Origin of the sequence: Dorea sp. AM10-31, assembly GCF_003435815.1 — a bacterium.
Classification (GTDB): Bacteria; Bacillota; Clostridia; order Lachnospirales; family Lachnospiraceae; genus Dorea_D; species Dorea_D hominis.
The window spans coordinates 439923-495881 of sequence record NZ_QTUV01000001.1 but is presented as its reverse complement, the minus strand read 5'-3'; the positions used below and the strand labels follow the sequence as shown (position 1 = coordinate 495881).

The 55959-nt window shown below is 45.7% G+C and carries 66 protein-coding genes (2 of these 66 running past the window's edge); 36 read left to right on the top strand and 30 right to left on the bottom strand.

The window, feature by feature from the left end; genetic code table 11:
• The 9 genes from DW125_RS02505 to DW125_RS02465 form a co-directional block, all read left to right on the top strand.
• On the top strand, positions 1-678 hold the 3' portion of the coding sequence (locus DW125_RS02505) for an FtsX-like permease family protein (RefSeq protein WP_117537013.1). It extends 1287 nt beyond the left edge of the window; only the last 678 of its 1965 coding nucleotides appear in the window; its start codon lies off the left edge, out of view; the stop codon is at positions 676-678.
• A complete protein-coding gene (locus tag DW125_RS02500; protein ID WP_117537012.1) occupies positions 665-1423 on the top strand; it encodes an ABC transporter ATP-binding protein in 759 nt (252 codons plus the stop codon). Before DW125_RS02505 ends, DW125_RS02500 begins: the two co-directional genes overlap by 14 nt.
• A 37-nt stretch (positions 1424-1460) precedes the next feature.
• Entirely contained in the window at positions 1461-1712 is a 252-nt protein-coding gene (locus DW125_RS14445; RefSeq protein WP_278245106.1) for an ATP-binding protein, read from the top strand.
• A gap of 69 nt (positions 1713-1781) precedes the next feature.
• The gene (locus DW125_RS14440) at positions 1782-1958 is read left to right on the top strand and encodes a winged helix-turn-helix domain-containing protein (protein ID WP_334294203.1); all 177 of its coding nucleotides are present in this window, start codon (positions 1782-1784) and stop codon (positions 1956-1958) included.
• A 157-nt stretch (positions 1959-2115) separates the two neighbouring features.
• A complete protein-coding gene (locus tag DW125_RS02485; protein ID WP_117537011.1) occupies positions 2116-2769 on the top strand; it encodes a recombinase family protein in 654 nt (217 codons plus the stop codon).
• 52 nt (positions 2770-2821) lie between these two features.
• On the top strand, positions 2822-3043 hold the full coding sequence (locus DW125_RS02480) for a DUF5348 domain-containing protein (protein WP_117470424.1): 222 nt from the start codon (positions 2822-2824) through the stop codon (positions 3041-3043).
• 9 nt (positions 3044-3052) lie between these two features.
• Complete coding sequence (locus tag DW125_RS02475) at positions 3053-3409, top strand: hypothetical protein (protein ID WP_117537010.1); 357 nt, start codon at positions 3053-3055, stop codon at positions 3407-3409.
• A gap of 2 nt (positions 3410-3411) precedes the next feature.
• On the top strand, positions 3412-3669 hold the full coding sequence (locus tag DW125_RS02470) for a type II toxin-antitoxin system HicA family toxin (protein WP_005333422.1): 258 nt from the start codon (positions 3412-3414) through the stop codon (positions 3667-3669).
• A complete protein-coding gene (locus DW125_RS02465) occupies positions 3653-4015 on the top strand; it encodes a type II toxin-antitoxin system HicB family antitoxin (protein ID WP_005333424.1) in 363 nt (120 codons plus the stop codon). Before DW125_RS02470 ends, DW125_RS02465 begins: the two co-directional genes overlap by 17 nt.
• Positions 4016-4075: 60 nt before the next feature.
• Here the strand turns inward: DW125_RS02465 and DW125_RS02460 are convergent, their stop codons facing one another.
• From DW125_RS02460 to ligA, 4 genes are all read right to left on the bottom strand, one after another.
• Positions 4076-5440 carry an ATP-binding protein gene (locus DW125_RS02460; RefSeq protein WP_117470422.1) on the bottom strand — a complete coding sequence of 455 codons (1365 nt, stop codon included), beginning with the start codon at positions 5438-5440 and terminating at the stop codon, positions 4076-4078.
• 89 nt (positions 5441-5529) lie between these two features.
• Positions 5530-6003: an LPD11 domain-containing protein gene (locus DW125_RS02455; RefSeq protein ID WP_005333427.1), complete on the bottom strand. Its 474-nt coding sequence runs from the start codon at positions 6001-6003 to the stop codon at positions 5530-5532.
• 21 nt (positions 6004-6024) lie between these two features.
• Positions 6025-6528 carry an NADAR family protein gene (locus tag DW125_RS02450; protein WP_023921566.1) on the bottom strand — a complete coding sequence of 168 codons (504 nt, stop codon included), beginning with the start codon at positions 6526-6528 and terminating at the stop codon, positions 6025-6027.
• 77 nt (positions 6529-6605) lie between these two features.
• The gene (gene ligA, locus DW125_RS02445; protein ID WP_040015507.1) at positions 6606-8600 is read right to left on the bottom strand and encodes an NAD-dependent DNA ligase LigA; all 1995 of its coding nucleotides are present in this window, start codon (positions 8598-8600) and stop codon (positions 6606-6608) included.
• A gap of 277 nt (positions 8601-8877) precedes the next feature.
• Between ligA and DW125_RS02440 the strand changes: the two genes are divergently transcribed.
• The 13 genes from DW125_RS02440 (at position 8878) to DW125_RS02380 (ending at position 19093) form a co-directional block, all read left to right on the top strand.
• The gene (locus DW125_RS02440; protein ID WP_005333435.1) at positions 8878-9132 is read left to right on the top strand and encodes a hypothetical protein; all 255 of its coding nucleotides are present in this window, start codon (positions 8878-8880) and stop codon (positions 9130-9132) included.
• A gap of 73 nt (positions 9133-9205) precedes the next feature.
• Positions 9206-9931 (top strand): M15 family metallopeptidase, encoded by a 726-nt coding sequence (locus DW125_RS02435; RefSeq protein ID WP_008373954.1) that lies wholly within the window; start codon positions 9206-9208, stop codon positions 9929-9931.
• 103 nt (positions 9932-10034) lie between these two features.
• Positions 10035-10550 (top strand): RNA polymerase sigma factor, encoded by a 516-nt coding sequence (locus DW125_RS02430; protein ID WP_117470420.1) that lies wholly within the window; start codon positions 10035-10037, stop codon positions 10548-10550.
• Positions 10547-11311, top strand: coding sequence for a hypothetical protein (locus DW125_RS02425; RefSeq protein WP_117470419.1), 765 nt, complete (start codon positions 10547-10549; stop codon positions 11309-11311). Before DW125_RS02430 ends, DW125_RS02425 begins: the two co-directional genes overlap by 4 nt.
• Complete coding sequence (locus DW125_RS02420; RefSeq protein WP_117537008.1) at positions 11295-12185, top strand: ABC transporter ATP-binding protein; 891 nt, start codon at positions 11295-11297, stop codon at positions 12183-12185. Before DW125_RS02425 ends, DW125_RS02420 begins: the two co-directional genes overlap by 17 nt.
• Positions 12169-13374, top strand: a complete 1206-nt coding sequence (locus DW125_RS02415; protein WP_117537007.1) for an ABC transporter permease — start codon at positions 12169-12171, stop codon at positions 13372-13374. The genes DW125_RS02420 and DW125_RS02415 overlap by 17 nt, the downstream gene beginning before the upstream one ends.
• A 313-nt stretch (positions 13375-13687) precedes the next feature.
• On the top strand, positions 13688-14005 hold the full coding sequence (locus DW125_RS02410) for a winged helix-turn-helix domain-containing protein (protein ID WP_226851781.1): 318 nt from the start codon (positions 13688-13690) through the stop codon (positions 14003-14005).
• A gap of 94 nt (positions 14006-14099) precedes the next feature.
• The gene (locus DW125_RS02405) at positions 14100-14774 is read left to right on the top strand and encodes a response regulator transcription factor (RefSeq protein ID WP_023921570.1); all 675 of its coding nucleotides are present in this window, start codon (positions 14100-14102) and stop codon (positions 14772-14774) included.
• Complete coding sequence (locus DW125_RS02400; protein ID WP_117537006.1) at positions 14762-15964, top strand: HAMP domain-containing sensor histidine kinase; 1203 nt, start codon at positions 14762-14764, stop codon at positions 15962-15964. Before DW125_RS02405 ends, DW125_RS02400 begins: the two co-directional genes overlap by 13 nt.
• Positions 15965-16034: 70 nt before the next feature.
• Positions 16035-17099: an ABC transporter permease gene (locus tag DW125_RS02395; protein WP_008373936.1), complete on the top strand. Its 1065-nt coding sequence runs from the start codon at positions 16035-16037 to the stop codon at positions 17097-17099.
• Entirely contained in the window at positions 17096-17752 is a 657-nt protein-coding gene (locus DW125_RS02390) for a hypothetical protein (RefSeq protein WP_242992888.1), read from the top strand. Before DW125_RS02395 ends, DW125_RS02390 begins: the two co-directional genes overlap by 4 nt.
• A 4-nt stretch (positions 17753-17756) precedes the next feature.
• Positions 17757-18629, top strand: a complete 873-nt coding sequence (locus DW125_RS02385) for an ABC transporter ATP-binding protein (protein ID WP_005333452.1) — start codon at positions 17757-17759, stop codon at positions 18627-18629.
• A 62-nt stretch (positions 18630-18691) separates the two neighbouring features.
• On the top strand, positions 18692-19093 hold the full coding sequence (locus tag DW125_RS02380) for a winged helix-turn-helix domain-containing protein (RefSeq protein ID WP_005333454.1): 402 nt from the start codon (positions 18692-18694) through the stop codon (positions 19091-19093).
• Positions 19094-19125: 32 nt separating this feature from the next.
• Here DW125_RS02380 and DW125_RS02375 read toward each other — a convergent pair whose 3' ends face one another.
• From DW125_RS02375 to DW125_RS02320, 12 genes are all read right to left on the bottom strand, one after another.
• Entirely contained in the window at positions 19126-19410 is a 285-nt protein-coding gene (locus tag DW125_RS02375; RefSeq protein WP_005333456.1) for a hypothetical protein, read from the bottom strand.
• 55 nt (positions 19411-19465) lie between these two features.
• A complete protein-coding gene (locus tag DW125_RS02370; RefSeq protein WP_117537004.1) occupies positions 19466-20074 on the bottom strand; it encodes a hypothetical protein in 609 nt (202 codons plus the stop codon).
• Positions 20074-20451 carry a hypothetical protein gene (locus tag DW125_RS02365; protein WP_117537003.1) on the bottom strand — a complete coding sequence of 126 codons (378 nt, stop codon included), beginning with the start codon at positions 20449-20451 and terminating at the stop codon, positions 20074-20076. Before DW125_RS02365 ends, DW125_RS02370 begins: the two co-directional genes overlap by 1 nt.
• Positions 20432-21010 carry a hypothetical protein gene (locus tag DW125_RS02360; protein WP_005333462.1) on the bottom strand — a complete coding sequence of 193 codons (579 nt, stop codon included), beginning with the start codon at positions 21008-21010 and terminating at the stop codon, positions 20432-20434. Before DW125_RS02360 ends, DW125_RS02365 begins: the two co-directional genes overlap by 20 nt.
• Before the next feature lie 5 nt (positions 21011-21015).
• On the bottom strand, positions 21016-21264 hold the full coding sequence (locus DW125_RS02355; RefSeq protein ID WP_117537002.1) for a hypothetical protein: 249 nt from the start codon (positions 21262-21264) through the stop codon (positions 21016-21018).
• 19 nt (positions 21265-21283) lie between these two features.
• A complete protein-coding gene (locus tag DW125_RS02350; RefSeq protein ID WP_005333466.1) occupies positions 21284-21802 on the bottom strand; it encodes an AbrB/MazE/SpoVT family DNA-binding domain-containing protein in 519 nt (172 codons plus the stop codon).
• A 62-nt stretch (positions 21803-21864) separates the two neighbouring features.
• A complete protein-coding gene (locus tag DW125_RS02345) occupies positions 21865-22551 on the bottom strand; it encodes a hypothetical protein (protein ID WP_117537001.1) in 687 nt (228 codons plus the stop codon).
• Positions 22552-22567: 16 nt separating this feature from the next.
• Positions 22568-24685: a vWA domain-containing protein gene (locus DW125_RS02340; RefSeq protein ID WP_117537000.1), complete on the bottom strand. Its 2118-nt coding sequence runs from the start codon at positions 24683-24685 to the stop codon at positions 22568-22570.
• Positions 24682-24948, bottom strand: coding sequence for a helix-turn-helix domain-containing protein (locus DW125_RS02335; RefSeq protein WP_117536999.1), 267 nt, complete (start codon positions 24946-24948; stop codon positions 24682-24684). The genes DW125_RS02340 and DW125_RS02335 overlap by 4 nt, the downstream gene beginning before the upstream one ends.
• A 9-nt stretch (positions 24949-24957) precedes the next feature.
• Positions 24958-26769, bottom strand: a complete 1812-nt coding sequence (locus DW125_RS02330) for an AAA family ATPase (protein ID WP_117536998.1) — start codon at positions 26767-26769, stop codon at positions 24958-24960.
• A 16-nt stretch (positions 26770-26785) separates the two neighbouring features.
• On the bottom strand, positions 26786-27562 hold the full coding sequence (locus DW125_RS02325; RefSeq protein ID WP_242992887.1) for a hypothetical protein: 777 nt from the start codon (positions 27560-27562) through the stop codon (positions 26786-26788).
• 141 nt (positions 27563-27703) lie between these two features.
• Positions 27704-28405: a single-stranded DNA-binding protein gene (locus DW125_RS02320; RefSeq protein WP_117536997.1), complete on the bottom strand. Its 702-nt coding sequence runs from the start codon at positions 28403-28405 to the stop codon at positions 27704-27706.
• Positions 28406-28904: 499 nt separating this feature from the next.
• Here DW125_RS02320 and DW125_RS02310 point away from each other — a divergent pair, with 499 nt between their 5' ends.
• From DW125_RS02310 to DW125_RS14180, 5 genes are all read left to right on the top strand, one after another.
• Positions 28905-29339: a hypothetical protein gene (locus tag DW125_RS02310; RefSeq protein WP_117536995.1), complete on the top strand. Its 435-nt coding sequence runs from the start codon at positions 28905-28907 to the stop codon at positions 29337-29339.
• A 3-nt stretch (positions 29340-29342) separates the two neighbouring features.
• Positions 29343-29702, top strand: coding sequence for a YccF domain-containing protein (locus DW125_RS02305; protein ID WP_055248419.1), 360 nt, complete (start codon positions 29343-29345; stop codon positions 29700-29702).
• Between the two features lies 1 nt (position 29703).
• On the top strand, positions 29704-30513 hold the full coding sequence (locus DW125_RS02300; protein ID WP_117536994.1) for an EcsC family protein: 810 nt from the start codon (positions 29704-29706) through the stop codon (positions 30511-30513).
• A 61-nt stretch (positions 30514-30574) separates the two neighbouring features.
• Positions 30575-30919 carry a hypothetical protein gene (locus DW125_RS02295; protein WP_109215035.1) on the top strand — a complete coding sequence of 115 codons (345 nt, stop codon included), beginning with the start codon at positions 30575-30577 and terminating at the stop codon, positions 30917-30919.
• Between the two features lie 165 nt (positions 30920-31084).
• On the top strand, positions 31085-31759 hold the full coding sequence (locus DW125_RS14180) for a helix-turn-helix domain-containing protein (RefSeq protein ID WP_242992886.1): 675 nt from the start codon (positions 31085-31087) through the stop codon (positions 31757-31759).
• A gap of 225 nt (positions 31760-31984) precedes the next feature.
• On the opposite strand, the gene tet(40) is transcribed toward DW125_RS14180, so the two are convergent.
• Together tet(40) and tet are read right to left on the bottom strand one after the other, a co-directional pair.
• Positions 31985-33205, bottom strand: a complete 1221-nt coding sequence (gene tet(40), locus DW125_RS02280; RefSeq protein ID WP_034595539.1) for a tetracycline efflux MFS transporter Tet(40) — start codon at positions 33203-33205, stop codon at positions 31985-31987.
• 50 nt (positions 33206-33255) lie between these two features.
• Positions 33256-35175 (bottom strand): TetM/TetW/TetO/TetS family tetracycline resistance ribosomal protection protein, encoded by a 1920-nt coding sequence (gene tet, locus DW125_RS02275; protein WP_117536993.1) that lies wholly within the window; start codon positions 35173-35175, stop codon positions 33256-33258.
• Between the two features lie 587 nt (positions 35176-35762).
• Between tet and DW125_RS02265 the strand changes: the two genes are divergently transcribed.
• The 9 genes from DW125_RS02265 to DW125_RS02220 all read left to right on the top strand — a co-directional run bounded on the left by DW125_RS02265 (position 35763) and on the right by DW125_RS02220 (position 42706).
• On the top strand, positions 35763-36044 hold the full coding sequence (locus DW125_RS02265; RefSeq protein ID WP_330411767.1) for a sigma-70 family RNA polymerase sigma factor: 282 nt from the start codon (positions 35763-35765) through the stop codon (positions 36042-36044).
• On the top strand, positions 36037-36237 hold the full coding sequence (locus DW125_RS02260; RefSeq protein ID WP_006858003.1) for a helix-turn-helix domain-containing protein: 201 nt from the start codon (positions 36037-36039) through the stop codon (positions 36235-36237). Before DW125_RS02265 ends, DW125_RS02260 begins: the two co-directional genes overlap by 8 nt.
• Positions 36238-36821: 584 nt before the next feature.
• Positions 36822-37220, top strand: coding sequence for a plasmid mobilization protein (locus DW125_RS02255; RefSeq protein WP_034479871.1), 399 nt, complete (start codon positions 36822-36824; stop codon positions 37218-37220).
• On the top strand, positions 37192-38814 hold the full coding sequence (locus DW125_RS02250) for a relaxase/mobilization nuclease domain-containing protein (RefSeq protein WP_117536992.1): 1623 nt from the start codon (positions 37192-37194) through the stop codon (positions 38812-38814). The genes DW125_RS02255 and DW125_RS02250 overlap by 29 nt, the downstream gene beginning before the upstream one ends.
• A 185-nt stretch (positions 38815-38999) precedes the next feature.
• Entirely contained in the window at positions 39000-39212 is a 213-nt protein-coding gene (locus DW125_RS02240; RefSeq protein ID WP_117536991.1) for a hypothetical protein, read from the top strand.
• Positions 39202-39945, top strand: coding sequence for a phage replisome organizer N-terminal domain-containing protein (locus DW125_RS02235; protein WP_117536990.1), 744 nt, complete (start codon positions 39202-39204; stop codon positions 39943-39945). Before DW125_RS02240 ends, DW125_RS02235 begins: the two co-directional genes overlap by 11 nt.
• Positions 39942-40799: an ATP-binding protein gene (locus DW125_RS02230; RefSeq protein WP_117536989.1), complete on the top strand. Its 858-nt coding sequence runs from the start codon at positions 39942-39944 to the stop codon at positions 40797-40799. The genes DW125_RS02235 and DW125_RS02230 overlap by 4 nt, the downstream gene beginning before the upstream one ends.
• Complete coding sequence (locus tag DW125_RS02225) at positions 40796-40984, top strand: transposon-encoded TnpW family protein (RefSeq protein ID WP_117536988.1); 189 nt, start codon at positions 40796-40798, stop codon at positions 40982-40984. Before DW125_RS02230 ends, DW125_RS02225 begins: the two co-directional genes overlap by 4 nt.
• Positions 40985-41095: 111 nt before the next feature.
• Entirely contained in the window at positions 41096-42706 is a 1611-nt protein-coding gene (locus tag DW125_RS02220) for a recombinase family protein (protein WP_117536987.1), read from the top strand.
• A gap of 213 nt (positions 42707-42919) precedes the next feature.
• On the opposite strand, the gene DW125_RS02215 is transcribed toward DW125_RS02220, so the two are convergent.
• The 12 genes from DW125_RS02215 to DW125_RS02160 all read right to left on the bottom strand — a co-directional run.
• The gene (locus DW125_RS02215; protein WP_117536986.1) at positions 42920-43366 is read right to left on the bottom strand and encodes a hypothetical protein; all 447 of its coding nucleotides are present in this window, start codon (positions 43364-43366) and stop codon (positions 42920-42922) included.
• Between the two features lie 13 nt (positions 43367-43379).
• Entirely contained in the window at positions 43380-44066 is a 687-nt protein-coding gene (locus tag DW125_RS02210) for a cell division protein (RefSeq protein ID WP_117536985.1), read from the bottom strand.
• Between the two features lie 20 nt (positions 44067-44086).
• Entirely contained in the window at positions 44087-44674 is a 588-nt protein-coding gene (locus DW125_RS02205) for a sigma-70 family RNA polymerase sigma factor (RefSeq protein ID WP_117536984.1), read from the bottom strand.
• Between the two features lie 13 nt (positions 44675-44687).
• On the bottom strand, positions 44688-45107 hold the full coding sequence (locus DW125_RS02200; protein WP_117536983.1) for a DUF3268 family zinc-finger domain-containing protein: 420 nt from the start codon (positions 45105-45107) through the stop codon (positions 44688-44690).
• Positions 45108-45267: 160 nt separating this feature from the next.
• Positions 45268-45543 carry a hypothetical protein gene (locus DW125_RS02195; protein ID WP_008373818.1) on the bottom strand — a complete coding sequence of 92 codons (276 nt, stop codon included), beginning with the start codon at positions 45541-45543 and terminating at the stop codon, positions 45268-45270.
• A gap of 62 nt (positions 45544-45605) precedes the next feature.
• Positions 45606-45968: a hypothetical protein gene (locus DW125_RS02190; RefSeq protein ID WP_040015509.1), complete on the bottom strand. Its 363-nt coding sequence runs from the start codon at positions 45966-45968 to the stop codon at positions 45606-45608.
• A gap of 67 nt (positions 45969-46035) precedes the next feature.
• Positions 46036-49305, bottom strand: a complete 3270-nt coding sequence (locus DW125_RS02185) for a VaFE repeat-containing surface-anchored protein (protein WP_242992885.1) — start codon at positions 49303-49305, stop codon at positions 46036-46038.
• A gap of 56 nt (positions 49306-49361) precedes the next feature.
• Positions 49362-52559 carry a TraG/VirB4 family ATPase gene (locus DW125_RS02180; RefSeq protein ID WP_117536982.1) on the bottom strand — a complete coding sequence of 1066 codons (3198 nt, stop codon included), beginning with the start codon at positions 52557-52559 and terminating at the stop codon, positions 49362-49364.
• Positions 52556-53176 carry a DUF5038 domain-containing protein gene (locus DW125_RS02175; RefSeq protein ID WP_158549877.1) on the bottom strand — a complete coding sequence of 207 codons (621 nt, stop codon included), beginning with the start codon at positions 53174-53176 and terminating at the stop codon, positions 52556-52558. Before DW125_RS02175 ends, DW125_RS02180 begins: the two co-directional genes overlap by 4 nt.
• 10 nt (positions 53177-53186) lie before the next feature.
• Entirely contained in the window at positions 53187-54878 is a 1692-nt protein-coding gene (locus DW125_RS02170; RefSeq protein WP_117536980.1) for a lysozyme family protein, read from the bottom strand.
• Between the two features lies 1 nt (position 54879).
• The gene (locus DW125_RS02165) at positions 54880-55788 is read right to left on the bottom strand and encodes a hypothetical protein (RefSeq protein ID WP_117536979.1); all 909 of its coding nucleotides are present in this window, start codon (positions 55786-55788) and stop codon (positions 54880-54882) included.
• A gap of 15 nt (positions 55789-55803) precedes the next feature.
• Positions 55804-55959, bottom strand: the end of a protein-coding gene (locus tag DW125_RS02160) for a hypothetical protein (RefSeq protein ID WP_005333522.1). It continues 555 nt past the right edge of the window; only the last 156 of its 711 coding nucleotides appear in the window; its start codon lies beyond the right edge, outside the window — the gene reads right to left on this strand; it ends in the stop codon at positions 55804-55806.

The window sequence follows — 55959 nt, the reverse complement described above, 5'->3', positions numbered from 1 at the left end:
GTCGGAACAGAAGATAGAATTCTAACAGGTGTGTTTGGAAGTGAAACATGTGAACATATTATTGTATTCTCAGACGAATATTATCAAAAGAACTGTGTGAAAGCAGATGGGGCGAATATGGCTGTTATGATGAACATACCTGAAAATTATGATAAAGTCGTCGAAGAAATAAAAGCGTATGCCAAAGATCATTCCCAGGTAAATTATTTTGATGTTGATAATGGGAATCTGATTTACGAGAAGAAAGAGCTGCTGTTAGAAAGAAGTAAAACAAAGCTTTTATATGTGGCTTCAGCAGCGGGAAATATTATCATTATGCTTTTGTGTGGAATATTTGTATTGAGTATAAAAATGGAGTGTGATTTTCCAGAGACAGAATGGAAATACCGATTTTATATTCAATCAGGAATGTCTTCTGCTAAAGTCAGAAAGGGAATCATAAAAGAGTGTCTGCTATCAGGAGGACTGCCTGTTATATGCGGTACAATTATTTCAATTTTGTATTGTAGCATGCTTTTGTATGCGAAACATTTACAGATTGAGTGGATCCATAAATATTTTAAAGGAATAATCTTAATTGTAGGTGCTATATGGTTGCTTTTTGCTGTTTTTAGTTTGATATTTGCTTATAGAAATATTAGAAAAATAGAGGGAGATAGTAGAGATGGAAAAAAGTAAAAAAATTTTAAAAGTGGAAAATTTAAAAAAGGCATATTACTCAACTTCCCGAACAGGAGAAAGCATTACTTATCCTGTTTTAAATAATGTTTCATTTGAGATAGAAGAAGGTGAATTTGTAGGGATTATGGGACGTTCTGGTTGTGGAAAAACTACATTATTAAAGGCAGTGGGAATGCTAGACAAACCAGATGACGGAACAATATATTACAAAGATAAAGATACAAAAGATATATACCGGGCTGAACTGGCAAGACTTAGAAGAACAGAGATTGCTTTTGTATTTCAGGATTATTATCTTATGGATAGTCTGTCTATAAAAGAAAATATTATGCTTCCGCTTATTTTGGATGAGGCAGATGTTCAGGAGAGTAAGAAAAAATGTGAGGAAATGGCTGAGAAGTTTGCAATTACGGATTTATTGGATAAAAAACCATATGAATTATCAGGAGGAGAAAAACAAAGAACTGCGATTTGCCGCGCATTAATCTACAATCCCGATTTGATTTTGGCGGACGAACCAACAGGAAATCTGGACTCTGCCTCATCAGAGGTTGTAATACATACTTTAGAAGAGATTAATAAGAAGATGGGGAAAACAATCCTGCTTGTAACACATGATCCTATTATAGCAAGTTCATGTGATAGAATTATTTTCTTAAAAGATGGAAAAGTAAAGGAAGACCTGAAGAGAACCGGAGATAAGGAACAATTTTATAATGAAATAATTACAAACTGGTGCTGATTTGCAAGTGCTTATATAAAATAAACCTTGTTCATGAATCGTATTCAACTATCTCAAATGGGAGTTAATTATTCTGGACGATTTTCTTCTTCATACCATTACAGATGAACGTGAGATCAAGATCCTGTTCGAACTGCTTGAGAAACGCAATGAACAAAGAAAAAGCACCATTGTATGCTCACAGCGTGATCCGGCTAGTTGGAAGGCAATGATTCTCAATGATGAAGTGTCAGCTAATTCTATTATGAAACGAGTCACAAAACACTACACTATCAAGATTAACACTTGATAAGTGGTGGTCAATTAACTAAAAACAGGCGGCCGTTATGCTCCGCAGAGCGGCCGTTCTAAAACGCATTTGCGACCGCCGAAGGGCGCAAAATGCAGCCAGCTTCGTAAAAAGTTAAAAGTAGATTCACGGAACTGGAATTACATCCGCACCGTCCGAGGTGTGGGCTATAAGTTCAACCACTCTCAGGGGAGTAATATCCTCTGGGAGTTTTTTTGTCACATCTGTTGCACTTTTCTGTCCTGATACGTACAGAAAGAGTAGAATCAGATGTTCCAAAATGTATACATTTTAGAAGTACGTTCCGGAAAGGGGGATTATATCTCAAAAAGGTTACACACACAGTTTTGAGATATGCCAACAAAAGTGTGGATATTTTGGGACAGGGAAAGGAGAAATGTGGATGCAGATATATGGATATCACCGCACCAGTACAAAGGAGCAGCATCTTGATCGTGGCATACAGGAAATTGAGCGGTACTGTAACGAGCATGAGATGGCACTTACGAATATTTTTACGGATCAGGAGACAGGGAAGAATTTTAATCGTCCGAGATATACCGTTTTAGTGGAGGATGTCCTGCGGCCGGGAGATATTTTGATTATCACAGAATTAGACAGGCTGGGAAGAAATAAGCGGGATACGATGCAACAGATTCAACGGTTAAAAGAAATGGGAGTGCGGCTCATGGTTTTGGAACTTCCGACTACGCTCATGGATTTATCTGTGATGGACAACGCTATGGCAAGGATGATGCTGGAAACAATCAATAACATGATGTTGGAACTTTATGCTTCTATGGCGCAGGCAGAGCTGGAGAAAAAGGAGAAGCGACAGCGGGAAGGGATAGAAGCGAAGAAATTGCGGGGCGAATGGGATGATTATGGAAGACCATGCGTGATGAAGCAGGAAACCTTTGACGAGAACTTCCAGAGCGTTATTTCCGGAAAAATGACACCGACACAGCTTCGGAAGAGTCTGGGAATGACACACTCTACCTTTTACCGGTATCGTAAAACTTTTTATGAAAAATATCCGGAACTTTCCAATACCTAGAATGAAAGCCATATTACTTATATAGAACAAAGAATTTCAGGAGGAAAGCAATATGAGTGAAAAAAGAATAGGTACTTTGATTTATGATCCGTCTATGGGAAGATATGATATCCGGTTTGGTATTGAATCCTATTATGGGGGACTGCATTGTGGAGAATGCTTTGATGTGGAGGTAAGGGATGTATGGATTCCGGTTCGGATTGAAATGGACGAGGACTGGTATCTTGTGGGACTTCCGAAGACACGCCTCGGCGGGCTGACTGTTCGGATGTAGAGGAGATAGATGATGGAAGCCAAAAAGAAATATGTAAAGCCCGCCTTCCGATTTGTGACAGATCTGAGGAGTATTCTGGAATGTCTGTATGAAGTATATGGAACGGATGGGGAGCTGCTGCTTAAAGGAGAAAAGCTGTCAAATACAGTAATCTGCCCGTTTATCCGCATGGTTCAAAAGAAATGCAGTGTGGTGGATGCGGAAATCCTGCATTTGATGCTCTGGAAGATATATATGGTAAGTGCGAGGAAAGAAGCATTTGTAGCGGATGCTAAGAAAGAGCTGCAGCCTTATTTGACCAAGAAAGATGAAAAACAGATTGACACCATATATGACACCACATATACTATAGATAGGAGGCATTAAAGATGTCGAAATGGGATAAACTATTGACAAGAATTTGCTCATTATCGAAAGACCTTCGTTTTGATGAATTAAGAAAAGTATTAGAAAGTTATGGATATGAGATAAATGCTCCGAGAAGTGGGAGCAGCCATTATACATTCCGTAAAGCGGGATGCCAGCCGATAACAATACCGAAACACGAACCAATCAAGAAAATTTATGTTGAAATGGTAAAGCAGATTGTAGAAAGTGAGGCGAAAAACGATGAAGACACTGAATGATTATTTGGCAATGTCCTATCGCATGGAAATTGTGGAAGATAAGGATGAAGGTGGATTTGTGGTTTCTTATCCGGAACTGCCGGGATGCATCACCTGTGGAGAGACGATAGAAAGGGCAGTTGAAAATGCAGCGGATGCAAAAAAAGCATGGTTAGAAGCTGCACTGGAAGAAGGGATTGAGATTCACGAACCGGGAAGCCTGGAAGAGTATTCGGGACAGTTTAAAATAAGGATGCCACGCAGCTTACACCGGGATCTGGCGGAACACTCAAAAAAAGAAGGCATCAGTATGAATCAATACTGTATATATCTTCTTTCAAAGAATGATGCGCTGTTAGTAAAATAAATATACAAGAATATAGATGAAAAGAGCCGTCCGGATGGGCGGCTCGAAGTCTTTTATAGATTAAAAATGATATTGCTCCAGCAGGTATAGGGGAAGTGTTTGTACATTCCCAGCGGTTCCGCCTTTGGTATCACCTTTTAAATACAATAGTTTGTGGGCCTTCCCCTGTTCCAATGCCTTCAAGGCAGTAGATGCAGTTCCCTTACCGGCTTTAACTTCAATCAGATAGCGGATGTGAGTTTTCAATGTCTGAGCTACAAAATCAATTTCACCACCTTTATAAGTAGCAAAAGCCGGTGTCTCAAAGATAATTTCTTCCGGGAATTCCTGGCGTTTGGACAAGTTAATGTAAACATAGTTTTCGTTCAATGAGCCATCCATAGTTGATACAGTAGCACCAGTTCTGGAGAGATAATAATATGCAACTCCAAGATCCATGAAGAAGCAGCGGCTTCCCGGTTTGAAATTCAGGATGTCCAGTTCTGTGATTTTGCCACAGAAACCGATGATTCCAGAATGATAAAGCCAGTTGATAGCACGATAGCAGGTTGCTTTAGAAAGATTACTGGAGTAATTCTTTGTAACGAGCTTTTGCAGTTCTTCACTTATACTGTCCTCATCTAATCCTTTCTTTTCACGAAGCAGAATACGGCAGATGCTTAAAAAGATGTTGGTAAAAACACTAATATCTGTGATGTCATCAAAGTACCGCATAGATTCGTTTAAGAAAATGCGGATGATTCTAACAAGCTCTTTTTGAGCTGCTTCCACGTCTTTTGTGTTAAGGTATGTTTCCACAACCTTTGGATAGCCGCCAATCTGTCTATAGATGTCGTAAACATTCTTTAATTCGTCATATAGTTCCGGTACGGTGTCATCTGCATGATCCAGTGGAAGTGATAGATATTTCTGAAAAAGCTGGTCATCCAATGCTTCCAAAAACTCTTTAAAGGAAAGGGTATAAATACGGATACTGGTAATATCTCCACTGGAGAATTTGAATTCCGGTTCCAGTACACGTCCCAGATAACTTCCAGTTACAATGAAATGCGCTTGAAAATAGCGGGTAAATTCTCGGATACGGTTGAATATCTCTGAGGATTCCTGAATTTCATCAATAATGATGACTGTATCGTTGGTATCTTCAAAATCCGGATCGAAGAGTTTAAAAGCATCGTGAAGCGGCTGCTCCGGTCGTTTTGTACCGGGAGTCCAGTCTGTGGCTTTTTTGTAACATTCCATAAATTGTTTGCCGGACAAATCAAACAGGTTAATGTAGATCTTGTGCCTGAAGTTCTCATCCGCAAATTTATTGATAATATATGTTTTTCCGACCTGTCTGGCACCATTCACTTCCAAGGTGCTGTGGACGGTATCGTTTTTCCAATCCAGAAGCTGATCGTAAACTTTTCTTTTCAGATACATGGGAAATGCTCCTTTCTTTCAACTGTTCCTATTATATCAAAATATGAATGGATAATATAGAGGGTAATTTCTGATAAATGATGAATTGTCTAGTCTGAGCAGTTCTTCACGGGTATTCCGGTTTCTGTCATTACTTTTTCGTACTGAAGAAGCTGTTCCCAGGTCAGCCATTCCGGTTTCTGATCTGTGGGAAAACCATTCCATAATTCTTTCATACGGGCAATATGGTTTTGAACGCTATGATTGCATAGGATAGACGGACTGCGATTTCCGTAGCCCAGATAGTATTCACAGTCAGACTGTAATTTACTTAACATCCGGTACTCGAATTCATAGGAACTTCTTTGATACGGAGCCGGATGAAATGTGTACTCCTGCTGTATGGGATGGGAAGGTTCTCCATCAATATGGTTAAAAGATAAAGAATAAAGATTCGGTTCAGGCTCTTTGCCAAGGTCAATATCCTTCCACAACTTTCCGAATTGGTCCTTATATACCGGACAGGAAAAATCATCCATGCCAGTATACTCAAGCACTAATTTTGTTTTTGCATTTTCATTCATTCTATTAGACCATCCTTTCCTTTATTGCAGACATTGAGGTATATTATTGGGCGCTGTTTCTGCATTCCACTGCAGCTTCGCACGTACATCCATCAGGATGATTCCTAACTGGTTTTCTCCGCAGTTATTGACTTTGCCCCAGAAATAGTCACCCCAGTTGTTTCCTTCAATAAGTGTGGACTCTCCGGTTGCAAGAAGTTTATCCCGGAGTTCCGGGTTCTGCATGAATTTGCACATGCAGATTTCATACATGAGCCGGACTTTCACTTTTTCCCAGTCCGGGCGTAATGTAAGATCTCTGCCGAGTTTCTTTGCATCAGAAGGATTATGCATCCGAAAAATACAGAATTTGCGTTGCTCTCTCGCAGAGAGTGTTTTCTGCGCTTGAAAAGCAGCTTCATTATTTGCATAGGTTTGTCCCATGTAAGAGACCGGTGCCGGATAGAAATTGCTTAGAAAAGCATAATCTCCCCGAAATTCATTGATCTGTGTAGGTATGCGCTTGCTTGTATTTGTTTGATTCATTCTAAATTCCTCCTTTGTAAAAGAGGTGCGGCCTTTCAGCCACACCTCAAAATAATTCTCATCTATTGCAGAGATGGTTATGCAATCATCTCCAAAAATTCAGCTTCTGTAAGAATTGGAATACCAAGGCTCTGGGCTTTTGCCAGTTTGCTGCCGGCTTTTTCCCCGCAGATCAGGTAATCGGTTTTCTTTGTTACAGAGCTGCCAGGTTTGGCACCAAGCTCCAGAATCTTATCGTTGATACCGTCTCTGGTAAAATGCTCCAGTTTCCCTGTTGCTACGATGGTACATCCTGTAAATTTGTTTTCTTTTGTCATAATGGTCTCTTCCTTTCTTTGTTCAAATGTGAATTCGTTCTGTAAGTTTTTCCATAAATCAAGATTTGCTTCATCTGCAAACCAGGAATGGATGTTGTGATTTAAGATTTCGCCAAAATCCTCTAACTGAGTGAAGTCGTAATCTCCGACAGCCGCCTGTTCAAATGCAGTTAAATTTCCGGAAAATACGGTGTCCAGAATCCGGCTTTTGGTTCTGCCGATCATAGGAATATCCATGGAAACCAGATAGCGGACAAAGCTGGTCCTCCGGCTGGCGTTGATGGATTCCCACAAGCGGTCGAAAGATTTCTCACCATATCCGTCCAGTGCCACAATATCTTCCCGGTGTTCCTCCAGATGATAGATGTCCTGAAAAGAGTGCAGATAGCCCAGATTCAGGAATTTTTCTAAAGTGGCTTCTGACAGTCCTTCGATGTTCATTGCCTTCTTGCTGGCAAAATGGACAAACCTTCTTGTGATCTGGCTGTCGCACTGCGGATTATCACAATGCAGAGTTTCTACGGTGCGACCGTCGCTGGTCTTACGGCTGTAGGTTCTGGTTTTGGAACCACAGCAAGGGCAGACCGGAGGCGTGATGTCGGTATACCTTCCACGATCCAGATTATCCTCTATATGTGGGATGATCATGTTTCGTTTGGAAACAAGAATCCGGCATCCGGGTACAAGCTCCAGATTTTTGATAAAGGTCAGATTATGAAGGGAAGCTCTGGAAACATCACAGCCGTCAATCTCCACGGTATCGAAGATGCCGACCGGAGCAATCTCTCCGAATCTGGTCGGTGTCCATTCAATTTCACGCAAGAAAGTTTCGTAGGTATCATCCTCAAACTTATAGGCGAGGCCGTCCTTATAGTGGTGTCCGGTTTTTCCGCAGCTTTTGGAGTAGCTGAGACTGTCAAAAATCATGACAATGCCATCGATAGGAAGATGTAAATTTGCTGCTGTGGATACCAATTCCTGAATGAATTTCTCCGCATATTCTTTTGAAAGTCCGGTTCCTGAAATTGAGAAAAACGGGCAGTAACCAAAGCCCAGGTGTGTTAAACCTTCTAATTTGCAGGCTCTGCTGTCCGGGAAGGGAACATCCTCCATTCCTTCTAATACATTGAACGGAAGAAAGCGAACACAACGTCCGATACAGTTCTTCGGATCAAGACTTCGTACTGATCCGGAAGCAAAATTACGTCCGTTTTTATAAGGTTTTCCATTTCCATCACGCAGAGTATCTTTCAGACGTTCAAAATCATTGGTTGGTATAAAAGACTCACCGGTAATGACCAGACGTTCTTTGTGTGGAATGGTAAGCGGTACATTTAAAAATGCCGGGATATTGTGTGTAATATCTTCCCCCACTTCACCATCTCCACGGGTAGAAGCCTGAATCAGTCTGCCATCTTCGTAAATGAGTTTGGTAGTCAAACCGTCCAGTTTCAGCATAAAGAGAACTTCCTGTCCTTTCATGAAATCTAAAAGCTCTGAAATCAGTTTTGTTTTCTCAAGCGAGAGCAGTGGAATCGGATGGGTGACTTTGGCAAGTTCACTGACCGGATAATATCCAACCGTCTGTGTCGGAGAATTTGACAGGATGAAACCAGTCTGTTCCTCCAGTTCCTTCAGTTCGTCAAAGAGTCGGTCATACTCGGCATCAGATACCAGAGGGGCATCCTGATTGTAGTAGGCATGACGGTATTCATTGAGTTGTTTTACAAGATTCTTAATTCTTTTGACTGACATAGAGTCTCCTTTCTTTTGTGGCGTGCCAGTTCCGGAATCATTTGTTTCCGTAATCCTCCTTTCCCTGCGTTCAGGCATAAAAAAAGAGAATGACGCTTATGTTCATTCTCAAAATAGATGCAGTTTCCTGCAAAATAAAAAAAGCCAGAAGTCCCTGCTGCTTGTTGGGCATAGGAAAACTCCTGACTACGTTTCAAACCTAAACTGCGTGTGATAAATCCTTTCCGGATTGACACAAATAATTGATATAAGAACAGTATAACACTAGATGTAGTATATGTCAAATGAAATAGATTCCTCAATGAAGCTTTTGCCTTATGTTGATGACAAATTTGTCGGCTACAGGAATAAAAGCGTTCAGGATTTCAGATTTGCCCTAAGCGAAGGAATTCGTAGCCAGGTATTTTTTGCCACTTTCGTGGAGAAAGTCGAAAACCAGATAAAATCAATCTCTGTCATAAATGCCTCTAAACTGTTTTTACATCGTAGTGGTTATGCAAGTTCTAAATTTAAAAATAATTTTCACGAATAACTAACTTTTCTATATGCTGAATTGTCATAAAATATAGATTATTAAATTTGAAAGCAGATTGAAGGTGATAAACATGAGAAGTTATAAACGGTATACCAGGCGAAAGAGACTTTTGAAGCAAATCGCTGTGGTTGCTTTAGTGTTTATATTGGGATTTGTGCTTTTGCGGGCTGTTTCGTATATGGCGATTCAGGGTGAAATTCCGATGATTAACAGTTTCAATCTATTTAGAAGGGAAGCTGATACTTCTTTTGGATGGAACTTGATTCTTGTAAATGACGATTATTGTGTTCCCCGTAATTATGAGGTAGAACTCACAGAATTATCAAACGGAGAAAAAGTGGATTCGAGAATCTATCCTCAGCTTCAGCAGATGTTTGATGATGCCAGAGCTGAGGGACTTGAATTATTTGTAAGGGAAGGGTACAGGACAACTCAGGATCAGAAAGATATTATGAATGAGAGAATTCAGCAGTATCAGGATGAAGGCTATTCACGTGGGGAGGCAAAAAAACTTGCGAAAGAATATGTTGCCGAACCTGGAACAAGTGAGCATGAACTTGGGATAGCCGTTGATATCAATGCGGATACGTCCAAGTGTTCTTCGGATGCTGTTTATACATGGCTTGCCAATAATGCATATAAATATGGTTTTATTAAAAGGTATCCTGATAATAAGATAGAAATTACAGGAGTGAACAATGAACCCTGGCATTATAGGTATGTAGGGGTGGATGCTGCCCTGGAAATGCAGAAAAAAGGATTGTGTCTGGAGGAGTATATCGAGACTCTAAAATAAAAATTAAAAAATAATTTATCTTTAACTAACTTTTTATGCTTGTTAGGTGTCTTAGTATATAGGAGGGTAAAATATAGGGGGCAAATGAGGAAGGAGGAATGAGATGACTTCTGACTTCTTATTACTACAGAAAATCAGAAACGGCAACAACCATGCAGGTAATCAGTTTGTTGAAAAATATTATTCTTTTATCTATCAATATTGCTTTCTGCACATCCACAATCAAGAATGTGCAGAAGATATGGTACAAGAAACTTTTGTGAGGTTTTTCGGAGCGCTGATGAGCGGAGCTGAAATAGGAAAGGCGAAGAGCTATCTATACAGCATAGCGGGAAATATCATTAAAAACTACTATAAAAAAAAGAAGGAAATATTATTGGATCAGTTGCCGGATATAGAAAAGGATAATCTGACAGAAATAGAAATCCGGCTTGATGTAGAACGGGCGTTGGATCTGCTTCCGGAAGAAATAAAAGAGACGGCAATCTTGTTTTTCTTTCAGGGGTTAAAACAAAAAGAAATTTCTGATTTATTACATATAAAATTATCACTTGTAAAATATCGTGTTTCGAAAGCAAAAGAATTACTGTCAAAACAGTTGGAGGAGGGAAGAGATTGAAGCAGTATCAGAGAAAAATCAAGGAGTATAAATCCTTGATACAGAAGGAATATATACAGGAAACGGCAGTTTGCACAGTAATGGAACGGTGTTCAGACATTGTGAGCCGTCAGGATAACAGACGGGCGTCATATTTCGAATTTTTATTTGAGCAGTTCAAATTTATCAAGAAAAGATGGTGGGCCCTGCAGGGAGGAATCCTGTTTCTGCTTTGGATTCTGCTGGCGGACTCAGATGGAGGAGCAAATACAGAGCGGACACTGGGGGCTATGTCGGTGATGTTTTCTGTGATGATCGTACCTGAAATCTGGAAGAACCGGAGATTTTCTGCAGTCGAGATCGAAAAAACGGCATTCTATTCACTGCGCCAGATCTGTGCTGCAAGGACATTGCTATTTGCAGCAGTGGATCTGGTTATGATTACAGCTTTTTTCAGTATTTCAGTTTATACACTACAGATTTCGGCATACCGGATCATCATAGATTTTCTAGTGCCGCTTAATGTTTCCTGTTGTATCTGTTTCCGACTATTGTATAGCAAATGGAATGATATGGAGCATATTGCTGTTTTTCTAAGTATATCCTGCATACTGATTTGGACGCTGATTGTGTCCACAGATTCTATTTATCAGAAAATTTCGGTACCGATCTGGGTTGGCTTGCTGATCATATCGTTTGGTTATCTGATCTTTTGTGTTCACAAATCGCAATGTAACTGCGAAATAAACTGGGAGGTGAAGTCGAGTGGAACTGCAATTTAAAAATGTAACAAAAGCTTATGGAGATGTACATGCAGTAGATCACGTAACACATTCTATGGAGAAAGGTGTATATGGGTTATTGGGAGTAAACGGAGCGGGGAAAACCACTTTGATGCGGATGCTGTGTACAGCGATAAATCCGACAAGCGGAGAAATCTTGTGGAATGGAAAGGATATCTTCAGTTTGGGAGCATCTTATAGAGGGATACTCGGTTATCTGCCGCAGAATTACGGGTTTTATCCGGATCTTTCAGTGTATGACTACATGATGTATATTGCATCCATCAAAGGACTCCGTCCCATCGTGGCAAAGAAAAGGGCTTTAAAACTGCTAGAGCAGGTCGGGATGGCTGAAAAGCGAAAAAAAAAGATGCGCACTTTATCAGGGGGAATGATCCGGAGAGTCGGAATTGCTCAGGCGATGTTGAATGATCCGCGGATATTAGTATTGGATGAGCCAACCGCCGGTCTTGATCCGAATGAGAGAATCCGGTTCCGAAATCTGGTCAGTGAATTGTCGGAAGACCGCCTTGTCCTGCTGTCTACCCACATTGTGTCAGATGTCGAATACGTGGCAAATGAAATCATATTGATGAAAGAAGGAAAATTTTTCTATACAGGAACATCGGATGAGATTATTTTGTCTATGGATATGTCAGTATGGAATTGTACTGTTCCTAAAAGGGAACTGAATAATTATATGAAGAAATATCTGACTGGAAATGTAAGGACAGTTGCCGACGGAGTGGAACTAAGAGTCCTTTCAAAGACGCCGCCGGCAAGGAATGCAGTACAGGTGGAGACAACACTGGAGGATGCATTTCTTCTGTGTTTTGGAGAAAAGGCAGGTGATAAAGATGATGTTCAAATATGAGTTGAAAAAGATCTTTTCTAAGCGGGTTAATCAGGTTTTGCTTGCGGCAGTGCTTGTGGTGACGATTATTTATTCCGGTATGGCAATCGGAAGTATGCGCTATGTGGATGAAGAGGGGCAAAATCACACTGGGATTGAATCGGGACGGCTTCTGGCTGAAAATATCAATCAATGGAAAGGGGAACTTACAGCGGAGAAAATTTCCGAAGTAATAAATGATTACAAGACGATATCTGCCAAATATCCGGATGAAATACCAAATACAGAATATGGAAAAACAGTACAGTCATATTATGATATTTATAGTTTTGTAATTGGCATAATGACTCCAGATTCAGAATGGAATGAAAGTGTAGTATATCAGCTTTCAGATGAACAGCTACAGAATATCTATACAATCTATCAGGACAATATGAAGAAAATAGTGGAAGAGTATGGTACTACACCTGAAAAGAGAAGTTATCTGGAAAGCGTTTATAAAAAGATAGAAATACCTTTTATGTTCGAAGCAAAAGATTCCTGGACTACGATGACAATGTACGCACAAACTTATGTACTGTTAATGGCAGTGATCATAGGTTTTTTGGTAGCTGGTATATTTTCCGGAGAGTTCCGCCCGGGAACAGAGGATGTTTTTTTTGCCACTAAATATGGAAGAACGAAGGCAATAAAAAACAAGATTTTTGCGGGAATACTTGTGTCAACGGTTACCTATTGGATCGGAGTGGGGGTATTGTCTCTTATCTCATTTGCAGTAATGGGAACAAGCGGATTTTTCACGCCGTATCAGATTGATGATCCATACAGTATTTATGTTATGACATATGGAGAATATTATTTGCTGATACTTGTGGGCGGGTATATCGTGACAATGTTTTGTGCTGCGTTGACTATGCTGGTGACAGTTAAGATGCATACACCGAATCTGGCGATTTGTATCCCGTTTTTCCTGCTTTGTATGATGCCGTTTATCGCAAGAGTATTACCGGCATTTGATGCTTTTTTCAATTTGCTGCCAACTGTATTGACTAATATTTTTAATGCAGTGAGGACGCCGATTCTTTTTCAGATTGGTTCGTTTGTATTTCGTCAGATTTCGTTATTGATGTTTCTGTACATCTTATTATTTATTGTACTGTTGCCTTTAATATATATAGGTTATAGTCGATATGGGTTAAAGAAGAAATAGTATTACGAACGTCTGATAAAGCTATTGAAACTTTCGGCTGTTACTGCAGAAATTTTATGATCCGGATAAAAAAGAGGGCTACTGATAAATTGCGTAATTGTGCCTCTTTATATAAAAGAGAAATTAAATGACATCACGTGAACTCGTTCGGGATATGTTTATAAACTATTTCCGGATATTTGAAAAAGATCAGGAAGGGTTGAAAAGCAGGTGATACCATGGGAAAGTAATGATTCTTACGTTTTCTGATTCCGAGGAAGAAATTCTGAATAAGATTAAATCGGTTCTAGTCTGTGAAAACACAGTAGAGTTTATGGATAATGTAAACATTCAAAAGTTGAGATTCCCAAGTCTGGAAATAGACCAGCTTCAGCGTTGTGTAATCAGAGAAGATAAGACAGTGGGGCTTACCCGACATGAATATGATCTGCTTCTATATCTTGCGTTATCTCCTAATCGGGTATTCACGAAAGAACAGATCTATCAGCATATCTATGAGGAAGCGGAGTCAGAAGTGAATAACCGAATTTACGGTCTGATTAAGAACTTGAGAAAGAAAATAGAAGAAAATCCGGAAACACCGCACTACATAGAAACGATACGTGGTGTTGGTTATCGCTTTCGGGCATAAAAGGAGCCGTCCGGCAATGGGCGGCTCGAAGTGTTTCTCTTGTTGTTTATTTATTGTTTTTTTCGTTGTATACTGATAAAACGAGGTGATAAAAGTGGCATATAGAATTTTGATCGTGGATGATGACATCGAATTATTAAAGATGTTAAAGAACTATTTTGAAATCAAACGATATGATGTAATGATGGCAGAAGATGGCACAGATGCTTTGGAAAAAATCCATAAGAAACCGGATATTATCTTGCTGGACATCAATATGCCTAAAATAGACGGATTAGAAGTATGCAGACGTATCCGGGGCAAAGTAACTTGTCCCATTATCTTCCTGACGGCAAAAGTGGAGGAGCAGGACAGGGTAAACGGGCTTTTATCCGGTGGGGATGACTATATACTGAAGCCGTTTAGTCTGAAAGAACTGGATGCTCGTATTATTGCACATTTGAAGCGTGAGGAGCGTCATAAAGGGAAGTCTGAATACAGATTCCACGGAGACCTCAGTATTGATTATGGAGCAAAGAGGGTTCAGATCGGTGAAAATGATTTGGAGCTTACGAAGCTGGAATATGCAATCATTGAGTTTTTGTCCATGAATCCAGGACAGGTTTTTGACAGGGAGCGGATATACGAAAAGGTGTGTGGTTATGATGCGGAAGGTGACAGCCGTGTTGTTACGGAACTGATCCGGAGAGTGAGAAAGAAACTGGCGGAATATACGCAGACAGAATACATTGAGACAGTATGGGGGATGGGGTATCGATGGAAAAGATAAGAAATTTATCCTTGAAAAAGACAATGGTTTTATATACGATACTCAGCTTGATTGTCACTTTTTTTCTTTCTGTGTCAATTATTGAGATTGCCGGGCAGATACAGGAGGAGGTCTGGTGGAAGTACGTGGATCAGGACGAGTATTATCAGGCAATGAATGACCGCAATGAAAATTTTGAGGTAGTGGTACCGAGACCGAATCAGAGTAAAATGAGCAGAATGGACTGGCATATTTCAGAAACCTGTGATTTCCTTCAGACGTACGGAGTATTGCTTTTTTCTTTTGCCGGATGTGGAATTGCGGTCAGCCTGTTTTACAAAAATAAATTAAAGAGACCGATTCAGGAACTGAAGATGGCATCACAGATGATTGCGGAGGAAGATCTGGATTTTCATATGGCTTATGAGAACGAGGACGAGATGGGGATGCTGTGCAGGGAATTTGAAAGGATGCGTGGGCAGTTGGAAGAAAATAACCGTAGACTTTGGCAGATGATCGAAGATGAGCGGGTACTGCGTGCAGCGATTGCCCATGATATCCGCTCGCCGCTTGCAATCATGCGGGGATATCAGGAAATGCTTTTGGAATTTGTTCCGGAAAATATGCTTGATCAAGAGAAAATGATGGAGATGTTAAGGGGCGGTATGCTTCAGATTGAACGGATGAACCATTTTATTGATGGTATGCGGAAGATGACGAAACTGGAAGAACGGGAATTAAACTGTTCCGTGGTGGATATCCGGCAGTTGATCAGCCAGATAAAAACGCTGGCAGAAGTCATGGAAGAAAAATCAGAAAAGGACTTCACGGTAACGGCAGTGGGAGAGTCGGAAACTCTGGTCGCAGATGCGGAAATCATCATGGAAGTAGCGGATAATCTGTTGTCCAATGCATTCCGCTATGCCAGTCAGAAAGTCGGGCTGAAGCTGACAGTGACGGCGCAGGATCTGAAAATGAGTATCGATGATGACGGAACGGGATTTCAGGAAAATACCGATACGGTGACACAGGCGTTTTATCATGAAAATTCGCAGGATGATTTAAAGCATTTTGGAATGGGTATGTATATCAGCCGTATCTACTGCGAACGGCATGGCGGGAAACTGCTGATAAAAAATGCAGCAGATGGTGGTGCGGAAATTGAGGCAGTGTTTAAAAATTATGTATCAGAAAAACAACAGCAGAAATAAATGGCTGTTGTTTTTTTGTTGTGATTTGTAGGCTATGCTGTTTGTAGAAAAAAGAAAGGCGGGATGACTTATGAAAGCGATCATAAAAAGGAATCTGAAAAATTATCTTAAAAATCCGATATTTTGGACCGGTTTGATTGTTGTTTTAATCAGTATGTACCAGACACTTGCACCTTATCTGTCCATTCATTACGTGAAGCCGGATGAAACCTTCAGGAAGGTAAAAATGGCTTCCGATGGGGATGTTATGGAGGGATGTATTCCGGCAACACCGGATAAGGAGAGAGAACTGTGGGAGAAAGAGATTGTAAAGATACTTCAAGACACAGAGAATGGGTTTGGCATGTCGGAAGCAGAGGCGGAGGCAGTGATATCTGAGATGAAACAGATGGAGATTACGGAGGCGTGTCAGTATCTGAAAACGGAATACCACTTTAATGGTGCCAATTATGTGTATGAGGACGTTTCATGGTATCAGGGAAGCCCGGAGGAAGTCAATCGGTATATCAGAGAAAATCTTGAGAAACATCCATTCTCCTATTATTTCGGAAGAAAATTTACAGATTTTGCAAGCCTGCATATGGCATTCTTTGCAACGGTTCTGCTGGCGTTTTTATTTTTCCAGGATATGAGGAAAAATACTTATGAATTGCTGCACACCAAACCGATGACGGCTTTTCAATATATTGCCGGGAAAATAAGCAGTGGATTTCTCATCATGACGACGGCACTGGTCATTATGAATATCGTATTTATCATTTTGTGTTATGCCACGGCAGTAAAATCAGGATTTGCTATGAACATACTGGATTTTGTTCAGAATTCGATCCTGTATGTCCTGCCGAACATCCTGATGATCTGCTGTGTGTATGCGGTTACAGCGCTGCTGTTTAAGAATCCGCTTCCAGCGGTTCCGGCGCTGGTTCTTTATATCATTTATTCTAATATGCTGACATGGGACAGCAAAGGACAGTGTCATGCAAGACCATTCTCTATTATGGTTAGATTTCCGGGGAATTTTTTTGAAACGGGATTGCCATATCGGGTATATCTCAATCAACTGCTTCTTGTGGCAGCATCCATACTGCTCATGTTTATAGCGGTGTGGATGTGGAAAAGGAGGAGAGTACATTGAAGAAAGAAGTAAAAATATGTATGCCATATTATAAAATTGCATATTCAATCGCTTTTGTTGTGATATTGAGTGCAATCCAGCCTGTTGTATACGCAAACGAAATCGGAGGGGCAGTGGAAAGAGCTGTTTCGCTTCTGGCAGTCGTTTTCTGTGCAGATACTTATCTGGTGGAAGTGCAGAGCAAACGCTCGGAAGTATTCTGCCTTTATAATCTAAAAAAGCAGGCAGGGGTAGTTTATAAAAGACTATTTGTGCAGGTAGCTTATCTGATTGGAATCAGTTTGTTGGCATATGGACTCTTTTATTGGCAGAAACCGGTGAATCTGACAGAAGAATTAGATGGCGGTGCCTTGTTTGGAATTTATTGTATTGCGATTCCCGGAACTGTTTTGTTTTGGAGTGTGCTTTCCGTAACTGTCAGCAATCTGGTTCGAAACAGATGGATTGGTATGGGTGTCGTGCTGCTTTTCTGGTGTTTCTCTATTTCCGGAAAGGCAACTCAGTTTTTGAAAAACTGGGGACCATTTTCCTACGGAACTTGTGATTTCGGTAAGCTGACAGAGTGGAGCTGGCTTGGCGGGAAGGTGCTGTGCGTGGTATTTGCGGGGATGATGCTTGCATTTGTTCCTAAGATATTAAAGAAGAGAGGGTAAGATTATGAGTATAAGAATAGACGATTTAACAGTAACATTTAAAAATGGAGTGACAGCGGTAGATCATGTGGATCTGGAAATCCCACATGGGATATTTGGTCTGTTAGGTGAAAATGGTGCAGGAAAAACAACGTTGATGCGGGTGCTTACAACGGTGCTTGCACCCACAAGTGGAAAAGTTCTGTTAGATGGTACGCTATATTGCGAAGCAAATTACGAAAAGATACAGAAAAAGATTGGGTATCTGCCACAGGAAATTGATCTGTATCCGTCTTTGACTGTTCGAGAATGTCTGGAGTATATGGGAGATCTGGCTGGAATTGAGAAAAGAGAAAGCAAGAAAAGGATTGATTACTATCTGGAGAAGACCAGTCTTGCAGACCATCAGAAAAAGAAAATGCGGCAGCTTTCAGGTGGAATGAAGCGAAGAGTTGGATTAGTGCAGGCATTACTCCATGAGCCGGATTTTTTAATTGTGGATGAACCAACAACAGGGCTCGATCCGGAGGAACGCATCCGTATCCGTAATTTACTGGTAGATTTTGCAGAAGAACGCACCGTATTATTTTCAACGCATGTGGTGGAGGATCTGATGGCAACCTGTAATCAGCTTGCGGTTATGAAAAAAGGTAGATTCCTTTATACAGGAACAATGAGGGAATTATTGAATAAGGCAAGAGGGCATGTATGGGAATGCTGTACAGAGGACGAAAGCCTTGCAAGAGAATTAGAAAGAAAATATCATATTTCCAGTAAGCAGTATACGGAGGAAGGAATTAGATTAAGACTGTTAGGGGAGAATATGCCGTCAGAAAGTGGATGTATAGCTTGTGACGTAACTTTGGAAGATGCATATATCTATGTAACCAATCGATAAACATTGTTAATGAGGAGTGAAAGCTAAATGCTAAGAAAAGCAGGTGATGTTATGGGAAAGTGATGATTCTTACCATTTCTGATTCCGAAGAGGGAATCCTGAATAAAATTAAATCAGTTCTAGCCTGCGAAAGTACGTTAGAAGTTATGGAGATTACAAATTCTGAAAAGTTGACATTCCAAGGTTTGGAAATAGACCAGCTTCAGCGGAGCGTAATCAAAGATGGTAAGGTTGTGGAACTTACCAGACATGAATATGACCTGCTTTTTTATCTGGCCTTATCCCCCAATCGGGTATTTACAAAAGAACAGATTTACCAGCATATTTATGAGGATGTGGAGTCAGAAGTGGATAACCGTGTCTATGGGTTAGTCAAGAATCTGAGAAAGAAAATAGAAGAAAATCCGGAAGAACCGCACTACATAGAAACGATACGTGGTGTAGGCTACCGTTTTCGGGCATAAAAAGAGCCGTCCGATTGGGCGGCTCGAAGTATTTAAACAGCAGTTTTCTTCACTGCCTGTTTATAGTTACCGGTAGCATCGTAATCTCCAGAGAGGAGCAGATTCTGGCGAAATTGCTCCAGTTTGATCTTGAAGCGTTTCCCATCCTCAACAGTCGTAAGCATGGTAAGAGCTTCTAGCATTCCCTGAATATATCCGGTTAGCAGGTAATATCTGCAGGGTTCTTCCGATGGTGAGATATTGGACAGGGTTTCTTCCAGATGTTCCTGACGTTCCCTGAGCCATGCATCCCAGACATCCAGTTCCAAATCAGTCATGGTGTTCCTCCTTTAAATCTGATGATAATCGTCTTTGGTGTGGAGGGGAGAAGTTTCATGCACAAGCATTTTTCTGCTCCAGATCCAAATATGGATTTGTAAATTCAAAAATAATAAGTTCATCCGCATCGAATATGAGCTCCAACTCTTTTAGTGTAGCTGCTGGATATCCGCAATCTCTGAATCGTTCTAATACGTCTGTTTCCGTTTCAAATGGTTCACCGTCTTCCAGCTTTTCTCCGATTATTAAGCCACATGGAGTCAATAGGCTTTCTTCATATAAGCGGACACAATATCGGTCAGGGAAAAATAGGTGTGCTTCATCCGTGTTATAATAAATTCGTTCTCCAGGTTCTATGCTTTGCATCACAAAGGGAACATGATATGCAGCGGCTATCGCCTGATATGCTTCATAAAGTGGAGTCCATGCTGTCTCTAAAGAAAGTAGAATATACGTATCATTCCATTCCATGTAGCTGACATTTCCACGAAGAGATATTCCGGTGGAATCTATTTTCTTGTGGGAAAATAAATTGCCAATCCAGCATAAATCAGGATTCTGGTTCAGAATGATGTAGGTTTCCAGGTCCTCCCACAAGTCATATAGTCCTTCCGGATTTCCTTCTGTATAAAAGATCACATCATCACAGCAGATATTTGCCATTACACATCCACCTCCGTTCCAAAAGTTTCACCCATATTCTGGTTGGGAACCGTAAGGTTTACAGGGGATAAGGTGCCAGAGGCAAGCCATTGTTCGATTGCATCAATTACCTGCTCCAGCGTGTCGTTATAAGCCACATTGCAGTCTTCCAGTCGGAGAAACTGCAGGTATGCTTCATGAAGAAGGCTTGGATCATCACGCAGCGTTTCATATGGAAGGTTGCAGAGTCCGATTCTTTCCTCCAGACGTTCCATGGAGCGGCGGATGAAGTCGCAGGAAATAAATTGTTCCCGGTAGATGTTATAAGCAGCTTCAAGCTGGTCATAGGTCAAAATAAATGAGACTTTCTCGCAAGGATTAGATGGTTGTTCTTTCATGGTAAATTCCTCCATTCATACTATGATTGGCTGGTGGTACGGATTCTCTTTGTTCGGGAGTAAGATGTACCAGTAGTTTCCAGCGCAGGTCGATTTCTCGGTGAATCCAGGTATCATTTTCATAAACTTCATGTGTCAAAAAATTGTAAATTGTCGGTTCTTTTTCTATATCATCCAGATCTGCGACCAGACAAGTTGCCTGATTCACATAGGGCCAGAGTGCCTGTTCGACCATATGGCGTAGTTCCAGTATCAGAGGATATATCTGTCCTACATCATAGGTTTTGGACATGCAGGAGCTGATTTTCTTCAGCATCCCGGAAGTTTGTATCATCTGGTTGATGACGGTACATTGTTCCTCCACATCTGCATCCGGATTCAGGACCAGCCGGTGGAGCAGCACAGATTTTGCATAGGCAGAAGCGGTCAGGTTGATGTTTCTGACCAGTTCTTCATACGGCTGCTTATACTGTGTCTTCAGCACTTCCAGAGGCACATGTTCCCGGTTCTTCTTTAAGGTGGAGAGGAGCCCCGAAAGGCAGCTCTCCAGTTCTTCCATTCTTGTCAAGCACACATCGCCTCCAGCTCCATCGGAACACGGGTGTAGCTGAGACGGTAAATACTGTTGCAGGTCTCAAATACCACACCGTTTTCGGATACTTCCAGAATACTCTGCACCGGACTGGTAGCAAAGGTCTGGTTATAACTATAGATCCACGCCCGTTCTCCCAGATGGAGGGGCAGGGACAGGATTCCGGTGAGGACATATTCTTTCTTTTGGGTGATGTGTAAGGTTATATTTGTATTCTTCATTGATTTCACGCTCCTTTCCTTACTTAATTTTGTTTGCAATTACGGCAGCGACCAGTTTAGCGCATCCCAATTCCATCTCGGATAAATGCTGTCCGGTTCTGGAACAGAGAAGAAGTGCCAGCGGCTCTCTGTCTTCCCTTAAAATCGGGAAAAAAGCACAAACCGGTTGACGGGTGTTGGATACCGGGTAGACAGGGCAGTTCTCAGCAGAGATCAGTTCCTGGCCGTCCGCAACCAATTCGGCGAGTTCTTCTGTAACGGGAGTGCCTTCCGGAAGATAGATGCCCGCAGATACGAGTATGTGAGCCTCACTGCAAATTGCGATACCACAGTGGATGACACTGTAGAGGACGGAAAGATAGGAAGCCATTTCCTCTTTTCCGTTTAAGTGGGTAGGGCATTTGCGTAAAAGCAGCTCCATTCCCACATTTTCCAGTTCCAGTGCATCTCCGTCTGAGAGCTTCATTTGTTTCCGGATTTCTGCAGGGATGACGATACGCCCCTGAGAGTCCATGGTCCGGATGAGTGCAATATTCATAACTAAAGTCTCCTTTCTTAAAAAGAGGAGAAGCAGTAAAGTACCGCTTCTCTTCTGAAAATTTAGGCAGCGTAAGGCGGAGCCTGTGCTGTCTGTTGCATTTGACTGTTCTGCTGGTCTGCCAGCATCCGTTTTCCGTTATTGATCAGTGATGCAGCAATCACCGTTTCCCAGTTGGAAATATAGGAATCCGTCCGCTTCAGAAGCGTGAACAGATCCATGTCGGTAAGCTGGATGGCTGTCGTCTTTTCGGACTGGAAGCTGCGTGGCTGCATGTAGGAACCACCGTTCTTATTCTGTGCTTTGATGCCTTTCCCATTTACAATCTGGATTTTCCATGGGCTTTTCATAGGCTGCCCTTTGGAATCATAGGGATGTCTGGAGATATAAAACATCTGGGCTGTGGAATAACCGTTCTGATCGGGATTGCCGTAGATCTTGCTCTGGCTCCATTCAAATTCCTGAAAACCGGAAGTGATCCGGGTTAAGAGGAACTGGATCTGTTCCGGTGCCAGATTGAAACGGGTGATGATGTTCCGGTCTCCGGTACCGTTGGAATAATCCTGAATGGTGACGCAGATTAAAGAATGTACTTTATGCCCGTTTTCCTGATATTCCCCTTTGGCATGAAGCTGTGCATAGCTGCCGAGTGGTGCGTAGCGGAGCCGGTCATAAAAGGCAATGAGTGCCCGGTCATTCTGGATCTTGCAGATCTGGTCGGTAATCCGGTTTTGATAAGTTTCATTCATGAGTGTTCACCTTCCTTTATTTGAGATGCTGTTTGACAAGCTGTGCCATATTCTTTGGAAGCTCTTCCAGTTTCGTGATATCCAGGAATCCGTCCTTGTAAATCCGGCGGATATTTTCCTTATCGTCACCAATGGCAGCCGCAAACAGGATGACATCCCGTTTTTCGTATTCTTTCTTGATGCCCCGCAGATCTGCCTCTGCTTCCGTTCCGCTGTAGCCGTAATCGGCTGGCTGACCGTCAGAAATCAGGATCAGCAGCTTCTGAAGCTCCGGACGTGTGCACAAATGCTCTGCTACGAAGCGGAGAGCTGCGCCGTCCCGGTTCCCGTTGCGGTCGCACATATCCATCAGCCGGTAACAGTCCTCATTGTCCACAGAATCAAATTCTGCATAGGAGTAAAGAGCAACGCCGCCTGCATCCGTGGAATGCCCGTAAATGGTGATAGGGATACCGAGGCTTTTACAGAAATCATAAAGGACAATGGCAGTCTTTCTTGCATGTGTCATCCGGTCACCCCAACCCATCGAACCACTCTCGTCAATCAGGAGGGCAACAGCCAGACGTTTTTCCTCTCCCGGAAGTCTGGTTCTGGTAAAGATGGTTCCGTCTGTCTTATAGAGAGCATGGAAATCCAGACGTTTTCCAAACAGGAGATTCTTCTGCTTTCCCCCCTGCTGTTCTTCTTTCAAAAGCGGCAGGATGGTGCTTTGCAGCTTTTTGGAAGCCCGCAGGAGAGGAGGAGCAACTGTTTGGTATTCATTCTTCAGGTAATCGGAAACACTGGTCAGGCGATGGATGGTAACATGGATGCCTGCATGGGCATTGCCGTAATGAATGTCATTGGCTGTTTTCTGCAGTTCCTCGGTCAGTTCCGTCTGACAGTCTTCCTGCACCTTTTCTGTAGCCACATCGTTCAAGATCCGGAACAGATCCTCTGCAGCATGCTCATAGCCGCTGCCCTGATACTGACTGGCATAAGTGACGCCGGGGGTGTTTTCATCCAGAATGGTATTGGTCTTTGTAAGAGCAATGCGCCCGCCTTCTTCCGAAAGCACCTGTTTGGCTTCCTCTATGGCATCCTCTTTGGTACGTGGGCCGGAAGGAGCATTGCCCTCATCATTCCCGCTTCCTTTTGGGGAAGCTGGTTTGATATTCTTTGGAATGGCACCGCTTTTCCCGGCCGGAAGAGGAGAACCGCTGCTAACTTCATCCCCCAGAAGCTCTTCCAGAGCATCGGCAGCGGAATCCTCGCCATGCATTTCCAATTCCTCCCGTGTCTTTTCGATGAGCGGCTGGATATAGTTCCAGGTCAGGGCTAAGAGTGCATTAGAAGTCAGCATCCGGTCAGTGCCTTTTTCCGATTCCATTGCCGCATCCAGAAGATCGGTACAATCGGAAATGCTATCCAGATACTCCCCCTGATAGCCGGTGGGATTGTTGATGTTTCCGGTCCGGCAATAGGAAAGGATCAGGTTGGCAATGATGGAAAATGGCTGGTAATCTTTGTCAATTTGTTCCTGTATGGAAGGAATCTGTTCGGACATACGCAGGTTATTGAGTTCAATCCCCTGTCGGAAGGTGCCGTGGAACTCCTCACACATACGGTCTTCAATATGGATGTCTTCCAGAATGTTTTGAAAAATTCCGGCACATCGTGCCAGTGTCAGGCATCCGGCTTTGTCCTTTTCTTCTAACACTTCCTTGATCTCCTCCAGTGCTGTCTGATAAGCGGGAAGGGATAGCTCCGGCTCCTTCGGATAGAAGGAACCGTTTTCCAGACTCCTCAGATGAACAGCGTGGGCTGTGAAATCAGAATAGAGTAAGTGCCCCACTTCATGCCCAGTGAGCCCTGTCAGGCTCTGGGAACGTAAGAAACGGGTGGGGAAAGACTGGGTGATCGGGTTCGCTGCGTTGAGATGTACCTTATAGTTGTCGGTATATGCAACGCCTGCCTGTTCGGAAATGTCCCAGTCCAGCAGTACCTGCAGTCCATACCGGTAACGTCCGGTAACGGCTCTGACAAGGGAGGTCTGGTACTTCTGATAGGCAGCGGAGAGGAATAACTCCTCATCCGCAATGGAATCCTCTTTTGCCCGGATTAGTTTCTTTAAATTTCTTTGGCTGTGATTCACGTGATATTCTTCCTTTCTTTTCTTAGATTTTTTGTCAGCAGTTCCTCCATCGTGCAGCCGTAATACACAGCAAGGCGCAGGACGGCATAAGCCATCGGGGAGGATTTTGCATTTTCATAATTCATAATGGTTTTCGGGGGAAGATTTAAGATTCTGGCAACTGCCTTTTGTGATAACTTCGGTGTTTTGGCTTGCCGAAGATAAGACAGATTATCTGCCAGATGCTTTCGAATCTGGGCTTCTGTGAGTGCTGCTTTTCTCATAGGCGTGTCCTACGCAGCAAGCACAGTATCCAGACAGCTTTCTTCCACTTCCGTACGGTTCTCAGCATCGGCAGAGACAGAGGCAAGCACCGTGTAACGGGCCGCTTCCCGGATATCCCCGCAGACCATGTAGGACTGTACCCAGGAGATCAGCTCCCTCATGCCGCAGCAGCCATCTGTAATGAGGTTTTCCCTGCAGTAGACAGCCATGGATTTGACAATGCGTGTCATCAGACGTACCGTTTTTGCATCCTTGCATCCGGTAACAGCCATGGCACGTTCTACCTGTGTATCCTCATCCGGTTCATCCAGATCAATCACAAGGTTCATTCGGGAAATGACAGACTGATTCATCTGTTTACAGCCTGCATAGTCATTGTTTGTGGTGATTACGATGGTCGTATCCGGATGACGGTGGATGGTTTCTCCGTTTGGAAGATATACGCTGTTACAGCGGTCTAAAAGGGAGTTAAGTCCAACCAGTACACCGGGATTAGCAATGACCGTAGGCTCCTGTATCTCAAGAATATACCCATAGCGGATGGCTTCGACCAGAGGCGTATCCACATACTGGAAATTCTGACCGGAGGTGTGTTCCTTATAATAGCTGTGCATTTCATCAAAAATCGTATCGATCAGCTTCTGGTAGGTGTCTTCGGCAGAAATCTCTTCATCATAGTTTCCGGTCAGCTTCTGATAGGCACCGGAAGGATCTAACTGGATTTCCTGAAAAGACGGGTACTGCCGCTGAAGCCGGGTGCGTTTTCCGTCCACATCCGGAAGAATCTGACCTAAAAGGTCGAATACCTCTGTGTTTGCGGAACAGGTAATGCAGCGGTAAGGAAGGTGAAGTGCGGAAGCAATGGCTTTGGCTCCTTCGGTCTTTCCGGTACCTGCCGGTCCACGTAAAAGAAAATTCCGCATCGGCTGTGTGGTATCCGTTGTCAGCTTTGCATGTTCGCAGATCCGTTTGATTTCCGGAGGGATGATGTACCACTCTGCCAATGGCGGAACAGATACTTCCTCTTCCGGAGACAGCCTTCGGGATGCGGTCAGGATAAATTTCCCAACAAAATCATCTCTGGAAATGGCTGCCTGTGCTTTCTTAAATCCACTTCCTGGACGTAACACCTGAAAGTCTCCATGGAGCACTTCGGTTGGTGCATAGACCCCCTTCTGGATATTTAACGGTTTGATCAGCGACAATACGCCGTTTGTCGGAAGGTCAATCTTAACACCACCGGTCGGGAGACCTGATGAATAGCGGGTTCTCCGGTAAATGTTGTCGCAGAGAACGGCTGCTGTTTCCGCAGCGGCGTCCAGATTGGGATAACCGTTGTCCCGGTGCGCTTTTAATTCCTGATACTTTTCATTACACTCTTCATCTGCCAGAAAAACCGGCATCAGTGCGAACAGCAGAGCCGCACCGGACTGTTTGGAGTCTTTAAATTCGTATTTTTCCGGTGTGCTTTCCACATCCGGCGGAGGGGTATAGCAGCCTCCGTAAAACTTTCCGTTTAGTTGATTGTAGACAACCACCTGAAGATCACCGGTTTTGCTCGGATATTCCGCCACAACAAAATTGTTGGATTGGGTACCGACCGCCCCAAGCTTTTCCGGCGAGGTACTGCCAACCGGGCTTTCCAGCTCCAGATAAGCAAGGACTGCCCGCAGGGTAGCTGCATGAAGCGTGGATTTTTTCCGTGGCTGTGTACAGTATTTGGATGCAATGTCATCAAAGATTGCATGATCTGTATAATCCTCAAATGGTTCCGGGAGTTTGCGTTTGAACCCCCAGGTTGCTACGATGTTATTTGCCATGATTCGTTCCTCCTTCTTATGAGATCCAGGACAGTTCCAGTGCCTGCTCTGTCTCTTCTGTGGTCAATTCATCTTCAGTAAAAATCTCCGTCAATTCGCTCCAGTAATCTTTGGGCGGGAAATGTTCCAGCTTTCCCCGGACTTCCGGTTCAGTGCCGTTCAGAATATAGACATCTCCCTGCTCGTTGATAAACAGCTTTTCATAGCCCCTTGCCTGTAAGTCACCGACCAATTCCATCAGTAGCGGTTTCCCAATCAGGGAATACCATGATTTGGGATTAACGGCTGGTCTGGAATCCGGATTTCCTTCTGACGGTTCCTTTTTATGTAAGGATTCAATGGTCATCATCTGAAGCGTCAGACTGCCACGGGCATCCATGAGAATTTCCGCAAAATTATAACTTCCGGTATTCCGGGTGCGAATCCGTAATGGTTCTCCATCCAGTATCCGGGAGAGCGGTGGTTCTTTCACAAAATCCCATGTGGCATCCGGGAAGGCTTCCTTGAGCTTTCCGGTAATCTGGAATTTGATCTGTCTCCAGAGAATGGTTTCCAGATCAGGTGTTCCTTCCAGATGACGGGTTCTTTCTGGGCGTTTTCGGGGCTTATGCTCCCTGCTTTTCAGGCGTTCCGTGAAAAGCGGGAGAAGATAACTGAACAGCGTGACTCCGATACCGATCAGGGCAATGCCTGCAATCAGAAGCCGGTTGGCATCCTGTGGTACGAAAAGAGCTGCAAGAAACAGTACAAGCACGACAAACTGTAAGAATTTTTTTCGATTTGATTTTTTCATGGGATGATTCCTTTCTGATTCGTGATTCTTAGACGAGTCCGGAAGCTGGATGGAAAATCACTGCTTCCGGACATGAAAAAGAGGAACTGCATCATCACAAAGATGATAAATGCAATTCCTCAACATAGGGTTCCTTGAGAGTTAATAGGGCAACTGGGAAGCCATCTGTTCCGGCACATTTTGAAAGCCGTCAGTTGGCTGACTGCCCGGCATACCTCCGTAATTTGGCATTCCGGTATAACTGCCCTGCGGCGGGTAGCTACTCTGTGGCTGACCGGTTCCGTTTGGAGGAGCCTGATACTGTCCGCCATTTGCAGGAGGCGTGTAGGCACCGTTAGCTGGAGCCATTCCTTGCCGTGGATAGCCGCCAGGCATTGCCTGATTCTGGTAGCTGCCATTGGGATTTCCCTGCATCGGGTAGCTGCCATTGCCGGCTGCACCGGGCGTTGCCGCACCACCATTCGGCTGGCTGTTCTGGTTTGCACCCGGATGTCCGGTATTGCTGTCAGAACGGTTGGATGGTACAAAGTGCCAGTCCTTGACATTGATTCTCGGACCGGCATTTGCCTGCCCCGCATTCTTTCCTTTCTGATAAATGAACGGATGAAGCTCCAGATCACCATAGATCATCAGCCCGGTTCCTTTCTTTACGCCTGCTTTTGCTAAGCGTTCTGCAAGGAACTTGTTAAAATAGCACTGATAGTAAATGGTTTCTTCCTTTCCATCCTGGCCTCGCTGTGAAACTGCAATGTCCAGAGAAACATATTCCGTACCGGAATTTTTCCCTTGCTGCATCTCAGGATCTCTTGTGGCCCTCCCTAAAATTGTTAAAATTGCTGACATAAAAATTCTCCTTTCTGCCTCTTTGGGCGTTAAAATAGATTAAAATAAAAAAAGTGCCATTATAGCACCGTATAAAACGGCAGTATAATGACACGATTTTCCAAACTTAAACAGCATGTGCTTCTGGATGAATGGTCCAGACTCCCATGACGGGATAGCACAAAAACTTAAATACAAAATTATATTAACACAAGATATAGCATATGTCAAAAGAATTAAAACTATATATAGCATATGTTGACGATGTAGAAGGATAAGAAGAATCTATTATTTGACAAAATATTTCCAATATGTTATATTCATCTCAAGCAAAAAAGGGAGTAGCTGAACGCCTTGAAAGAGGTGGTTTTGTAACCGACAACCGGTATCGAGAGATACCCGTAGCAAATGAGATAGCAAGACTTTTATTGTGGCAGAGGTCATGATAGGAGTCTTTTTTTATTATGAAATATAGAAAATCTGCCGCAATAGGCTGCTAAAAAGAAAGAGAGGATAAACGATGAGTAACGAAATGATGAAACAGGAAATGCAGGAAGCAGTGCGGGCAGGAGAGAGGGCACTTCAGAGCCTTTACGCAGCAAGGGATAAGTTGGGAAGTGCGAGAAACTGGGGCATTTTTGATATGCTTGGAGGAGGCTTTATCAGTGACTTTGTGAAGCATTCTAAAATGAATGACGTATCTGCGTTGATGGAACAGGCGAAAAGCGATATTCAGCGTTTTCAGAGAGAATTAAGAGATGTGCAGATTTCCTTGGATCTGCGCATGGAAATCGGTAGCTTCCTTTCCTTTGCGGATTTCTTTCTGGACGGGCTGGTGGCAGATTACATGGTGCAGAGCAAGATTGCAGATGCAAGAGAACAGGTGGATGATGCCATCAAGCGGATAGAAACGATACTTGCTGATGTGAAAAATCGAATGAATGTGGAGGTGTAGCATATGGGATGCCTGGGAAATGTGTTGTGGTTTGTGTTTGGCGGCGCAGTCAGCGGGCTAAGCTGGTGTCTGGCAGGCTGCCTTTGGTGTATTACCGTTGTGGGGATTCCGGTAGGGATGCAGTGCTTTAAATTTGCGGCGCTTAGTTTTTTCCCCTTTGGAAAAGAGGTGCAGTATGGTGGCGGAGCTGGTTCGTTCCTTTTGAATATCATCTGGCTGATCGTATCCGGTCTGCCTCTTGCACTGGAACATCTGGCGTTGGGTGCAGCTTTATGTGTGACGATTATCGGAATCCCGTTTGGTTTGCAGCAGTTTAAACTGGCGAAACTGGCATTGATGCCGTTTGGTGCGGAGGTGTATTAAGATGCGATTATTTGATAAAAGGACACCGCTTCAGAAGGAGTGGGAAAAGCTGGAAGTACAGGAGCAGAGATTCCTTCAGAAGCGTTCAGAGAAAAGGGAGAACATTCTGAATCAAAAACTGGAGGAAAAGATACCGCCGAAACTTCAAGAAACATTGGATACTGCTTTTGAGAAGGCATTTGCTCTGATTTTCGAGAAAGGAACCAGGGTTATTGAAAAGACGTATCAGCGGGCAAAACTGGAGCAGGATTATCAGGTGCGGCAGTATACGGCGGATGTAAAGCAGAATTCCAAATCCCTCCGCTCTTTTTCTAAAAAGGCAAGAGATACGGGAACGAAGAATTTACTGCTATCCGGTGTGTCTGGAATCGGGATGGGCGTATTGGGAATCGGTCTGCCGGATATTCCGGTATTTACAGGGATGATTTTAAAGAATATTTACGAGACTGCTCTGCAGTATGGATACAGCTACGAAAGCAGTGAAGAAAAATATTTTATCTTGTTGTTGATACAGGGAGCAGTATCCTCCGGTGAAACGCTTTGTGAGATGGATGGTAAACTGAATGAATTTATCAGAAGTGGAATACTGCCGGAAGAATATCAGGAAAAGGAGCAGATTGAACAAACGGCGGGAGCTTTGTCAAAAGAGCTTCTGTATATGAAGTTCTTACAGGGAATTCCGGTGGTTGGTGCTGTAGGCGGAGCTTATGATGCAGTCTACATGAAACGGATCACAGAGTATGCAGAACTTAAATACCGGCACAGGTATCTGGCGGGGCGGAAAAAGGCAGAGAATAAATTGTTGTTTTGATGTGTATGGAGTATAATGTGTGCATTAGACAGAATCGACCAGAGAAGGAGGTTGTAAGATTATGGAATGGATAGGATTCATTGCATTAGCTGTCTTGCTTTGTTATTCCTCATATCCTGGGAAGGTAAAAAGGCTTGAAGTAGCGGTGAAAAGATTGGAAAGAAAACAACGAGGTGAAAATAATATGTCAAAATTGATAAATGAATTGGTCAATACGGAGTGTAAAATAAAATCAGATGATGCTTTACAGTTGGTGGGAAGTACAGAAATGAAATGTCTGGTGTTGGATACGGATGATGAGTGGATGAAAGTCCGGTTTACTGATAAGAAGAATAATCAGATTACGAAATTACTTAGAATTGAAAATATTGATGAAATCGAAATAGTAAGTATGGAATTGAAATAGGGTGTGGATACGAAACTATGAATTATTTTTTTAGAATTTAGCTCGAAACCAGCCTAAAATCAGCAAGCAAAGAATATTTGCGAAGCGAAAATATCAATGTAAAAAGTCAATTGCTTGTCATAGTAGTAAATTTAGATAAAATGAAATTGCAAGGAGGAGTAAGCTATGCAATTAGGTCAGATGATTGCAAAAATCAGAAAGGAACAAGGGATGACACAGGAAACTTTTGCTAAAAAGTTTGATGTAACAAGACAGACAGTTTCAAATTGGGAGAATGAGAAGAGCTATCCAGATTTGCATACGTTAATAAAAATCAGCGATGAGTTTAATTTATCTCTCGATGTTTTATTGAAAGGAGATACTACTATGGTAAAAGATATTGATAAGAAGATAAAAAAGCATTCTCTGTATAAAGGTGTAATAGTGGTTTTGGTTTTTATGGTTGTTGGTTTATTTGCTTTTATTCAATTCAATAATGAAAGCATGAATGACACTGCAAAAGATTATATGGACAATTATGTAAAAGGTGTAAAAGTTATAGAGATATATGATGCTGCAAATAAGGAATTGCTGGTAAAGTATGATGATAAGCATAATATAGATAAGGTTATTTCTGCTTTAAATATAAAATCATGGAAAGAGACAGAAAAAAGCATAGGTATGAACCCTAAATATACCATAAAATTTTATTGCGATACTACGAACCAAGATGAAGAAAAAGATATAAAAGAAATTACCCTTTATGAAAATGGGGAATACGCTACGATTTTTATTACTTCTCCTGGCGGAGTAAAACAAAACTATAAAACGAGTATTGATATTTCTGAATTGGTTATCTAATAATATTTGTGTAATGAGAATGAAAATCTAATTCTTTCAAGTTTAACTAAGACATTTCCGGAGCAAATGCTCATGTACGGTAAAGTATCACAAGAAAATTATGTCGAATTGACAGCCGCCTCCGCTATACCGAATAAGGAAATAAAGAGTCCTCAAATTTTGCGCTACTAAATGAAGACGAGCGGAAGTAATCTCCCGCTCGTCAGTAAACTTAACTATGCCATATCAATCCCGCTTCTTTCCCGCCACCGGCACTAAGAACAGCGCGGGCAACAGCAGGAAAGCGGTACAGACCAGCCCCCAGGGTATGGACACCTGCTGGGCTACCAGCCCCACAATAGGCCCGCCGATGATCTGCCCGAAAGAGTCCAGCTGTCCGCTGGTGGAAAAGACTGTGGCGCGCATTTTCTCATCCACATGGTCGTTCATCCAGGCGGCCAGCACAGGCTCCTTGATGGTGCGCATAAGCCCCGCCAGCAGGAACACCAACAACATGAACCAAAAGCTCCGCCCCACCGCGAAGAGAACCAGGCACAGGATATACCCGGCGCTGGTGGACATGACCACACTGGTTCGGCTGACAGTCCCTTTTTTCTCCATGCGGGCGATGAGCAACTGAGAAGCCAGAATACCTAAGCCGCTGCCGATAAGACTGATAACACCGAACCAAGTGACGCTGTTCAGCGGCCCGATAACGGGTATTACCGTGTCATCCAGAAAATGAGCGGTGGAGAGCCGGTCAAAGCCTTCACTGGCAAGTCCCCCGCATAGTGTGATTGCTAAGAGCGTCAGCAACACAGGTGCGCCTTTCACAAAGCCCAGGTTGAGCTTGAACAGGCAGACAAAGTCTTTAAGCAAGCCCTGCCGTTCCTCAATAGCAGGGGAGAAGTTGGTTTCTGGCATGATGCGACCCAACACCAGCCCCAACAACAAGCACAAACTGCCCCCCAAGATGAGAGGCATTTGCAGGTTTATGTTTCCCAGCAGTGTGCCCAGCACCACGCCCAGAACGCCGCCGATTTGCCCCATTTGACTGCCCCGCAGGAACACCTTGTCTATGGGTTTGTCCTCTTCCTCCGAGGCAATCCACGCCTCCAGAGCGCCGGTGATGAAGGTATCACCGCAACCCCAGACAACCTGGGCCAGCAGAACCGGCGCGAACCACGGTAGCGCACCCTCCATCAGAAAGCCCAGGCCGTAGAGGAACATTCCAATCAGCACCGAGCGCCGACGGCTATACAAATCCGCCACCACACCGGTGGGCATCTCGAACAGAAAGCAGGAGGTCTCCTGAACCGTCCCTACCAGGACAAGCTGGAAAGCATCCAGCTGCACCACCTCCAGGTGGTACACGATGGAAAGCACTGTGGACATAGAAACCGCCAGGGAACAGACAAATCGGAACAGCAGGTAGACAGAATATGCCTTTGAATTTTTAGCAAACATGAAGTTACATTCTCCTTTCAAATCTCATTTTATATGACTTTTGCAAGCTGTTAAGCTAACTTGTGGAACATATGCCGAACCTTATCTATACGGCTATTCGGGCGGCGGGGTTGGCAAATAAATTTACCAATAGCTGGCTGGTATCCTTTTAACTCTGTCAAGCAGACTCCCTGCCCATTTGTGAAATAAGTTAAATCGTTCCTGTATTCTTGAATACATCTAGCAGGGATTTCTCCTTTCAGAATGACCTCGTCATTCTTTATCTGAGTACTTACAATATCTGCACAATACCTTGGAGCATCATGATACGCCCGTGAGAGATATTCCTGCGGTGCATAAATTTCAAAGTGGAGATATGGCTCTAATAGTTCTGTCCCTGCTTTTTTTAAAGCCTGCTCCAATACGATAGGGGAAAGCAGCCGAAAGTCTGCGGGGGTACTTACAGGACTATAATACAATCCATATTCAAAACAGATTTTACAGTCTGTCACTTTCCATCCATACAGCCCCTGCTCGCAGCCATAAAGAACCCCCTCCATAACCGCATTTTGGAACGATTGATTTAAATATCCAAGTGAAACTCTGCTTTCATACTGCACTCCGCTTCCAATAGGGAGCGGCTCTATGGACAACCCGACAGAAGCCCAGAAAGGATTTGGCGGGACTTCTATGTGGATGGTGTGGCTGGCTGCTTTGAGCGGCCGCTCCATATAAATGACGGAGGGTTCCTTTACCACTGTTTCAAGCTTGTATTTTTCCGACAGCAAAGCGGAAACAACCTCCAACTGCACCCGGCCCAAAAAAGAAAGAATGATCTCATGGGTGATGGAATCCACTTCGCAACGCAAAAGCGGGTCAGTATCCGCAAGTTGCGTAAGAGCGTCCAGCAGCCGTTCTCTTTGCGCTGCCGTTTTCGGCGCAATCGTCGTCCGCAGCATGGGGAGGGGGTCCTCGCGCCACCTTTTACGAGGGAGCCGGGTTTGGTCCCCTAATACATCGTTTAACCTCACGCTGTCGCTGGGAAGGATAACAATTTCACCCTGATAAGCGGTGTCTGTCCGAACAATTTCCCCTTTGGATGGAATACGCATCTCTGTGATTTTCAGCTTTTCTCTCCCGGCCAGGGCCACCGTATCCCGCAGGCGCAGCGTTCCGCTGTATAACCGTAGATAGACACGCCGCTGGCCGCAATCGGTGTACTCAACCTTGAAAACGCTGCCGCATAGGGCGGCGCCCCCCTGTTCCCCAATCGGTTGGAACAGCCCTGTCACCGCATCCATCAACGGTTGAATGCCAAGGCCATTTTTGGCGCTGCCATGATAGACTGGGAACAGGGAGGCGTCTTGAACCCGCTGCTGTTCCTCCCGCGCAAGTTTTTCCCGGCTGATTGGTTCTCCTGCGATATACTTTTCCAATAATTCATCGTTATTTTCGATGACCGCATCCCATGCTTCTATGTCGGTATTTTCCTCCAGGACTATTTCCGGGGACAGCGACACCGTCTGCTTGATGATAATATCGGCGGAGAGCTTATCCCGAACAGACTGAACCACGCTCTGCAAATCAACGCCAGCCTGGTCGATCTTGTTGATAAAGATAACGGTGGGAATGTTCATTTTCCGCAGGGCATGGAACAGAATACGGGTCTGGGCCTGCACGCCATCTTTAGCGGAGATCACCAAGATGGCCCCATCTAAAACAGCCAAAGAGCGGTACACCTCCGCCAAAAAATCCATGTGGCCGGGCGTATCCACAATGTTAACTTTACATCTGTGCCACTGGAAGGAAGTGACTGCCGCTTGAATGGTAATCCCACGCTGCCGCTCCAAAAACATGGTGTCCGTCCTCGTTGTCCCTTTTTCGACGCTCCCCGGTTCTGAAATGGCTCCGCTGGCATATAGCAGGCTCTCCGTCAAGGTCGTCTTTCCAGCGTCTACATGGGCAAGAATTCCAATATTGATTATTTTCATGTGATTGTCCTCCCTTTACAGCCCCAAAGGGCATAAAAATCCCCAGCAGTAAAATACTTTTACCACTGGGGATTATAAGTTGCGGACATACACATATACAGCATACACCTGTTTGTGATTGCTGTTTTTGGGGATATGTCAAAATTGATAAGGCAAAAGTATTCTTAAATTGGGTACAAAAAACTAAGCCCCTACAAAAGGAGCTATCATAATCCTTTGTTCCCACTATTTGATTATAGTTTTATTTAAGAATACCTTGCCGCATATTTTTTACTCCTTTTCTGGATTAAATCATTGTATCACATCAGTTTTAATCATTGTATCACATCAGTTTTAGGAAAGCAAGTACCTAAAAGAAATTTTTCTTCCCCTTATATGTAACAATCATACCGGCTTCCTAGCGTTCAGAATGTTTTCTGCTGTCTGCTGTGGTGTTTGGTTGGAATTGTCCAACCAAAAGCCGATCCGTGGTGTTGTCTGCATTTTACTAAATACAAATTCAATGTATACAGAAAGATATAAGGAGTGGGAGGGATTCCGCCGTAGTTGGCATTGTAGGAAAATCCAAAAGTTTAGATTTTCCCACAATGCTTATCTTTTGGTCTTTGGTTCGGAATAGTGTAGTGCTGGCGGTCTATCTCTTGTTTTCGGTTGCTTGCTTCCTTACCGTACATGAGCATTCTCTTGCGGCTGCTCTTGCCCGATTGCCGGAACAGACGCAGGAAGAAATCTTTTTGTACTACTTTCAGCACTTGACGCAGAAAGAAATCGGAGAACAAAGCGGCTGGACACGCAGCACAATCGGGCGGCATATACGGCTTGCCTTGAAGCGGCTGAAAGAGGAAATGGAGGTGCTGTCCCATGAGTAACCGACTTCTCCCCTATGACACTATCATAAAGGCACATGAGGGCGACCCCATAGCGATACAAGCCGTCCTTGACCGATACGCTGGATATATCCGCTACTTCTCTAAGATGAACGGCTATTACAACTCTGATATGGAGGACTACATCAGAACAAAGCTGATTGAAAGCCTGTTCAAGTTCCGGCTTGACCGATAACATAGAAACTGAATATCCCGCCGCCCCGCAGCGGCACATGAAGCAGTAAATCCGAAAAAGATTTGCTGCTTTTTTTGCGCTCATTTTTGGCAAATTTCCAAAAGTTCCGTATTAGATAGTGAAACCAAAAAAGGCTGCCGTTTTTTTTAGACAGCGGGCAAAACGCAGCTTCCGAAACGCCTTATTGTCGGGAAAGACCGAGCCGCCGGAAAAGTTCTTGCCGGAAAGTCCGTCATTTTTGCTTTTTGCGGTGTTGTAGGGAGTAAGAGGAAGAACGCCAGCCCGCAGCCTTTTATGAAAAAGCTGGTTATAGATTTTCTGAAAAAGTGGCAGTAGGAAGTGAACGGCAGTCCGGCAGTTTCTTAGAGCAAGATTCTACCGCAGTACCAAAATTCGCTTTTCGCTCATTTTGCCCCTGCGGGAATCTTGTTGGGGAGTGCCTTCCCCAAACCCTGCTTATGCGGCTTGCGCCGCTTAAAAATCCCTCAAAATATTTTTTCGGATTTTTCAAAAACAGTTCCGCTTCACACCCCGTTTTTCTCCTATTAGTGAGAGGACACCACGCACAGAAAGGAGGTTTTACCATGCGAAAACGATACAACACGCCGCACCGCAGCCGGGTAGTCAAGACACGCATGACCGAGGAAGAATACGCCGAGTTTGCGGAAAGGCTTTCTGCCTGCAACATGAGCCAAGCCGAGTTTATCCGGCAAGCCATAACCGGGGCAGCCATACGCCCCATCATAACCGTTTCCCCCGTCAACGATGAGCTGCTTGCCGCTGTTGGGAAGCTGACCGCCGAATACGGCAGGATCGGCGGCAACTTAAACCAGATAGCCCGGACGCTGAACGAGTGGCACAGCCCCTACCCGCAGCTTGCCGGGGAGGTACGGGCGGCGGTTTCCGACCTTGCTGCCCTAAAGTTTGAAGTCTTGCAGAAAGTGGGTGACGCTGTTGGCAACATTCAAACATATCAGCTCTAAAAATGCCGACTATGGCGCAGCGGAAGCCTATCTCACATTTGAGCATGACGAGTTTACCATGAAGCCCACCCTTGATGAAAACGGGCGGCTGATACCGAGGGAGGATTACCGCATTTCTTCCCTCAACTGCGGGGGCGAGGATTTCGCTGTTGCCTGTATGCGGGCTAATCTCCGCTATGAAAAAAACCAAAAACGGGAAGATGTGAAAAGCCACCACTATATCATCAGCTTTGACCCACGGGACGGGACAGACAACGGCTTGACCGTAGACCGGGCGCAGGAGCTGGGCGAGCAGTTCTGCAAAAAGCATTTCCCTGGACACCAAGCATTAGTCTGCACCCACCCGGACGGGCATAACCACAGCGGCAATATCCATGTGCATATCGTCATCAACTCCCTGCGGATTTACGAAGTCCCGCTTCTGCCCTACATGGACAGACCAGCCGACACACGGGAGGGCTGCAAACACCGCTGCACCAATGCCGCTATGGAATATTTCAAGAGCGAAGTCATGGAGATGTGCCACCGGGAGGGGCTTTACCAAATCGACCTCTTGAACGGCAGCAAGGAACGGATAACCGAACGGGAATACTGGGCGGCAAAGAAAGGGCAGCTTGCCCTTGATAAAGAGAACACTGTCAGAGAAGCTGCAGGACAGCCGACCAAGCCCACCAAGTTTGAAACGGACAAGGCGAAGCTGCGCCGGACGATACGGCAGGTACTTTCCCAAGCCGCCAGCTTTGACGAGTTTTCTTCTCTTTTGCTGCGGGAGGGCGTGACCGTCAAGGAGAGCCGGGGGCGTCTTTCCTACCTCACGCCAGACAGGACAAAGCCTATCACAGCCCGGAAGCTGGGGGACGATTTTGACAAGGCTGCTGTCCTTGCCCTGCTTACGCAGAACGCCCACAGAGCCGCCGAACAGACCAAAGCCATACCGGAATACCCACACACCCAAAAGGGACGCTTGCAGGAGGAAAAAGCCGCAAAAACCACCCCGGCAGACAACATCTTGCAGCGCATGGTTGACCGGGAAGCCAAGCGAGCCGAGGGCAAGGGCGTGGGTTATGACCGCTGGGCGGCAAAGCACAACCTAAAGCAGATGGCGGCTACCGTTACTGCCTACCAGCAGTACGGCTTTTCTTCCCCGGAGGAACTGGACGAAGCCTGTTCTGCCGCCTATGCCGCCATGCAGGAAAGCCTTGCAGAGCTGAAGCAGGTGGAAAAGACGCTGAACGGGAAAAAGGAGCTGCAACGACAGGTGCTTGCCTATTCCAAGACCCGCCCTGTCCGGGACGGGCTGAAACAGCAGAAAAACGCCAAAGCAAAAGCAGCCTACCGTCAGAAGTACGAAAGCGACTTTATCATAGCAGACGCAGCCGCCCGCTATTTCAGGGAGAACGGCATTTCCAAGCTGCCGAGCTATAAAGCCCTGCAAGCAGAGATTGAAACCCTTATCCAAGAGAAAAACAGCGGCTACAACGATTACCGGGCAAAACGGGAGGAATACCGCCGCTTACAGACTGTCAAGGGCAATATCGACCAGATTTTACACCGGGAGCGCAAGCCTGTGAAAAGGCAGGAACAGGAACGATAAAAACCGCCCCAAAATGTACCCGAACCTATACAGAACAAGGGGGCTGCCCCGTACCCTATCCGCAAATACCAAAGGATTTTTTAACGGGCTTATAGGGCAGAAAAACCCCGAAAATGATACCGAGATAATACAGAATTACCGCCGATACCGCCACACCAGCGGAAACGGCAGAAAGGAGCGCACCCATGCCAAGAATGAGCAAGAAACGGCGGCTGGAATGGTCTTTTTTCCTGCGGCAAGTAAAAATCGGGAATACCACCTGCGACCGTATCACATACAACGACCTCTGCCGGAGCTGTACCCATAGCTGCAAGCAGAGCTTCCGGGCGGTTATCATACTCTGCCCCCGCTACTACTCCAAACGCCGGAAAAAGGAGGACAGGGACAATGGCAGATAACCGCAAGTATTACTACCTCAAGCTGAAAGAGAACTTTTTTGACAGCGACTCCATTGTACTGCTGGAAGATATGAAAGACGGGATTTTGTATTCCAATATTCTCTTGAAGCTGTACTTAAAATCGCTGAAAAACGGCGGGAAGTTGCAGCTTGACGAGCATATCCCCTACACAGCGCAGATGATAGCGACACTGACCCGCCACCAGATAGGGACAGTTGAGAGGGCTTTAGAGATTTTCCGGCAGTTGGGGCTTGTGGAGCAGCTTGACAGCGGGGCTTTCTATATGACCGACATTGAGTTGATGATAGGACAGTCCTCTACCGAAGCCGAGCGAAAACGGGCTGCAAGGCTGGAAAACAAGGCACTTTTACCGCCCCGGACAAAAGGCGGACATTTGTCCGACATTCGTCCACCAGAGATAGAGTTAGAGAAAGAGATAGAGATAGAAAAAGAGAGAGAGGGAGAAACGGGACACCCCACCCCCGCCGCTTATGGCAGATACAACAATGTGATACTGACCGATACAGAGCTTTCCGGGCTGAAAACAGAGCTGCCCGACAAGTGGGAGTATTATATTGACCGGCTTTCCTGCCATATCGCTTCCACCGGGAAGCAGTACCACAGCCATGCAGCCACCATTTACAAGTGGGCGCAGGAGGACGCTACAAAAGGCAAGGCTGCCCCAAAACAGGGCATACCCGATTATTCATGCAAGGAGGGCGAGAGCTTATGAAAAACGAGATTGAAGCTATGATTACGGACATTACAGCCACTACCTCCGAAGCGGAGGACTACACAGGCGAGGACGGGCTTTTATACTGCGGCAAGTGCCATACGCCAAAAGAAGCATACTTTCCAAAAGAAACCGCCCAATGGTTAGGGCATGACCGACACCCGGCAGAGTGCGACTGCCACCGGGCAGCCCGTGAAAAACGGGAAGCCGCTGAAAGTCGACAGAAGCACCTTGAAAAAGTGGAGGACTTGAAACGCCGGGGCTTTACCGACCCCGCTATGCGGAACTGGACATTTGAGCATGACAACGGCAGAAACCCACAGACCGAAACCGCCCGCTTTTATGTGGAGAGCTGGGAAACCATGCAGGCTGAAAATATCGGCTACCTGTTTTGGGGAGGCGTGGGGACGGGAAAAAGCTACCTTGCCGCCTGTATCGCCAACGCCCTTATGGAGCAGGAAGTCCCGGTGTGCATGACAAACTTTGCAACGATACTCAATGACCTTGCCGCCAGCTTTGAGGGCAGGAACGAATATATTTCCCGCCTTTGCAGCTACCCCCTGCTGATACTTGATGATTTCGGTATGGAGCGAGGGACGGAATACGGGCTGGAACAGGTTTACAGCGTGATTGACAGCCGTTACCGAAGCGGCAAGCCGCTGATCGCCACGACCAACCTCACGCTGGAGGAATTGCAGCACCCGCAGGACACGCCCCACGCCCGTATCTATGACAGGCTGACTTCCATGTGCGCCCCCGTCCGCTTCACGGGCAGCAACTTCCGAAAGGAAACCGCACAGGAAAAGCTGGAACGCTTAAAGCAACTGATGAAGCAGCGAAAGGAGAGCCTATGACAGAAACGAAACAGACAAGCACCACCAAAACAGACCGCCGCCCGGACTGTGTGACGGAAATCCGCATGGGCAACTCCGTCCTTACCGTTTCCGGCTTCTTCAAGCAGGGTGCAACCGACACCGCAGCCGACAAGATGATGAAAGTGCTGGAAGCGGAAGCTGCTACACAAAAAACGGAGATTTGACCGACCATAAAGAAGCAGATTTGACGCTTTTGCCGCTATACAGACAGCCGCCCCATGTGGTACAATTAAGATACGGAATAGTGGGGCTGGCTGTCGGAAACGGAGGATTTTATGTTAAGACAGACCAACCAACAACCAATTACCGCCCTTTACCCAAGACTTTCCCATGAGGACGAGCTGCAAGGCGAGAGCAATTCCATTTCCAATCAGAAGCGTATCCTTGAAACCTATGCAAAGCAGAACGGCTTTTCCAATCTGCGCTGGTACACGGACGACGGTTATTCTGGTGCAAACTTTCAAAGACCCGGTTTTCAAGCCATGCTTGCGGACATTGAAGCCGGAAAAGTCGGGACAGTTATCGTAAAGGATATGTCGAGGTTAGGGCGAAACTACCTGCAAGTGGGAATGTACACGGAAATGGTTTTCCCACAGAAAGGCGTCCGCTTCATCGCTATCAATGACGGAGTGGACAGCGCACAGGGCGACAATGACTTTGCCCCGCTGCGGAATATCTTTAACGAATGGCTGGTGAGAGATACGAGCAAGAAAATCAAAGCAGTAAAACGCTCAAAAGGTATGAGTGGCAAGCCCATCACAAGCAAACCTGTGTATGGCTACCTCATGGACGAGGACGAAAATTTCATTATTGACGAGGAAGCTGCACCCGTAGTTAAGCAGATATACAACCTCTGCCTTGCCGGGAACGGTCCGACCAAGATAGCCCGTATGCTCACAGAGCAGCAAATCCCCACGCCGGGGACGCTGGAATACCGCAGGACGGGCAGCACCCGCCGCTACCACCCCGGCTATGAGTGCAAGTGGGCGACCAATACCGTTGTGCATATCCTTGAAAACCGGGAATACACGGGCTGCCTGGTAAACTTCAAGACGGAAAAACTCTCTTACAAAGTCAAGCACAGCGTAGAAAACCCGGAGGAAAAGCAAGCGATATTCGAGAACCACCACGAGCCTATCATAGACACCCAAACATGGGAACGGGTGCAGGAGCTTCGCAAGCAGCGCAAACGCCCCAACCGCTATGATGAAGTGGGCTTGTTCTCCGGCATACTGTTCTGTGCAGACTGCGGCAGTGTGATGTATCAGCAGCGATACCAGACGGACAAGCGCAAGCAGGACTGTTATATCTGCGGCAACTACAAGAAACGCACCCATGACTGTACGGCGCACTTTATCCGCACCGACCTCTTGACCGCTGGTGTACTCTCCAATCTGCGGAAAGTGACCAGCTATGCGGCAAAGCATGAAGCCCGGTTTATGAAGCTCCTGATTGAGCAGAACGAGGACGGGGGCAAGCGCAGGAACGCCGCCAAGAAAAAGGAGCTGGAAGCCACCGAGAAACGCATAGCCGAGTTATCCGCTATCTTCAAGCGGCTGTATGAGGACAGTGTGACCGGGCGCATATCAGACGAGCGTTTCACAGAGCTGTCGGCAGACTATGAAGCAGAACAACGGGAGCTGAAAGAAAGAGCCGCCGCTATCCAAGCGGAGCTTTCCAAAGCACAGGAAGCCACCGTGAACGCAGAAAAGTTTATGAATGTTGTCCGGCGGCATACCAGCTTTGAAGAACTTACCCCTACTCTGCTGCGGGAGTTTGTAGAGAAAATCGTTGTGCATGAGTGCAGCTATGACGAGAACAAGACCCGCAGACAGGACATTGAGATTTATTATTCTTTTGTTGGCAAGGTGGACTTGCCCGAATAACCGCCCGACCTATCCGACACAAGAGCTAAGTGCCGGATAGGAACGGCAAAATTTTTTACACTTCTATTACTTCTTTATCGCACATCAATAAATGCTCATGGCATTGAAGCGGATACAAACACTATTGTTTGATAGAAATAAGAGAGGTTATTTATAATAAAATGAGCCGCCAGAACTGTAGGGGTGATGCAGTACAGGCGGCTCATTTTCTATCTAAACGGATGTATCCGGAAGTTCCGGCAGTTGATCGGTGAGTTCTTCATATCCGAGAAAATCTCCGGCACATGGCATCGATTGCCCTGTCCCCTGCTGTGGTTTCCGGAAGTACAGCCGATACCGATGTCCCTCTAGGAGTTTGATATTCTTTTCCAGTGAGAAGGCGTATTCCTTTCCGTTATCACTGGCAAACCAATATTGCTGGTTTTTCCCGAAGAGTGTCTGTTCCCGTTTCGTGCAGCTTACGTCCAGTGACAGATAAGCATGTGTATGGATCAGGTGGTAGAAACTGAGTGCACGCAGGAGGCTGCAGATTCCGATTAAGAGACTCATAAGAATGAAGAGCCGGTCGTGGGTGGCAATTCCGAAGATGCACCCAAAAAGTACACAGAAAAAGCCGATTGCACTGATGGCAACCAGCTTTGTAAAAAATGGTTTTGGCATAAGGTTCCTTCCTTTAACATGTATGAAATGTGATTTGTTTATTCAGGTACAAATTAGCAATAGCCTGCAGCACTGGATACTGGGTATGGTGAATCTGGACATCATCCACAAGTGTTTGGTAAGTTGTCTCCGGTTCTGTGTATAACTCATCCATAATATCCGATTCGTTGTGGATTACTTTTTCCTGCTCCATACTTGTGACAAGCTCAGCGGTCGTGAGGGATACCTTATCAGCCAGCTTCAGAATGGTATCTTCCATCGGTGAAGAGGGTTTCTTCTTTAAATATCTGCCAAACTCTTTTGCGCCAATACTTCCTTCCAGATAAAGTTGAATGCAACCAAAGAGCCGGATGAGAAAGGTATCCTTCAAGGGAATAATGGTCAGACTGCCGAGAAGGCGATATAAGGCATCCACCCCGGTCAGTCCAATTCCGCTTACAACCAGACCACGTAAGGAAAGTCGGTTTAGATAGTGTTGGAAGGATAAACCTTTCGGACCTTCTTTCTGTATCTGGCGCAGGGTATAGGCATCCTGGAGTTCATGGAGCGTCAGAATCTGAAAAGCAAGACAGCTCCAAAGTAGCAGTTCGTCATCCGATAGTCCATATTCTTGTCCATCGTTGATTACAAGAGGAATGGATTTTCCGCCTGTCGTTTTTTGAAATTTTAAGGTTCCGACAGCAGTATAAAGTGTCAGCATAAAAGTTCCCTCCTTCAAAGTTAAGTCAGAAGTGCATAGAGTGCATCATCCTGCTGTAATAGTTTCCGTGCTTTGCTCTGCCATGCCCGTACACGATTGGCTGGTACTTGGTAGTGTTTTGCCAGGTCAAAGCTGGTATATCCCTGCTGTTGCAGATAGAGGGCTGCAATTCCCTTCTGAATAGTTGGGGAATGTCCGGTGCCAAGCTGGGTTAAATGCTCAAGAAGCAATGTCTGATTTGTGTCCTTTTCCGGGTGAGTTGTTTGTGTATCCTCGTAGGAAAACAAATCACGATAATGGAGATGTTCATCTTCAGATGATGCTTCGTCCAGAGAACAGAGCATGGAGCGGTCACGGGCAATTTTCCGCCAGTAATCAAAGATGGCATGACGGATGATAGTTTTGGCATAAGGCTGGAATGATCTTCCTTCCTCAAATCCGACAGCCGACCGGCACAAAGCCAGATATCCAATCTGACATAATTCCTGTTGTTCTTCCTCAGTTACATAGGCAGCGGTGCGGGTCATGGAACGAATCATGATCGGAACCAGATCCATGGATTTTTCCACCAGTTGTTTTTGCTTTTTATTTAGCGGTAAGGTCATCATCAATCACCGCCTTTCAGCTGGCTGCCCGGAGGCGGAAGGGAATATGGTTGTTCTTTAAAACATCTGCGGATTCCTGAATGAGCTGGTCGCACATATAGTTGCTGAACTGTCCGATGTGAGCCTGCTTATCTGTCAGACAGAACTTATCTGCCACCCAGCGATATGCTTCCGGTTTGGAAAGGATGCCCTGTTGCCAGATCTGATCGAAAATTCGATGTGCCTGAATCCGCTTTTGACGAAGCTCCCGGTTGGCGAGCGTTCCTTTTGGTATCTTGGTTCCCGGATGTACCCCGACATAGGAATTGCAGGATGGATAGTGGGAGCAGACATAAACCTGTCCGCCATGAGAATGCGTTCCATATACAAAGGATGCATCTCTTAATATTGCTGTTCCGCCGCAGTAAGGGCAGCGGATGATTTTTGGTTTCTTCATCTGTTTTCACCTCGCTTGTACATACACGATACGTAACGTGTACGTGAATAACCAGTACGTACTGTATACTTATATTGTAAGTAAGCAGGTGATGAATTCCCATAGGACGCAAGCGGATACTGATCCCAGATTCGGACTAAATGGCACGAATCCCCATTTTTCAGATGCCGGGATAGAAAATTGCCCGGATGAGCGGGAATAAGCCGCTGTCTGTGAAACGTGGATAATTAACCGGTGTAAAGATGAACTTCTCACAGAAAATCCGTAGCAGGAATAAGCTGATCAGTACCAGACAGAGCAGGTAAGTGTTCCTGCGCCTTCTGGTCCATGGCTTTTTCGGACGGAATTTCACATACAGGACAAAAATCATGGGAATAAATATCAGGTTCGTAAAGACCTGATCGATACATTGGATGATTGAAATTACGTTTAACATAGGCAGTGCCTCCTTTCTTTACATATCCTGTACGTATAAGAGCCTGAAAGTGCAACTTTTTGTTACCAGTCATATTGCTGGTTCTCCTGAAGCCGGAGCAGTGCCGGAATGGGGCATGGCTTTAATGGCAGCTTCTGAGCGGCCAGATAGGGCAGATAAAGCTCTGTAAAAGCAGCAATGCTCATGCTTCCGGTACATTCGGTTGGCTCCGGTATCCGGGGAAACAAAAGCGCTGCATCTGAAAGAGGGAGGATGCAGGGGCTTCCCGTTTCATCCGGATGGAATAAAAAGCCGGAGTTCTCACAGCTTTCCTGTGCGTTACAAGTGCGGCACCAGACGTAGATACAGGAGTGCCAGTTCCCTTCACAGAGGTTCAGAAAATGACGGATGTGCTTGGCATCTGTCTTGCAGTGGGGGTGTTTCATATTCATCACCTACTAAAGAAGCAGGCAGTTCCATGTGGGAGCTGCCTGCAGGAGTCTTCGTTATGAGTTACTGATGTTTCTTTTTGCGTTTGAAGTAAACGATGCCCAGGACACTTGCACCTGCAAGTGCAGCTATGGCGATTCCGGCATATAGGAGAAGCGGCGTCTCATCGCCGGTCTTTACAGGCGGAGCTACCGGAGGCGTCTCCGGTTCTTTCGGAAGCTCCGTCATGTGTACGGTCTGACCTTCATCCTTCAGATCCTCATGGGAAGCAATCTCATGTTCGGTTTTTCCGTCTGTATAGTAGAGCTTTTCAAAGACAACCACATCCTGTCCGGCAAGAGCAGAAGCGTCGAAGGTAAAGGTAACTTCCACAGAGCCGCCAGCTTTTTCTGCTTTAAATTCTGCCTGAGCGGTAACTGGTTTTCCGTCTTTTAACAAAGCCTCTTCGGTTTCCTTATTCATCAGGGTTCCGATGACTTTGTACTCAGATCCAGGCATCAGACCATGATAAGTGACCGTATCTACGATAGTCGCTTCCTTGGAAGCAGAGACATCCTGATCCCCGTCACTGCCGTCTTTGGCTGTGGTTTTGATTTCCGGGAAGTAAATAGTCTGTCCTTCATCTGCAATGTCTGCGTGTACGGCAACTTCCTTGTCTTTGTAAGCCAGGGATTCAAAGACAACTACCGTTTTCCCTTTTAAGGAGCTGGCATCAAAGGTAAAGGTAACCTCTATCGTACCAGCGGATTCTTTTGGCTTGAAGGATGCTTTTGCTGTCACCGGTTTTCCGTCTGTTTCGACTGGTTTCTTTGTTTCTTTATCCATCAGAGTTCCGGTCACTTCATATTTATGGTTAGGAACCAGCCCCTTAAAGGAAACCGTATCCACCAGCGTGATTTCTTTCTTTGCACAGGAAATATTGGAGTTCGTGTCCGCATCTTTCGCAGTAGTCTTGATTTCCGGGAAATAGATGGTCTGGTCTTCATCGTTGATGTCGGTATGGACTGCAAGCTGCATCTCATCCTGATATAATTCCTCGAAGACAACGGTTGTTTTGCCCTTTAAGGAAGTTGCATCAAAGGTAAAGGTTACTTTGACGGAGCCAGAGGATTTCTTTGCAGTAAATTCTGTTTTGGAAGTCACCGGTTTTCCATCCACAAGGATTGGTTCGCCTGTTTCTTTGTCCATTAACGTTCCAGTCAGTTTGTATTTCTGGCCTTTTTTCAAGCCTTTGTATTCCACAACGTCTTCAATCGTCACTTCTTTTGCCGGCTGGCTCATGTGTGTACCGGTCTCGGCATCCAGAGCAGTCGTGCCGATCTCAATGGCATCATCGGTCAGAGTTCCAACCCGTACAGTTACAGAATCCTTATAAACTTTAACTTCAAATTTTAAGAGATCCATGCCTTTATTGGAGTCGCAACGCTGTTCCTCCAGGATGTAAGTATCGTAAATCAATGCTCCTTTGGAATCATCCGGTTTGGATGTGCCGAACCAGATGCCGTCCTCTGGAGATTCGCCACGGTTGGTATTGGATGTATGTTTGTTCCATTTTGAGGAAGTGCTGGCATAACCATTGGCATCTGTTACGATCACATGGCTTTCACTTGTTGTTTTGGAAGTGATCTTAAATGGAACATTTGCCAGACGATTCTGGCTGCCGTCAGCAATCTTGACAAATTCCAGATCCCCGCGGATGACCTGATTGGAGATGGAATTGTCTTTTGCAGTCAGTTCCACGATTTTTCCCTGTTCTGTGATGTCAAATTCTACAGAGATCTTTCCGCTGTTCAGATAACCGGAAGGTGCAGTTGTTTCATCCACACGGTAATGTCCGAATGGGAGAGCATCTTTTGCAGTTGCAGCAGAACCGGATTTATCGGCAGTAAGTGTAAGGACAACCTGATCTTTCGTGTAGGATGTTCCGTCTACTAATACCGGATTTTCATTTAACGTAGTGATCGCAAAGACAGTACCTTCCAATGTGGCAGAACCCTGCGGTTTTGCTTCTCCGGTCTCGCTGTCACGTTTCTGGATCTTCACTCCGCCACGGATGACAGATTCTTCTACGGTAGAAGACTGGTATACCGAAACCGTTTCCTGCTTACCGTCACCTGTAATTTTCTGTACGAAGACAGTTGGATTGAGCTGGTATCCGGCAGGGGCTTTGCTTTCCTGTACCGTTATGGTACCGAGCGGAAGACAGACGGTCTTGCCATCACTGGTATAGTAAAAGGCATCGCCGCTTACAAAGGAATCTTTGGTAAAATGCATCTTTCCGGAAACATCTGTTTTTAATACCCAGGTACGTGCCGGTTTCTTTCCAGCTTCCGCAGGATCACTGTCAGACTGCTCGGTATAGAACTTGACTGTAAATTCTGCGTCTGCAAGGGAAGCTGCTCCCTGTGGGGAGGCTTTCTTTGTTTCGGCATCCAGCTTTTCAAGCACCAGATCCATAGGATTATTCTGCGGAATCTCTGTTACGTTTGCAGCAGAAGTCTGTTCTGCTTTTACAGTGACTTTGTGAGCTTTGGTGTCTACAATGTAGCCTTTGGAAGCAGAGAGCTCTTTTACGGTATAATCGCCTTCCTCCAGTTCGCCGGATCTGGCATACCCGTTTTCATCGGTGGTCAGTTTCTGGATGAGCTTCTCACCCTGATAGATTCCATACACAGCACCCTTTAAGCTGTAATTCGGATTCCCGTCCGATATACTTCCGTTGGCAGAAGATTTTTTCAGTTCGATCCAGCCGTTTGGAACCTGATACCAGCTTCCGGCAATGGTCTGGCTGCCCTGTCCCGGAACGATGAATGCCCGGAAGTCTTCCGGCGGGTTCGGAAGTCCCGGGATGGCACTGGCTACTTCCAGTGCTTTATCAATATAGGACTGCGGAGCGCCATGGAAAGCTCCGGTGTCAGCGGAATTACCGGCATAGATGTAAGCGACAACCAGATGTCCGATGACATAGCTGTTATCATCACTCCAGCCACTGAAATATTTATCCTTGACGACTTTATCGTAGCCGTAGCCGCCGTTTAAGTAGTAGAGCGCTTTTCTGAGCGGGGAGTTCTGGCTTAAAAGGTCATAGGAATAGGAACCGGAGGAAGGGGTTTTCTTCAGTGGTTCCACGCAGTAGGCAGTATTGCTCCCGTCAAAGCTCATGCGGGAGGTAAAATAGCTACCGTAAGGGATATTGGCACCTGCCTTATAGCTGATGGTGCCGTCGGCTGCATGAACCGGAAAACTGCCGGAAAACAATGCGCCGACTGCGACAAGGACTGCCAGCAGCATAGCCAGCGTCCGTCTGGTATAGGATTTGTATGTCTGTAACATAAGTCTCCTCCTTCTTGAAGTTCAAATGAAAAGGGCAGCGTCAGTGCTGCCCAAAGTTACACAGCCTGTTTCTTCTGTTTCGCAAGGATTTCCAGAAGCTCCTGCCGATCTGTGGTAATCAGCTCCTTTTCCAGATTGGAAGCCTTAAATTCCACAGTGATGTTATTATTGTTGGTTGAGATCAGACCGTTGCCCCGCTGGAAATGGGTGATGTTCATTACTTCTGTTTCCGATAAATGCAGGATAGTCTTCACCCGCTGTGCCTCTTCATCCTCCATGTTCAGGATGATCTTGGTCTTGCAGTTATTGATGATACCCTTGCCGTACTTCCCGTCATCCAGAGCAAAGAAGTCGTTCAGATCCTGTGTGGCAAATATGCCGGCTCCGGAGTAAGCCCGGATGATCTTGGCAATTTCCAGTACGAATTCCGCTGCAAGCCGGTTGCTGGATGCACCGATGAGCTGCCAGACCTCATCGACAAAGATGGCTTTTTCTTCGGTACGGTTTTCCTTCGCTTTATCCCAGACATAATCCAGGGCTACGAACATGCCGACCGTTAAAAGATCGCTGGAACCGGTCAGTTCGGAGATATCCAGTACCGTATATTTATTGGTCAGGTCCACATTGGTCTGCTGGTTAAAGGAAGAAGCAGAACCATGAACCAGCCGGTTTAAGATGTGCGCCAGACGCTTCGTATCTTCGCTTTCCAGCAGGACATTGTAGACATCCTCCAGAATGGGCATCTTTTTGTACTGCTCCGGATGCTGCGGATCTGTCAGGGATTCATTTTTATGTGTAATCCCTTTTAAGGCATAGGTTTTGATCAGGGCTTCATCCAGAAGCTGCTTCTCCTCATGGGACATATCCGGGATCAGCAGACTGAAGAAGATGTGAAGCCTTTGAATCTTGCCAGCCAGTGCGGAGGCATCGAGGGTCGGTCCGTCTAAAAGTTCATTTACAGAATTGTCTACCTTCCGGATTTCCATGATGTTGATACAGTTTTTACTGGCAGGGGAGATCTGGATAAATTCTCCGCCGACATTCCTTGCAGCCCGGTAAAATTCGTGTCCCTTTAGGGGAGCGATGATGAACACCTGGATGCCTTTTCTTCGCATCCTTAGTGCCATGGTCTGCATGGTGAAGGTCTTTCCTGCTCCCGAACAGCCTAAGATACAGATGTTGCTGTTCTTGTACTGCCTGGAATCAAAGATATCCGCAATGACCAGGGAATTGTTATGCTTGTTTACCCCAAAGAGGATTCCGTTATCATCGCAGATACTGTAGCTGACGAAGGGATAGCAGCTTGCCGCCCCGGAAGTCAGTACGTTCCGCTTGGACAGCTTAAAAAGCTTCTTGTCCAGATTTGCCAGCGGCAGAGAGGAGAGAAAGCCCTGCTCCTGCAAAAAGTAGCAGGAGTGTAAGTTCATATCCTGCGAAATCAGGAGCTTTTTCATTTCCTGAATCCGCCACTGCAGTTCTTCCAGAGTGGAAGCGGTAATGGTGATGAGAAGATTCATGTAATAGAAATCTTCGTTGTTGGCAAGTCCCTGCTTCAGAAAATATCCGGAGCGGATGGCAGAATTCAGGTCATCATAGTCAGTGTTGGTATCGGACGCATCCTTTAATTTGGAACGGTTGATACGGATCTGCTGACCGAGACGCTGCTGGATCTTGTCCTTTGGCTGTTTCTGGAGAAAGAAATCAATATCAATCCCTTCCCCGGCATTGACAAGGAGTGACAGCCATCCGGGAGTTACCCGGTTTTTGTAGCCGTCAGACGGCACAAGCAGGTAGGAATGGTAAAGCCCATTGATCTGCACATAATGGGAGTGCTTGAAATCCACACTTTCCGGTGCGAGAAACTCGTTGATCCGGATGTGATCCAGTTCCTCCATGCGGTTTTCCTTTGTATAGGCGGACAGTACAGTGCTGATCCGGTCCGGAAGCGGAACCTCCGTACAAAGGGTACGGTTTAACAGTGTGTACAGGACATCTGTGGTAAATTCATCCTCATTGTCATGGGTGACCACTTCATTCCCGCACTGGTACAGAAAGGTTTTGGCAGTCTGGGATGCCGTCTCAAGGGCGGCAAGGATTTCCCGTTCCTCCTCCTTCCGGTTGGCATTGAAGGGTTCATACTCAAAAATCAGAAAGAACCGTCTGGATACTGCTTCTCTGGAACTTAAGTTCTGGACAAACTGGATGTAGTCACGCTGCAGCTCCTGACAATGAGGATCGGTTTCCCGCTCCAGCTCCAGCCGGGACTGCTCCAAATGCTTATTGATGTCTGCTTTTTTGGAGATCATCTTGATCTGGAGTTTGACCGGGCTGATCTTTAAGTAGCTGATAAAGCTGTAAATGATGCCCTGCTGTTCTCTGGCACTTCGAAGCAGGAAGTTGATTGGTTCAATCTCCAGGATCTTCACGTACCGTCCGTCTGTGGTATAGACGATCCCGTTTTCGATTTTTTCCACCGGAAGATAATCCTCCAAGGTCTGGTCTTTCTTTCGCTTTTTCCGGGAAACGGGGTTTGCCGTGGCAGATGAGGCGTCCTTCTTGGAAACCACCTTCTTTTTCTGCTCTTTTTTTGCCGCCCGATTTTCGGAAACTGCCCGTTTTTCTTCCTCCTTTCGTCTCCGGGCTTCCGTTTTTTTCTGGATTTTTATCTGTTTCGCCGCCTCTTTTTTCTGTCGGCTGGCTTCTTTCTGCTCCCACTTTAGATAACGGATATCTTCCTTTGCCTGTTTTTTGATGCCCCGCTTGGTGGAGGTATCAAACTGTCGGTGTTCTTTTTTTTTACTTTTTGGCGGGGCTGGTGCGTCCGGTTCAGACTGCGGGGGAGCCGATGCCATTACTTTGGAAGGCTCTGCCGTTTTTTCTGCTTTCCGGTGTTTCTTTGTCTTTGGCTCTTTGGAACGTGGGTTCCTGCGTGGCTTTCCTTCCGGAAGACTGTCGGACCTCCAGATTACCCTGCGGTTCACTACAAAACGCAAGGCATTCATCAGAAAGGCAGTGATGCTCTCTCCGCCGATTCCAATCAGGGCTACCATTGCCGCCGGAAGTGCGGTCATGCAGAGAATGATGATGCGGGCAGTCAGGGACAGCGGCAGGTGGGAAACAGGGATACCAATTGCCAGGGAAAGAACAATGCTTTCTATGGCATTGCGGATGTCAAAAGTTCCGTTTAGGATCTTGCCTTTCTCAATGAAGTTGGGCGGGATAAAGGAAACCGGTGTTTCTTCTGGCTGTGTCATGGCTGCACCTCCTTTTTCGTATCTTTCGCATCTTTGGAAGGCACAGAGGCACTGCCGGATTCTGTGTCCGGAGCTTCCGGGCTGTCAGAAGTATCCGGATACCCGCCTTCCTGCAGGTGTTCGATGTCCTGCGAAGTCTGGGACGGCAGGGAATCATCTGTCTGTTTTTCGTAAACAGTTGTATCTGCAGAGACCTGTACCCCGTCTTCTCCAAATAAAAACACACCCGTCGGGGTGTGGTAGGTAACCGGAAGCGTATCCTGATCGGAAAGTGAAAACATCAGGCAGACGGTTGTTTCGGTAGGGTAGCTGGTTTTTTCCGGCAGGAAGGTGATGCTTGTCTGTTCTTTTTTGACATACTCTTTTAGGTAGACAGGAAACTGCTCTTTGAGAGAAGCAATCTGGCTGTCGGAGAAAAATGCTTTTAAAGCATCAAAATCCAGATATTCCGGCATGGGGGTATCAGAATTTGTTTCTGTTGTTTCCTTTGCCGGTTCCCTGCCTTTGTTTCCGGAAGCTTCTTTTTTCTGGCTTTTCCAGAAACTGGGGAGAACCAGTCCGGCAAGCAGCAGAAACAGCATTAGGAAAATGGAAAGAATCACTTTTGTTCTGTTCATAATGGCTCCTTTATTTTTTGTCGAAGATCCAGTAGGCATTTGCCGTGGCATGGATTTCCGACATCATATCAAATTCACGGTTAATATAGTTCTTTGCGTCACTGTCATTGGGATCATTGACCAGTACCTTGCCGTTTGCCGTAACACCCCGGAGCACGATGAAGTGCCCGCCGCTGGTGAAAAGTCCTGCCCGCTGAGAGGAGATGACCGGACGGCCTTCGGAGAGTGCCTGAAGTACCGTATTGGCATTGCTGGTCTGTGTGACGCTGCCACAGCCGAAATGACTGGCTGCAGCCTGAAAGTAGCTCCAGTAGGTTCCAACTCCCGGCTTGTAATAGGAATTCCCGCACCATGCCACTGCATCCGGAGGGGTAATAGTGTTCCCGGTCAGGTAGCTGGCGATCATGGCAAAGCTGGTAGGCCCGCATCCGGAAGATGCGATGGAGCCGCCGCCATAAGGGATGTTTCCGTAATCGGTCTGGAGATAGTGGGGAATCTGCATTCCATTTGCCGGATAGCTTCCGCCGGTATTGGTAATCTGATAATACCGGAGAACATGCTCCACATATTCCTTGTCCCCATACCGGTCATAATGCCAGTTCGGACGGGCACACATCATATCCGAATAAGCAATGGCGTTTTCTTTGGTATAGCCGCCGTCACGTTCCATTGCCCAGTCGATATAGCCGGAGCCGTAATTGTAACCCTGAAGCGCCAGCTTGATGCGGTCCAGGTCGGTAGGTCCGGTACATCCTGCTTTATCCAGTGCATACTTTAATTCCTGAATCCCACATTCGATGGAATAAGCAGGATCGGTGATGCCGTTGGGGACATGGGGGTATTTCTTATTAAAGCCGCCTTCTGCCGCCTGCATGGGATCGCTTCCACGCCCGCCGCTTTCCTGCATCATGACTGCCATGAGGAGTTCCACATAAGCTTCCATGCCATATTTCTGTGCGACCTGCTGGATGGTAGCCCGGTAAGCCAGCACCTCATCGCTGACACCCACCGCCATGGCAAGACCGGAAGCGGAGCAGCCAAAGAACATGGTCAGGTTTTCCACATAACTGTCTGCCGTTTTTTTCTGCTTATCGGTCAGATGAAAGACGTGATCTGCAAAGTAGGCATCTCCGGCATAGCTGACCGTGTAGGTATGGCGGGTAAAAGTAACCTTTCTGGGTGGTGCATTTTCCTCTTCTGCCGGAACTTCCACCGTGACCGTTTCTGAAGTAACGTCATAAGAAAAAAGCCCGTCCTCGTTTTCCCGGATAAGGCTTTTGAGTTTGCTGATATTTATATTTTTATAGTCATCCTGGCTGGCACAAAACTGTGCGATGAGCTGGTTCGCATTTACGATGATACTGGAAGCGTAAGGATCGCTGATAGAGGCAGTATCTCCTTCCGGGAGTCTGGCAATTTCCGCATTGATCTTAGCAAGCAGTGCATCATGGCTTTCCTGAAGCACCTCCACGATTGCCTGATTGGAAGCCCGGATATTTTCACTGATTACCGTGTTGCTGGTCAGTGCTCCGGTATTTTCAGAGAGGTCTCCGAAGACGAGTCCCGGAAGCATGACAAGGAACAGCATGGGAAGCATCAGTACACCGCCGACGGCTGCTCCGGTTTTCGCAAGGGTGCGCCTGTGCCGGAATACTGTACCGATGACAGCAAGAGGACTGCCCATCAAGGCTGTTTTTGGCATGTTACATACGCTCCTTTCGCTGTGGGGCTGGCGGTAGTTTCTGGACAATGGATTCATTGTAGGCTACTTTGCCGCTGCCGGAAGTATATGGTGTTTTTTCGACCGTATCCTGTGCATACTGCTTGTACCAGGTGGAACCGTCCACGGACTGTACCGTAGAGTAGGAGCCCTGAGTCGGAGCTGCATACTGGTCGGCATGGTACAGGGCAAAATCCCGGTTCCCGGAACTTCCGGTTTCGGTACCGGTGATCCGTCCGCCGCCGATTTCTACATTATCATAGGAAGAACCGCCGCCCGGCTTGATGCCCATATAGGAAGTAAAGGCTTTCTGTGCGTCTGCTCCCTTGATGGAACCCACCTGACCGTAATTTCCCTGTGCAATGTTGCTGATGACCTGATTGGCAAAGTCTCCGCCTTTGTTCAGGGATGATTGGTAAAGCATGTTCCCGATACTGCTGTGTTCGGTATAACCGGTTGCGGAATTGACCGCTTCCCTTTGTACCTGTCTTCCCACTGCTCCGGCAAGCCCGCCGGATAGGAAGCTTCCTGCGACAGCCGCACTTCCGGGAGAAGAGGCTTTGCGGTAGCCGCCACCACCATGGGAACGCATGGAACCGGTCAGGCTCCGTCCTGCAATCAGAAGTTCAGCCATCATGTTTCCTCCGGTATTGCCGACATTGATGCCAAGCGATGCCAGAAAAGAATCAATTTTCTGGGATACCTTTAAAAAGGCAATGGCACACAGGAACCAGACGAAGACATTTCCGGTTACCGCCTCCTTTCCCTGACTGGCAACTGCCGCTTCCACGTCTGCTTCCGTAAGCTCCGCTGCAAAGACCGGCATGGAGCAAAACAGTACCAGACAGGCAGTTAATACCAGGAATGGTATGAGTTTCTTTCTAAGTTTCATTTTGGTCCTCCTTTCTTATAGGGATAACGGATTGGCAAGGAAGGTGCCGACCATAGAAGTAAACAGCCGCAGGCACCACGCATTCATCAGCAGCAAAAAGAACTGGCCGCCAAGCATCCGGCACCAGCTTTTGAAGATATTTCCAGTTGACTGGCTGGCACCCATGGAAAA

Excerpts from the sequence above, each read along its gene's own strand:
- DW125_RS02320 (WP_117536997.1), bottom strand. The coding sequence starts at position 28,405 with ATGTCAGCAATTTTAACAATTTTAGGGAGGGCCACAAGAGATCCTGAG.
- DW125_RS02395 (WP_008373936.1), top strand. The coding sequence starts at position 16,035 with ATGAAAGCGATCATAAAAAGGAATCTGAAAAATTATCTTAAAAATCCG.
- DW125_RS02170 (WP_117536980.1), bottom strand. The coding sequence starts at position 54,878 with ATGCCAAAAACAGCCTTGATGGGCAGTCCTCTTGCTGTCATCGGTACA.
- DW125_RS02335 (WP_117536999.1), bottom strand. The coding sequence starts at position 24,948 with ATGAGAAAAGCAGCACTCACAGAAGCCCAGATTCGAAAGCATCTGGCA.
- DW125_RS02475 (WP_117537010.1), top strand. The coding sequence starts at position 3,053 with ATGATGGAAGCCAAAAAGAAATATGTAAAGCCCGCCTTCCGATTTGTG.
- DW125_RS02440 (WP_005333435.1), top strand. The coding sequence starts at position 8,878 with ATGTCAAATGAAATAGATTCCTCAATGAAGCTTTTGCCTTATGTTGAT.
- DW125_RS02370 (WP_117537004.1), bottom strand. The coding sequence starts at position 20,074 with ATGGCAAATATCTGCTGTGATGATGTGATCTTTTATACAGAAGGAAAT.
- ligA (WP_040015507.1), bottom strand. The coding sequence starts at position 8,600 with ATGTCAGTCAAAAGAATTAAGAATCTTGTAAAACAACTCAATGAATAC.
- DW125_RS02500 (WP_117537012.1), top strand. The coding sequence starts at position 665 with ATGGAAAAAAGTAAAAAAATTTTAAAAGTGGAAAATTTAAAAAAGGCA.
- DW125_RS02210 (WP_117536985.1), bottom strand. The coding sequence starts at position 44,066 with ATGCTGACACTTTATACTGCTGTCGGAACCTTAAAATTTCAAAAAACG.
- DW125_RS02330 (WP_117536998.1), bottom strand. The coding sequence starts at position 26,769 with ATGGCAAATAACATCGTAGCAACCTGGGGGTTCAAACGCAAACTCCCG.
- DW125_RS02350 (WP_005333466.1), bottom strand. The coding sequence starts at position 21,802 with ATGAATATTGCACTCATCCGGACCATGGACTCTCAGGGGCGTATCGTC.
- DW125_RS02265 (WP_330411767.1), top strand. The coding sequence starts at position 35,763 with ATGCTTATCTTTTGGTCTTTGGTTCGGAATAGTGTAGTGCTGGCGGTC.
- DW125_RS02310 (WP_117536995.1), top strand. The coding sequence starts at position 28,905 with ATGAGTAACGAAATGATGAAACAGGAAATGCAGGAAGCAGTGCGGGCA.
- DW125_RS02465 (WP_005333424.1), top strand. The coding sequence starts at position 3,653 with ATGAAGACACTGAATGATTATTTGGCAATGTCCTATCGCATGGAAATT.
- DW125_RS02185 (WP_242992885.1), bottom strand. The coding sequence starts at position 49,305 with ATGTTACAGACATACAAATCCTATACCAGACGGACGCTGGCTATGCTG.
- DW125_RS02345 (WP_117537001.1), bottom strand. The coding sequence starts at position 22,551 with ATGAATGAAACTTATCAAAACCGGATTACCGACCAGATCTGCAAGATC.
- DW125_RS02365 (WP_117537003.1), bottom strand. The coding sequence starts at position 20,451 with ATGAAAGAACAACCATCTAATCCTTGCGAGAAAGTCTCATTTATTTTG.
- DW125_RS02255 (WP_034479871.1), top strand. The coding sequence starts at position 36,822 with ATGCGAAAACGATACAACACGCCGCACCGCAGCCGGGTAGTCAAGACA.
- DW125_RS02305 (WP_055248419.1), top strand. The coding sequence starts at position 29,343 with ATGGGATGCCTGGGAAATGTGTTGTGGTTTGTGTTTGGCGGCGCAGTC.
- DW125_RS02195 (WP_008373818.1), bottom strand. The coding sequence starts at position 45,543 with ATGTTAAACGTAATTTCAATCATCCAATGTATCGATCAGGTCTTTACG.
- DW125_RS02200 (WP_117536983.1), bottom strand. The coding sequence starts at position 45,107 with ATGAAGAAACCAAAAATCATCCGCTGCCCTTACTGCGGCGGAACAGCA.
- DW125_RS02375 (WP_005333456.1), bottom strand. The coding sequence starts at position 19,410 with ATGACTGATTTGGAACTGGATGTCTGGGATGCATGGCTCAGGGAACGT.
- DW125_RS02460 (WP_117470422.1), bottom strand. The coding sequence starts at position 5,440 with ATGTATCTGAAAAGAAAAGTTTACGATCAGCTTCTGGATTGGAAAAAC.
- DW125_RS02205 (WP_117536984.1), bottom strand. The coding sequence starts at position 44,674 with ATGATGACCTTACCGCTAAATAAAAAGCAAAAACAACTGGTGGAAAAA.
- DW125_RS02385 (WP_005333452.1), top strand. The coding sequence starts at position 17,757 with ATGAGTATAAGAATAGACGATTTAACAGTAACATTTAAAAATGGAGTG.
- DW125_RS02230 (WP_117536989.1), top strand. The coding sequence starts at position 39,942 with ATGAAAAACGAGATTGAAGCTATGATTACGGACATTACAGCCACTACC.
- DW125_RS02260 (WP_006858003.1), top strand. The coding sequence starts at position 36,037 with ATGAGTAACCGACTTCTCCCCTATGACACTATCATAAAGGCACATGAG.
- DW125_RS02360 (WP_005333462.1), bottom strand. The coding sequence starts at position 21,010 with ATGGAAGAACTGGAGAGCTGCCTTTCGGGGCTCCTCTCCACCTTAAAG.
- DW125_RS02470 (WP_005333422.1), top strand. The coding sequence starts at position 3,412 with ATGTCGAAATGGGATAAACTATTGACAAGAATTTGCTCATTATCGAAA.
- DW125_RS02300 (WP_117536994.1), top strand. The coding sequence starts at position 29,704 with ATGCGATTATTTGATAAAAGGACACCGCTTCAGAAGGAGTGGGAAAAG.
- DW125_RS02190 (WP_040015509.1), bottom strand. The coding sequence starts at position 45,968 with ATGAAACACCCCCACTGCAAGACAGATGCCAAGCACATCCGTCATTTT.
- DW125_RS02415 (WP_117537007.1), top strand. The coding sequence starts at position 12,169 with ATGATGTTCAAATATGAGTTGAAAAAGATCTTTTCTAAGCGGGTTAAT.
- DW125_RS02380 (WP_005333454.1), top strand. The coding sequence starts at position 18,692 with ATGATTCTTACCATTTCTGATTCCGAAGAGGGAATCCTGAATAAAATT.
- DW125_RS02410 (WP_226851781.1), top strand. The coding sequence starts at position 13,688 with ATGGATAATGTAAACATTCAAAAGTTGAGATTCCCAAGTCTGGAAATA.
- DW125_RS02225 (WP_117536988.1), top strand. The coding sequence starts at position 40,796 with ATGACAGAAACGAAACAGACAAGCACCACCAAAACAGACCGCCGCCCG.
- DW125_RS02165 (WP_117536979.1), bottom strand. The coding sequence starts at position 55,788 with ATGAAACTTAGAAAGAAACTCATACCATTCCTGGTATTAACTGCCTGT.
- DW125_RS02215 (WP_117536986.1), bottom strand. The coding sequence starts at position 43,366 with ATGCCAAAACCATTTTTTACAAAGCTGGTTGCCATCAGTGCAATCGGC.
- DW125_RS02240 (WP_117536991.1), top strand. The coding sequence starts at position 39,000 with ATGCCAAGAATGAGCAAGAAACGGCGGCTGGAATGGTCTTTTTTCCTG.
- DW125_RS02355 (WP_117537002.1), bottom strand. The coding sequence starts at position 21,264 with ATGAAGAATACAAATATAACCTTACACATCACCCAAAAGAAAGAATAT.
- DW125_RS02180 (WP_117536982.1), bottom strand. The coding sequence starts at position 52,559 with ATGACACAGCCAGAAGAAACACCGGTTTCCTTTATCCCGCCCAACTTC.
- DW125_RS02480 (WP_117470424.1), top strand. The coding sequence starts at position 2,822 with ATGAGTGAAAAAAGAATAGGTACTTTGATTTATGATCCGTCTATGGGA.
- DW125_RS02325 (WP_242992887.1), bottom strand. The coding sequence starts at position 27,562 with ATGAAAAAATCAAATCGAAAAAAATTCTTACAGTTTGTCGTGCTTGTA.
- DW125_RS02485 (WP_117537011.1), top strand. The coding sequence starts at position 2,116 with ATGCAGATATATGGATATCACCGCACCAGTACAAAGGAGCAGCATCTT.
- DW125_RS02430 (WP_117470420.1), top strand. The coding sequence starts at position 10,035 with ATGACTTCTGACTTCTTATTACTACAGAAAATCAGAAACGGCAACAAC.
- DW125_RS02295 (WP_109215035.1), top strand. The coding sequence starts at position 30,575 with ATGGAATGGATAGGATTCATTGCATTAGCTGTCTTGCTTTGTTATTCC.
- DW125_RS02175 (WP_158549877.1), bottom strand. The coding sequence starts at position 53,176 with ATGAACAGAACAAAAGTGATTCTTTCCATTTTCCTAATGCTGTTTCTG.
- DW125_RS02235 (WP_117536990.1), top strand. The coding sequence starts at position 39,202 with ATGGCAGATAACCGCAAGTATTACTACCTCAAGCTGAAAGAGAACTTT.
- tet (WP_117536993.1), bottom strand. The coding sequence starts at position 35,175 with ATGAAAATAATCAATATTGGAATTCTTGCCCATGTAGACGCTGGAAAG.
- DW125_RS02455 (WP_005333427.1), bottom strand. The coding sequence starts at position 6,003 with ATGAATGAAAATGCAAAAACAAAATTAGTGCTTGAGTATACTGGCATG.
- DW125_RS14180 (WP_242992886.1), top strand. The coding sequence starts at position 31,085 with ATGCAATTAGGTCAGATGATTGCAAAAATCAGAAAGGAACAAGGGATG.
- DW125_RS02220 (WP_117536987.1), top strand. The coding sequence starts at position 41,096 with ATGTTAAGACAGACCAACCAACAACCAATTACCGCCCTTTACCCAAGA.
- DW125_RS02450 (WP_023921566.1), bottom strand. The coding sequence starts at position 6,528 with ATGAATCAAACAAATACAAGCAAGCGCATACCTACACAGATCAATGAA.
- DW125_RS02435 (WP_008373954.1), top strand. The coding sequence starts at position 9,206 with ATGAGAAGTTATAAACGGTATACCAGGCGAAAGAGACTTTTGAAGCAA.
- DW125_RS02400 (WP_117537006.1), top strand. The coding sequence starts at position 14,762 with ATGGAAAAGATAAGAAATTTATCCTTGAAAAAGACAATGGTTTTATAT.